This is a genomic window from Candidatus Izimaplasma bacterium HR1 (assembly GCA_000755705.1).
In the GTDB taxonomy this organism is placed as follows: Bacteria; Bacillota_I; Bacilli_A; order Izemoplasmatales; family Izemoplasmataceae; genus Xianfuyuplasma.
This window is the reverse complement of sequence record CP009415.1, coordinates 1-57671: the sequence shown is the minus strand read 5'-3', so window position 1 is coordinate 57671 and position 57671 is coordinate 1. Positions and strand designations below refer to the sequence as shown.

The 57671-nt window shown below is 33.8% G+C and carries 55 protein-coding genes, 2 tRNA genes, 3 rRNA genes, 1 pseudogene, 3 riboswitches and 1 other annotated feature (1 of these 65 running past the window's edge); of the genes and pseudogenes, 57 read left to right on the top strand and 4 right to left on the bottom strand.

Annotation, left to right across the window (positions count from 1 at the left end):
* The 4 genes in view from lepB to KQ51_RS00285 are tightly spaced (at most 12 nt apart) and all read left to right on the top strand, a layout consistent with a single transcriptional unit that may run on beyond the window.
* A protein-coding gene (gene lepB / locus KQ51_RS00300) for a signal peptidase I (RefSeq protein ID WP_038467524.1) crosses the window boundary here: on the top strand, nucleotides 1–811 show its 3' portion. 47 nt of this gene lie to the left of the window's left edge; the window shows 811 of its 858 coding nt (coding positions 48–858); its start codon lies off the left edge, out of view; its stop codon occupies nucleotides 809–811.
* A 12-nt stretch (nucleotides 812–823) separates the two neighbouring features.
* Nucleotides 824–1681, top strand: a complete 858-nt coding sequence (gene ylqF / locus KQ51_RS00295; protein WP_038467521.1) for a ribosome biogenesis GTPase YlqF — start codon at nucleotides 824–826, stop codon at nucleotides 1679–1681.
* Entirely contained in the window at nucleotides 1674–2294 is a 621-nt protein-coding gene (locus KQ51_RS00290; RefSeq protein ID WP_052608957.1) for a ribonuclease HII, read from the top strand. The genes ylqF and KQ51_RS00290 overlap by 8 nt, the downstream gene beginning before the upstream one ends.
* Nucleotides 2295–2303: 9 nt before the next feature.
* The gene (locus KQ51_RS00285) at nucleotides 2304–4907 is read left to right on the top strand and encodes an immunoglobulin-like domain-containing protein (RefSeq protein ID WP_038467518.1); all 2604 of its coding nucleotides are present in this window, start codon (nucleotides 2304–2306) and stop codon (nucleotides 4905–4907) included.
* Between the two features lie 35 nt (nucleotides 4908–4942).
* Here the strand turns inward: KQ51_RS00285 and KQ51_RS00280 are convergent, their stop codons facing one another.
* Nucleotides 4943–5839, bottom strand: a complete 897-nt coding sequence (locus KQ51_RS00280; protein WP_038467516.1) for a hypothetical protein — start codon at nucleotides 5837–5839, stop codon at nucleotides 4943–4945.
* 22 nt (nucleotides 5840–5861) lie between these two features.
* Nucleotides 5862–7580: an ABC transporter ATP-binding protein gene (locus tag KQ51_RS00275; protein WP_038467513.1), complete on the bottom strand. Its 1719-nt coding sequence runs from the start codon at nucleotides 7578–7580 to the stop codon at nucleotides 5862–5864.
* Nucleotides 7581–7681: 101 nt separating this feature from the next.
* Between KQ51_RS00275 and KQ51_RS00270 the strand changes: the two genes are divergently transcribed.
* The 13 genes from KQ51_RS00270 to atpC all read left to right on the top strand — a co-directional run bounded on the left by KQ51_RS00270 (nucleotide 7682) and on the right by atpC (nucleotide 16356).
* Nucleotides 7682–8236, top strand: a complete 555-nt coding sequence (locus KQ51_RS00270) for an L-threonylcarbamoyladenylate synthase (RefSeq protein ID WP_038467509.1) — start codon at nucleotides 7682–7684, stop codon at nucleotides 8234–8236.
* 148 nt (nucleotides 8237–8384) lie between these two features.
* Nucleotides 8385–8819 carry a ribose 5-phosphate isomerase B gene (gene rpiB, locus KQ51_RS00265; RefSeq protein WP_038467506.1) on the top strand — a complete coding sequence of 145 codons (435 nt, stop codon included), beginning with the start codon at nucleotides 8385–8387 and terminating at the stop codon, nucleotides 8817–8819.
* Between the two features lie 12 nt (nucleotides 8820–8831).
* Nucleotides 8832–9458, top strand: coding sequence for a uracil phosphoribosyltransferase (gene upp / locus KQ51_RS00260; RefSeq protein WP_038467503.1), 627 nt, complete (start codon nucleotides 8832–8834; stop codon nucleotides 9456–9458).
* On the top strand, nucleotides 9459–9668 hold the full coding sequence (locus KQ51_RS00255) for an AtpZ/AtpI family protein (protein ID WP_038467500.1): 210 nt from the start codon (nucleotides 9459–9461) through the stop codon (nucleotides 9666–9668).
* A 1-nt stretch (nucleotide 9669) separates the two neighbouring features.
* Nucleotides 9670–10056, top strand: coding sequence for an ATP synthase subunit I (locus KQ51_RS00250; protein ID WP_038467497.1), 387 nt, complete (start codon nucleotides 9670–9672; stop codon nucleotides 10054–10056).
* Nucleotides 10040–10699, top strand: coding sequence for a F0F1 ATP synthase subunit A (locus tag KQ51_RS00245; RefSeq protein ID WP_038467493.1), 660 nt, complete (start codon nucleotides 10040–10042; stop codon nucleotides 10697–10699). The genes KQ51_RS00250 and KQ51_RS00245 overlap by 17 nt, the downstream gene beginning before the upstream one ends.
* Before the next feature lie 56 nt (nucleotides 10700–10755).
* Entirely contained in the window at nucleotides 10756–11001 is a 246-nt protein-coding gene (gene atpE, locus KQ51_RS00240; RefSeq protein ID WP_038467490.1) for an ATP synthase F0 subunit C, read from the top strand.
* 35 nt (nucleotides 11002–11036) lie between these two features.
* The gene (gene atpF / locus KQ51_RS00235) at nucleotides 11037–11585 is read left to right on the top strand and encodes a F0F1 ATP synthase subunit B (protein WP_038467487.1); all 549 of its coding nucleotides are present in this window, start codon (nucleotides 11037–11039) and stop codon (nucleotides 11583–11585) included.
* The gene (gene atpH, locus KQ51_RS00230) at nucleotides 11585–12100 is read left to right on the top strand and encodes an ATP synthase F1 subunit delta (protein WP_038467484.1); all 516 of its coding nucleotides are present in this window, start codon (nucleotides 11585–11587) and stop codon (nucleotides 12098–12100) included. The genes atpF and atpH overlap by 1 nt, the downstream gene beginning before the upstream one ends.
* Nucleotides 12101–12112: 12 nt before the next feature.
* Nucleotides 12113–13621, top strand: coding sequence for a F0F1 ATP synthase subunit alpha (gene atpA / locus KQ51_RS00225; protein ID WP_038467481.1), 1509 nt, complete (start codon nucleotides 12113–12115; stop codon nucleotides 13619–13621).
* A gap of 12 nt (nucleotides 13622–13633) precedes the next feature.
* Entirely contained in the window at nucleotides 13634–14533 is a 900-nt protein-coding gene (atpG, locus tag KQ51_RS00220; RefSeq protein ID WP_038467478.1) for an ATP synthase F1 subunit gamma, read from the top strand.
* 11 nt (nucleotides 14534–14544) lie between these two features.
* Nucleotides 14545–15954, top strand: a complete 1410-nt coding sequence (gene atpD, locus KQ51_RS00215) for a F0F1 ATP synthase subunit beta (protein ID WP_038467475.1) — start codon at nucleotides 14545–14547, stop codon at nucleotides 15952–15954.
* A 9-nt stretch (nucleotides 15955–15963) separates the two neighbouring features.
* On the top strand, nucleotides 15964–16356 hold the full coding sequence (gene atpC, locus KQ51_RS00210; protein ID WP_038467472.1) for an ATP synthase F1 subunit epsilon: 393 nt from the start codon (nucleotides 15964–15966) through the stop codon (nucleotides 16354–16356).
* A 28-nt stretch (nucleotides 16357–16384) separates the two neighbouring features.
* Here atpC and KQ51_RS00205 read toward each other — a convergent pair whose 3' ends face one another.
* Nucleotides 16385–18517 (bottom strand): hypothetical protein, encoded by a 2133-nt coding sequence (locus KQ51_RS00205; protein ID WP_038467469.1) that lies wholly within the window; start codon nucleotides 18515–18517, stop codon nucleotides 16385–16387.
* Nucleotides 18518–18614: 97 nt separating this feature from the next.
* Nucleotides 18615–18698: riboswitch (cyclic di-GMP riboswitch) on the bottom strand.
* Nucleotides 18699–18893: 195 nt separating this feature from the next.
* Nucleotides 18894–18977, top strand: a riboswitch (cyclic di-GMP riboswitch).
* Nucleotides 18978–19052: 75 nt separating this feature from the next.
* On the opposite strand from KQ51_RS00205, the gene KQ51_RS00200 reads away from it, so the two are divergent.
* From KQ51_RS00200 to frr, 30 genes and pseudogenes are all read left to right on the top strand, one after another.
* Nucleotides 19053–20339, top strand: a complete 1287-nt coding sequence (locus tag KQ51_RS00200) for a sensor domain-containing diguanylate cyclase (RefSeq protein ID WP_038467466.1) — start codon at nucleotides 19053–19055, stop codon at nucleotides 20337–20339.
* A gap of 178 nt (nucleotides 20340–20517) precedes the next feature.
* Nucleotides 20518–21222, top strand: coding sequence for a biotin--[acetyl-CoA-carboxylase] ligase (locus KQ51_RS09240; RefSeq protein ID WP_052608956.1), 705 nt, complete (start codon nucleotides 20518–20520; stop codon nucleotides 21220–21222).
* On the top strand, nucleotides 21215–21754 hold the full coding sequence (locus tag KQ51_RS00190) for a biotin transporter BioY (RefSeq protein ID WP_038467463.1): 540 nt from the start codon (nucleotides 21215–21217) through the stop codon (nucleotides 21752–21754). The genes KQ51_RS09240 and KQ51_RS00190 overlap by 8 nt, the downstream gene beginning before the upstream one ends.
* Before the next feature lie 98 nt (nucleotides 21755–21852).
* Nucleotides 21853–22083, top strand: a complete 231-nt coding sequence (gene acpP, locus KQ51_RS00185) for an acyl carrier protein (RefSeq protein ID WP_198763746.1) — start codon at nucleotides 21853–21855, stop codon at nucleotides 22081–22083.
* Nucleotides 22084–22159: 76 nt separating this feature from the next.
* Nucleotides 22160–22609, top strand: a complete 450-nt coding sequence (gene accB / locus KQ51_RS00180; RefSeq protein WP_038467458.1) for an acetyl-CoA carboxylase biotin carboxyl carrier protein — start codon at nucleotides 22160–22162, stop codon at nucleotides 22607–22609.
* Nucleotides 22609–23967: an acetyl-CoA carboxylase biotin carboxylase subunit gene (locus KQ51_RS00175; protein ID WP_038467455.1), complete on the top strand. Its 1359-nt coding sequence runs from the start codon at nucleotides 22609–22611 to the stop codon at nucleotides 23965–23967. Before accB ends, KQ51_RS00175 begins: the two co-directional genes overlap by 1 nt.
* Nucleotides 23960–24838: an acetyl-CoA carboxylase, carboxyltransferase subunit beta gene (gene accD / locus KQ51_RS09855; RefSeq protein ID WP_081909855.1), complete on the top strand. Its 879-nt coding sequence runs from the start codon at nucleotides 23960–23962 to the stop codon at nucleotides 24836–24838. The genes KQ51_RS00175 and accD overlap by 8 nt, the downstream gene beginning before the upstream one ends.
* Nucleotides 24839–25795: an acetyl-CoA carboxylase carboxyltransferase subunit alpha gene (locus KQ51_RS09850; protein WP_038467452.1), complete on the top strand. Its 957-nt coding sequence runs from the start codon at nucleotides 24839–24841 to the stop codon at nucleotides 25793–25795.
* Complete coding sequence (locus KQ51_RS00160; RefSeq protein ID WP_038467449.1) at nucleotides 25792–26760, top strand: beta-ketoacyl-ACP synthase III; 969 nt, start codon at nucleotides 25792–25794, stop codon at nucleotides 26758–26760. Before KQ51_RS09850 ends, KQ51_RS00160 begins: the two co-directional genes overlap by 4 nt.
* Before the next feature lie 10 nt (nucleotides 26761–26770).
* Nucleotides 26771–27700, top strand: coding sequence for a DUF561 domain-containing protein (locus tag KQ51_RS00155; RefSeq protein ID WP_038467446.1), 930 nt, complete (start codon nucleotides 26771–26773; stop codon nucleotides 27698–27700).
* Nucleotides 27697–28614: an ACP S-malonyltransferase gene (locus KQ51_RS00150; RefSeq protein WP_038467443.1), complete on the top strand. Its 918-nt coding sequence runs from the start codon at nucleotides 27697–27699 to the stop codon at nucleotides 28612–28614. The genes KQ51_RS00155 and KQ51_RS00150 overlap by 4 nt, the downstream gene beginning before the upstream one ends.
* Before the next feature lie 3 nt (nucleotides 28615–28617).
* Nucleotides 28618–29358 (top strand): 3-oxoacyl-[acyl-carrier-protein] reductase, encoded by a 741-nt coding sequence (gene fabG / locus KQ51_RS00145; protein WP_038467440.1) that lies wholly within the window; start codon nucleotides 28618–28620, stop codon nucleotides 29356–29358.
* On the top strand, nucleotides 29358–30446 hold the full coding sequence (locus KQ51_RS00140; protein WP_038467437.1) for an NAD(P)H-dependent flavin oxidoreductase: 1089 nt from the start codon (nucleotides 29358–29360) through the stop codon (nucleotides 30444–30446). Before fabG ends, KQ51_RS00140 begins: the two co-directional genes overlap by 1 nt.
* Before the next feature lies 1 nt (nucleotide 30447).
* Entirely contained in the window at nucleotides 30448–31683 is a 1236-nt protein-coding gene (gene fabF / locus KQ51_RS00135) for a beta-ketoacyl-ACP synthase II (RefSeq protein WP_038467434.1), read from the top strand.
* 11 nt (nucleotides 31684–31694) lie between these two features.
* Nucleotides 31695–32123 (top strand): 3-hydroxyacyl-ACP dehydratase FabZ, encoded by a 429-nt coding sequence (fabZ, locus tag KQ51_RS00130; protein ID WP_038467430.1) that lies wholly within the window; start codon nucleotides 31695–31697, stop codon nucleotides 32121–32123.
* Between the two features lie 111 nt (nucleotides 32124–32234).
* Entirely contained in the window at nucleotides 32235–32951 is a 717-nt protein-coding gene (locus KQ51_RS00125) for a class I SAM-dependent methyltransferase (protein ID WP_038467427.1), read from the top strand.
* On the top strand, nucleotides 32948–33460 hold the full coding sequence (locus KQ51_RS00120) for an NUDIX domain-containing protein (protein ID WP_038467424.1): 513 nt from the start codon (nucleotides 32948–32950) through the stop codon (nucleotides 33458–33460). The genes KQ51_RS00125 and KQ51_RS00120 overlap by 4 nt, the downstream gene beginning before the upstream one ends.
* Nucleotides 33457–33900: a dCTP deaminase domain-containing protein gene (locus KQ51_RS00115; protein ID WP_038467421.1), complete on the top strand. Its 444-nt coding sequence runs from the start codon at nucleotides 33457–33459 to the stop codon at nucleotides 33898–33900. The genes KQ51_RS00120 and KQ51_RS00115 overlap by 4 nt, the downstream gene beginning before the upstream one ends.
* A 48-nt stretch (nucleotides 33901–33948) precedes the next feature.
* A riboswitch (cobalamin riboswitch) is annotated at nucleotides 33949–34125 on the top strand.
* Nucleotides 34126–34255: 130 nt separating this feature from the next.
* Nucleotides 34256–34768 (top strand): hypothetical protein, encoded by a 513-nt coding sequence (locus tag KQ51_RS00110; RefSeq protein WP_038467418.1) that lies wholly within the window; start codon nucleotides 34256–34258, stop codon nucleotides 34766–34768.
* 29 nt (nucleotides 34769–34797) lie between these two features.
* On the top strand, nucleotides 34798–35538 hold the full coding sequence (locus tag KQ51_RS00105; RefSeq protein WP_038467414.1) for a hypothetical protein: 741 nt from the start codon (nucleotides 34798–34800) through the stop codon (nucleotides 35536–35538).
* 17 nt (nucleotides 35539–35555) lie between these two features.
* A complete protein-coding gene (locus KQ51_RS00100; protein WP_038467411.1) occupies nucleotides 35556–36083 on the top strand; it encodes a hypothetical protein in 528 nt (175 codons plus the stop codon).
* Complete coding sequence (locus tag KQ51_RS00095; protein WP_038467408.1) at nucleotides 36080–36589, top strand: hypothetical protein; 510 nt, start codon at nucleotides 36080–36082, stop codon at nucleotides 36587–36589. Before KQ51_RS00100 ends, KQ51_RS00095 begins: the two co-directional genes overlap by 4 nt.
* A 71-nt stretch (nucleotides 36590–36660) precedes the next feature.
* Complete coding sequence (locus KQ51_RS00090; protein WP_038467405.1) at nucleotides 36661–37038, top strand: hypothetical protein; 378 nt, start codon at nucleotides 36661–36663, stop codon at nucleotides 37036–37038.
* A gap of 42 nt (nucleotides 37039–37080) precedes the next feature.
* On the top strand, nucleotides 37081–38925 hold the full coding sequence (locus KQ51_RS00085) for a hypothetical protein (RefSeq protein ID WP_038467402.1): 1845 nt from the start codon (nucleotides 37081–37083) through the stop codon (nucleotides 38923–38925).
* Nucleotides 38918–40525, top strand: a complete 1608-nt coding sequence (locus tag KQ51_RS00080) for a hypothetical protein (RefSeq protein WP_038467398.1) — start codon at nucleotides 38918–38920, stop codon at nucleotides 40523–40525. Before KQ51_RS00085 ends, KQ51_RS00080 begins: the two co-directional genes overlap by 8 nt.
* Before the next feature lie 230 nt (nucleotides 40526–40755).
* A pseudogene (rpsB, locus tag KQ51_RS09845) lies at nucleotides 40756–41584 on the top strand (30S ribosomal protein S2).
* Complete coding sequence (locus KQ51_RS09890; protein WP_052608952.1) at nucleotides 41581–41958, top strand: Rho termination factor N-terminal domain-containing protein; 378 nt, start codon at nucleotides 41581–41583, stop codon at nucleotides 41956–41958. Before rpsB ends, KQ51_RS09890 begins: the two are co-directional and overlap by 4 nt.
* A gap of 79 nt (nucleotides 41959–42037) precedes the next feature.
* On the top strand, nucleotides 42038–42913 hold the full coding sequence (gene tsf / locus KQ51_RS00070; protein WP_038467392.1) for a translation elongation factor Ts: 876 nt from the start codon (nucleotides 42038–42040) through the stop codon (nucleotides 42911–42913).
* A gap of 85 nt (nucleotides 42914–42998) precedes the next feature.
* Nucleotides 42999–43709, top strand: a complete 711-nt coding sequence (gene pyrH, locus KQ51_RS00065; protein ID WP_038467389.1) for a UMP kinase — start codon at nucleotides 42999–43001, stop codon at nucleotides 43707–43709.
* Nucleotides 43710–43721: 12 nt separating this feature from the next.
* Nucleotides 43722–44279 (top strand): ribosome recycling factor, encoded by a 558-nt coding sequence (frr, locus tag KQ51_RS00060; protein WP_038467386.1) that lies wholly within the window; start codon nucleotides 43722–43724, stop codon nucleotides 44277–44279.
* A 37-nt stretch (nucleotides 44280–44316) separates the two neighbouring features.
* Here frr and KQ51_RS09620 read toward each other — a convergent pair whose 3' ends face one another.
* Nucleotides 44317–45297 (bottom strand): GNAT family N-acetyltransferase, encoded by a 981-nt coding sequence (locus KQ51_RS09620; RefSeq protein WP_081909852.1) that lies wholly within the window; start codon nucleotides 45295–45297, stop codon nucleotides 44317–44319.
* A 270-nt stretch (nucleotides 45298–45567) separates the two neighbouring features.
* Between KQ51_RS09620 and KQ51_RS00050 the strand changes: the two genes are divergently transcribed.
* The 10 genes from KQ51_RS00050 to KQ51_RS00005 all read left to right on the top strand — a co-directional run bounded on the left by KQ51_RS00050 (nucleotide 45568) and on the right by KQ51_RS00005 (nucleotide 56545).
* Complete coding sequence (locus tag KQ51_RS00050; protein ID WP_038467383.1) at nucleotides 45568–46308, top strand: isoprenyl transferase; 741 nt, start codon at nucleotides 45568–45570, stop codon at nucleotides 46306–46308.
* Nucleotides 46305–47126, top strand: coding sequence for a phosphatidate cytidylyltransferase (locus KQ51_RS00045; RefSeq protein ID WP_038467380.1), 822 nt, complete (start codon nucleotides 46305–46307; stop codon nucleotides 47124–47126). The genes KQ51_RS00050 and KQ51_RS00045 overlap by 4 nt, the downstream gene beginning before the upstream one ends.
* On the top strand, nucleotides 47120–48268 hold the full coding sequence (locus tag KQ51_RS00040) for a 1-deoxy-D-xylulose-5-phosphate reductoisomerase (RefSeq protein WP_096334929.1): 1149 nt from the start codon (nucleotides 47120–47122) through the stop codon (nucleotides 48266–48268). The genes KQ51_RS00045 and KQ51_RS00040 overlap by 7 nt, the downstream gene beginning before the upstream one ends.
* 15 nt (nucleotides 48269–48283) lie before the next feature.
* Nucleotides 48284–49840, top strand: coding sequence for an RIP metalloprotease RseP (rseP, locus tag KQ51_RS09230; RefSeq protein ID WP_052608950.1), 1557 nt, complete (start codon nucleotides 48284–48286; stop codon nucleotides 49838–49840).
* A 13-nt stretch (nucleotides 49841–49853) separates the two neighbouring features.
* Nucleotides 49854–51149: a proline--tRNA ligase gene (gene proS / locus KQ51_RS00030; protein WP_232958009.1), complete on the top strand. Its 1296-nt coding sequence runs from the start codon at nucleotides 49854–49856 to the stop codon at nucleotides 51147–51149.
* 478 nt (nucleotides 51150–51627) lie between these two features.
* A 16S ribosomal RNA gene (locus tag KQ51_RS00025) occupies nucleotides 51628–53164 on the top strand.
* A gap of 154 nt (nucleotides 53165–53318) precedes the next feature.
* Nucleotides 53319–56167: ribosomal RNA gene (locus tag KQ51_RS00020) — 23S ribosomal RNA — on the top strand.
* A gap of 41 nt (nucleotides 56168–56208) precedes the next feature.
* A 5S ribosomal RNA gene (gene rrf, locus KQ51_RS00015) occupies nucleotides 56209–56316 on the top strand.
* Together the 16S, 23S and 5S rRNA genes with 2 tRNA genes alongside form the textbook arrangement of a ribosomal RNA operon.
* A gap of 67 nt (nucleotides 56317–56383) precedes the next feature.
* A tRNA-Asn gene (locus KQ51_RS00010) sits at nucleotides 56384–56460 on the top strand.
* A gap of 8 nt (nucleotides 56461–56468) precedes the next feature.
* A tRNA-Glu gene (locus tag KQ51_RS00005) sits at nucleotides 56469–56545 on the top strand.
* Nucleotides 56546–57290: 745 nt separating this feature from the next.
* Nucleotides 57291–57671 (top strand) — a sequence feature (16S ribosomal RNA rRNA prediction is too short).

The following is a 57671-nucleotide window of genomic DNA, read 5'->3' as shown; positions in this document are numbered from 1 at the left end:
AGAAGAAGACCATACGATTGAAACAATGAAGGTTCGAAAGACCCTTCGTTTTCATACGTTTATCGTGGTTATTGTTATTTCATTATTCTTTATCTTAAGAAATTTTGATGAGAATATCGACTTTAACAATGTCAATGCTCCTATCTTCTTAACAATAAATCTATTTATATTGTTTTTTGCAGCAATTATCTATTTCTATGATAACCGCATCAAACCAATTGAATACTCGAAGAAAGAAGTATATAAAGGATATAAAATGCTAAATGATATTCTTGATATAGTAAGTATCATTTCTTACTTATCATTAATAGTTACAGTTACTAATATGTTCTTTATTTCCTTATCGCCAATCACAGGGACCTCAATGATGCCGAATTTTAATGATAACGAAGCAGTAATTTTCTCTCATATGACAAAAGAATATGAGCGATTTGATGTGGTAATTGTTCATCAAGATTCAGAAACGACACCATATTTAATCAAACGTATTGTCGGTTTACCTGGCGAAACAATTGAAATAAACAACAACCAAATCTTTATCGATGGAACGCTTCTTGTAGAAGATTACATCGATACAGAACAAGTAAAAACATATTGTACCAATATCCATACAGGTACATACGTAGATAATTCACATTGTACATTTGTAGTCGAAGACGGAGAATACTTCGTTTTAGGTGATAACCGTGACGGTGGTGCAGTTAGTGGAAGTGGAACAAGTATTGATTCTAGATACTTTGGGCCAGTAATGGAAGATGCAATTTATGGAAAAGTAGTTTTCAAGTTTACTGATTACAATATTATAAAATAGCGAGTTGATAATATGAAACAGATTCATTGGTATCCTGGCCACATGGCCAAGACAAAAAGAGAAATAATTGAAAAAGTTAAATTAATTGATGTAGTATTAGAAATTCTTGACGCAAGAATTCCTTTTAGCTCTCAAAATCCGGTAATAAGAACGATGATTGGTAATACACCTAAAATCATTCTTTTTAACAAAGCAGATTTAACGGATCCTCAAGAACTAGAAAAATGGGTAGCTCACTTTAGGAAACAAGGAGTGCCTTCATTAAAGGTGAATGCCATTACAGGGCAAGGTTTAGATAAACTTTTACCGTTAATGAAAGAACTTTTAAAAGATAAAATTGCCAAAGAACTATCAAGAGGACGTACCGAAAGACCACTACGTGCAATGATCTTAGGAATACCTAATGTAGGGAAATCGACATTGATTAATAAATTAGCAAATAAACGAAAATTAGTAGTTGGAGATCGTCCTGGTGTTACAAAGCAAACCCAATACATTAGAGTTGGAAAAGACTTTGAATTATTAGATACTCCAGGAATCTTATGGCCTAAATTTGAAGATGAAGAAATTGCTAAGAAATTGGCTTTAACAGGAGCTATCAAAGACAATATACTACCTAAAGATGATGTGGTAATATTTGGTTTTAGATTCTTAGATAAATACTATAAAGGTAGATTAGAAGAAAGATACGATATCACTGTTGATATCGACAATGTTGCACAAATTTTTGACGATATTGGAATAAGAAGAGGTTGTTTACTTCCTGGAAAACAAATTGATTATGACAGAGTAATCGATTTATTCCTTCATGAGTTTAGACATCTTAAGTTTGGTAAAATGATTTTGGATAGGATTAAAGAACTTGTATAGCTACGAAAATGATCTTATAAAAAATGGACATATCTATATTGCTGGATGTGATGAAGTTGGGCGTGGACCGCTTGCTGGACCAGTCGTAGCTGCTGCAGTAATACTGGATAATGATAATAAAATAGAAGGTCTAAATGATTCAAAGAAACTTAGCGAAAAGAAAAGAGTTCTCTTAGATAAAGAAATAAGAGATAAAGCATTAGCTTTTCATATTATTTATATTTGGCCAAAAGAGATTGATAAAATTAATATCTATCAGGCAAGTAAGAAAGCGATGATAGAAGCTATCAAAGCTTTAAAACAACAACCAACATATATCTTAAGTGATGCGATGCCACTAGGAGATATTGGGATTCCCTTTGAAAGTATTATTAAAGGAGATCAAAAGAGCGCAACAATTGCTGCCGCTTCAATTATCGCTAAACAAGAACGTGATAGATATATGATCGATATTGCTAAAAAATATCCAGAATATGGATTTGAAAAACATAAAGGATATCCGACCAAACAACATCTCGAGGCTCTTAAGAAACATGGTGTTTTAGATATTCATAGAAAAACATATAAACCAGTTTACGATATACTTAATCCGAAAACTAGTTTAGGGGTTTAGGAGGGAACAATGAAAAAATTATTTATTATGTTATTAAGTGTTTTACTATTAGTAGGGTGTAATCCTGATAATGGGGGAGATGAACCAGTAAGACCAGGGGCAGTTAAGTTAAACGGTGAAGCTACTGTAACAATTACAGTAGGTGATACTTATTCAGAACTAGGTGCATATGTTGATGGTGATACTTCTATAGAAATCACAATCACAGGGACTGTTAACACCGCACTTGAAGGTAGTTATGAGATTACTTATTCTTATGACAGTAATGGAGTAAAGATAAGCACAATAAGAACAGTAATTGTTGAAGAAGAAACAATAAATCCAGTTATAGTCGTTACTTGTACTTTAAATGGTAATGGTACTATAAATATAGATGTTGAAGATTCTTTTCAAGATCCTGGTGTAACTTGTACTCCAGCAACTACTGAAGTTACTATAACTGATAATGTTGATATATATACACCTGGTAACTATCAGGTTGAATATGAGTATATGTCAGAAACAGGATTAAAAACTCTCACAAGAAATGTCGTAGTTAGTCCTTCAATGTCCAATATTTCATTTAGTCTAAACGATTCTAATGAAGTATATATTGATCAAGGAGATACTTGGGTAGATCCTGGTTATCAACTTGATGGCTCAAGTGCTTCTGTTACTGTAACAGGTACGGTGAATACTGATGTGCCAGGGTTTTATATATTGACGTACTCATTTACAGACGGAATGTATGTCGAACTAACTAGAAATGTAATAGTTGTTAGAACTGTATTCTACGCCTTTAATTCAAGTGAATTAGTAGAAGACGACCTAACAGTTACCATTACTGGTTATGATATCACTCTTAAATACGATTCGTTAGTTGTTGAGTTATATCAAGATGATATAATGTTAGATTTTAGAAATGTAATAGATGGCTTAAATACTCTCACTTTTACAGGGTTAACTGATGGCCATGATTACGTTGTAAAAATAAGAGGAGATTACTTTGATGATACTACGGCAATGTATGATGAAGAAACTGTCGATACATTTACAATTGAATCATTAATTATAGTTCCTACAATGACTGTGACTAATGAGATAATTGATGAATCATCATATAGTTTTGATTATGTAATAAATGATACAGAATCAAGATTCTTATGGTTTAACGTAAAAACTTATGATGGCGTAACAATAGTAGATACACAAGATTCTATTGTAGCTGACAATGGGACTATATCCATTACAGGGTTAGATGATTATAAAGATTATAAGGTTGTAGTAATTATTACTTATGATGAAGGTACAACCAATCTTGAAACAACGGGATTAGATAAGAATATTGAAACATTTCTTGAGTTTAGTTTAACTGCTGAAGTTGATAAACCTACAGTTTATCAAGACGAAGCTAATTTTGTAACAATCACAATAACAAATTCGAATGGACATACAGTCGAACATATTTATATTGATGGAGTTGATACGTTGTTTACTACGGTTAATTCTACAACTTATACAATTGATTTAGATACAAGTGTAATAGGTGTGTTTGATAAAACAATAGATGAACTAACCCTAAGTATAAGAACAGTAAGTGAAACCTTTATTTGGGACACAGAGTTCACTTATGAAGTCGTAGATCAGTTAGCTAGTGAAAACGTTCCATACGTTATAGCTTACTTCTCAAATGATGATGAGTATAGTACCTCAGGGTCTGGTTCTGGCCACACAATGGAACTGAGATTGTATAATCCATTACAATTACCCATTTCAGATATTTACTTAAATGATGTGTTATATAATTCAAACTTTTATTCAAATACCGGAGAAGTAATAACCTTTTATTCAAACTTCTCATATGAGCAACAAGTTACACAATTCTCTTATGAATTTGGTGGGGTAACATACCAAGTAGATGTTGATTCATTCAATGTTGAGAATATGCCGGTATGTGACGGCATAATTCACCAAATAACTACAGTTCAACATGTTAAAGATATGTTAGCTTCTCCTTATGGTTGTTGGGAATTAATGAATGATATTGATTTAACAGGAGAAGACTGGCTAGCAATAGTAAATGCAGCCCCAGATGGAAGTCTAACTTTGTTTGGAAATGGTTATACTATAAGTAATATAACTATGGTAAGTATAGATGTAACTCAAAGTAGTGAAACAAATTGGGGATTCTTTGGAGTTCTAAATGGTTCACATATCCAAGACTTGATACTTGATGTGAACATAAGCATTGGTAATAGTAACGTAAATAAGCCAAATATGTTTATTGGTGGGCTTGCTGGATATATTTCATCATCTCACATTGAAAATGTAACTGTGAATGGTAATGTCGATTCTAACTATTATTACAACGGAGCAATTGGAGCAATTGTTGGAATGACATCCGATAGTGTATTTGAAGATGTATCATCAAGTGTTACGATGGATATTACTCAATACACTCCAACATTGGAATCGAGACTAGGTAGTTTAATCGGTGAAATTGATGGTACTGATATCCATGGATATACTGAGAATTCTACTATAACAGTAACTGGAATCTCCTCTCATGTTGCATTATTTATTGGAGAACCTATCGGTAAAATTACTGATGGTGATGTTCTAGAAACGCCTTAATAAAGGTAAATAAAACACCTTCCATTTGGAAGGTGTTATTTTTTTAGCTTACTTTGAATCCAATCGATAACAGAATATAAAGGGTTCATTATGTTTGAGTAGGTCTCATTGTCAACTGGGGCCTCTAAAAAAGACTGTTCTTTTCCCATTCCGATAAAAATTGGGAAGGATAACATAAGATATAATATTTCTTCTTTATGAACTTCTTCATGCCATAATGAAATTATGTAATTAAAATCGATATGATCGTTGCCATCCAGTAATATCTTCGTTAACAGGAAGTATGCACTTATCAAAATTGCGAGTTGCATATTCTTCGGACCAAAAAATAATGGTTCGACATCGATGATAGAAATTGTGTCTTCATTGATCAAAATATTGGCAAACCATAAATCTCCATGAAATAAGTATTTTTCTTCTTTTGAGAGGTACATTACAAATTTCTCATCTTGAAGGATTTCTTTCAGCTTTTCTTTCATTAAAGAATCAGCAGAATTACTTAGAAAATACTCGAATATTTGCAAGGAATGGGGAATACCAAGATCGGTATATTCACCACTTGCTGCTTCTAATCGTTTAGTAAAGGCATAAACACCATCAACGATTTGTTTTGTCAACTCATCATTAGGATATTCACTGACCGGTGATCCTATTAAATATGACAATATTGAATATGTAAATGTAACATCTTTCATTTCAGTAAGTCCATACTTATAGATTAAACTTGTCAAATTATCCTCACGATATATGGAGTTAAAGAGGTTACTTCTGAACTCCTCTTTTTGGAGTTGATCACCAAGTAGTAGTTTAATGATCAATTTTGGTTCTTTATTATGTAAAAAAACCTTGGCGTGCATTGCATCGGTCAATTGAATAATATCATCTTTTAAGTCATTATTAACGATTCGGGAAATAATGTCCTGATATTTCATAGATACCTCCTTGATAATTTGATTAGATTTCTATACTTGCGTTATATAATTTTGCGTAATATCCATTGTTATTAATTAGTTCTTTGTGGGTCCCTCTTTCACTGATTCCATTCTCAGTTAAAACGAGAATTTCATCTGCATTTGAAATAGTACTTAAACGGTGGGCAATGACTAAGGTAGTACGTCCTACACTTAATTCGTCAAGTGCCTTTTGAATTAGTTTCTCAGTAACATTATCTAATGAACTTGTTGCTTCATCAAGGATTAAAACAGGGGGATTTTTAAGAAAAACTCGGGCAATACTTACTCGTTGTTTTTGTCCTCCAGAAAGTTTTACTCCTCTTTCACCAACTAAGGTATCATAACCGTGATCTAAACTCATTATGAAATCATGGATGTTTGCCTGTTTAGCAGCTTTAATTACATCTTCATCAGTTGCTTCAGGTCTTCCGTATAATATATTATTTTTTATAGTTCCATAGAATATATAAACATCTTGTTGAACATGTCCTATGTTTGAACGTAATGAGTAAATATCATATTCTTTAACATTGATTCCATCAACAAGAACTTCACCTTCATTAACATCATAAAATCTAGGAATCAATTTACTGATTGTGCTCTTACCTACACCGGTTTCTCCGACTAAGGCTATTTTTTTACCAGGACTTACTTTGACATCAAAATTCTTTAAGACATCACTCCTTGAAGATTCATATTGGAATGTAACATTTCTAAATTCAATTAAACCACGAGGGTTATCCATGAATATCGGATTGTCATTAGAAACGATTTTTGGCTCTATCATTTGGATAGCGTGGAATTTCTCATAACCACTCCATCCCTTTTGAACTTGCTCTATAGTTTGAATCAAGGTTCTAATTGGTTGGATTAAGATTGTGATGTAGAGGAAGAATACAGTGTAATCACCAATAGTGATTTCACCATTAATTGCTAAGACACCACCATATACTAATATTAACACAAATAGTAGATCTATTATTAGTCCTGTACCACTACTAAAGATACCCATTTGTTTGTAGAAATCTCTAAATGATGCTTGGTAAAGGTTTGTGACATTTTTAAATTTCCTTAATTCGAAGTCTTCATTGGTAAAAGCTTTAGTAAGTCTAATACCTCCGATTGAATTTTCTACTTCACTATTTATTTCTTCATGGGTTGCTCTCGTTTTACGAGATGCCGCCATCATTTTTCTTCTTCTTGAGTTAGAGTAGAAAATTAATATAACAATTAGTGCAAAAATGAAGATAGTAAATATAATGTGAATATTGAATAGAATTATAAAACTACCTATGATAGTAACGGTACTTACGATAATGTTTTCAGGTGTATGGTGAGCCATTTCACTAATATCTCTTAAGTGTCCCACAATGTGCGTCATGATTGTCCCTGTTTTATGATCATCAAAGTAATCACTATCTAGAGTTTGAATTTTCTTATATAAATCGACACGCATATCGCGTTCGATTCTAGTACCCATTACATGGCCCCAGTAATTAACAATAAAACTACAAAACATCCTAATTACGTAGAGAACAGCAAGAATTGCACCAAAGAAATAGATACTTTTATAATCACCAGCAGGTACGTAAATATTTATGATATTTCTAACGACACTTGGGAAGTATAGATTTATCCCTGCCATAGCCAATGCAGCTACTGTATCAATGTAGAATAATACCTGATGGTTTTTGTAATATTTAATAAATTTTCTTAACATATAATCACCCCAATAATTCATTAGTTATCTCAATTAATCATTATAGCACAGTTTGTTTTACTTGTTTATATAATTTTGGTATAATCATTGTGGTGATAAATATGGAAATTAGGGTAGAAGATTTATTAAAAAAGAATCTTAAAAAAGAAGTCATTATTTTTCAAACCGATACTGTTTACGGGATTGGTTGTAAAATAGATAATCTAGAAGGCGTAGAACGTATTTACGAAATAAAAAAACGTGATGGTAAGAAGCCTTTAGCTGTTTTGTGTGCTAATTTAGGGCAAGTGAAATCAATTGTTTCTGACTTTTCTTTGGGTCAAGAATTCACCAAATATTGGCCAGGAGCTTTAACTTTAATTATGCCCAAAAATAAACTCATTGGTGACTTTATTACTTCCGGATATAACACGGTAGGAGTCCGTATTCCTAATGACAAAATAGCATTAAGTATTTTAGAAAAATTTGGGCCAATGGCTGTGACAAGTTTGAACTTAAGTACAGAACCAGCTATATTAAAATATAATGATTGTCTAGAATACCTTGAACAAGTTGATTATTTAGTAAAAGGAATCGACTTAAATAGCATTAGCAGTACAGTCTATGATTGTATAAATAAAAGAACATTAAGAAATGGAGAAATTAAGATTAATTAATTTCTCCATTTGTTTGTCTATATAAAGTAGTTTAATTAATAAATTATATTATATATATTTCTTATTTATTATATATAAGTGTTGTTTTTAGAAAAAGTTTTGATATAATTGTATTTGATAATATTTGCTTACTTTAAGGAGGTAAATTATGAAAATAGCATTAGGTTCAGATCACGGTGGATTTGTCTTAAAAGAAGAGATTAAAGGACATTTACTAGCAAAAGGATATGAAGTTGAAGACTTTGGTTGTTATAGTTTAGATAGTGTTGATTACAATGAAGCAGCTATCAGTGTTAGTGAAGGTGTAGCTTCAGGACTGTTTAATCGTGGTATTTTAGTTTGTGGTACTGGTATTGGTATGAGTATCATGGCTAATAAAGTTAAAGGAATTAGAGCTGCTTTAGTTCATGATTTATTTACTGCTAAAGCAACTAGAGAACATAATGATACTAACGTTTTAACGATGGGTGGAAGAGTTATCGGTGGTGGTTTAGCACTAGATATCGTTGACACATGGTTAGAAACTGAGTTTAGTAATGCTGAAAGACATTTAAGAAGAATTACTAAAATAAATAATTATTAAGGAGTGAGTTTAATGGCAAAAGTAAAGGTTTTAAATCATCCATTAATTGATCATAAAATGTCAATTATTAGAAACAAAGAAACTGATACAAAGAAATTTAGAGAAAACGTGAATGAAATTGGTAGTTTGATTACTTATGAAATTACCCGAGACTTACCTTTAAAAGATGTTCAAGTTGAAACACCTATTTGTGTTACAACTTGTAAAGAATTAAGTAAAGACGTTGTTATTGTTCCAATCTTAAGAGCGGGACTAGGAATGGTTGAAGGGATTCAAACGATTATTCCTACTGCTAAAGTTGGACATGTTGGGATGTATCGTGATGAGAAAACATTAGAACCTCATGAGTACTATGCAAAATTCCCAGATGAAATCGTTACTGGTACTGTTTTGGTTGTTGATCCAATGCTGGCAACTGGTGGTAGTGCGAGTGCAGCGATTACTGCAGTTAAAAAAAGAGGAGCTACTGATATTAGATTTGTTGGATTAGTAGGTTGTCCTGAAGGTGTCGAAAGATTAAACCATGATCATCCCGAAGTTGATGTATATTTAGCAGCTCTTGATGAAAAACTTAATGAAGTGGGATATATTGTTCCTGGACTTGGAGATTGTGGAGATCGTTTATTCGGGACTAAATAAATGAAACAAAAAAAAGCAATAGAACAACTAGCAGTTGTTAGTGGGTTTGCTTTTACGATGATTGTGATAATCGGGGTTTGTGTATTTCTAGGAATCAAACTTGATGACCTAGCAAGTACTAGTCCTCTATTTACAATCATCTTTAGTGTCTTTGGTATATTTGCGGGTATCTTTAACTTAATCCGTAGTGTATCAAAAATGGAGGACTAAGATGGAAAAGAATGATGCATTTTATAAATCATTTCCCTTTACACTAATAACTGTAGCTTTAGTTTCAACTATTTTATGGTTAGTATTTGGGAAAATGTATGGAGTAGGCTTTGCACTTGGTGGAACAACTAGTATGTTTATGATGAGTATGTTACATCGCTCAAGTAAGAAAGTAGTTGAACAAGATGAATTTCAAGCAAAAAGATTAGCAACAAGAAATTACTTCTTTAGATATTTCTTTTATGCTTTGATATTACTAGCAGCAGGGTTACTTGATAATATTGATTTATTAACAACAGGTATTGGACTGTTTACATTTAAAATAGTATTCTATATCGTTATATTACTTGAAAAACGAAGAGGTGAAGATGATGACGTTTCTAACTGATTTTTGGGGAGGATTACCTAATGGGTTACAAGCATCGCTATTTATAACACTAGTTATGATGGTTGTTCTTGTTATTTACGGGGTTAAGGTTAAAAAACTACAAACAAGTGAGGTCCCTACAGGATTCACTTTTATCCTAGTTAAACTTGTCGAGATGGTAAATGATAACCAAAGAGATTTCTTTAAAAAACATTGGCGTACATTTACACCGTTATTATTTACATTACTTTTATACTTATCATTAGCAAATACTGCAAGTTTGTTCGGGCTTACTGCACCGCTATCAAACTTTGCTGTAGCAATAGGTTTTAGTGTTTTTGCATTCTTAGCAATTCAGGTGAGTGCATTAATTATTAAGAAACCAAAACAAAGAATGAAAGATTTAATGGACCCACATTGGGCCTTTACACCAATCAACTTGATTGGTGAATTCAGCACACCATTCGCAATGGGATTACGTTTATTTGGTAACCTAATTAGTGGTAGTGTTATCGCAGTATTTATTTACTACATATTACAATGGGGTGGATTATTAGTAGGTCCATTCTTACATGCAGTCTTCGATATCTTCTTCGGAGTTGTTCAAGCGTATGTTTATTACATGCTGATGTCAATCTTCTTAAGTGGCGCAGTAGAAGACTAAATTTATCAAGAAACAAAAAAATAAAAAAATAATTTAAATATAGGAGGATTTTTATAATGGCAGAATTTACAGAATTTTTTGCACAAGGTATGGCTTATATCGGTGCAGGTTTAGCAGTTTTAACAGGGATTGGTCCTGGTATTGGACAAGGTTACGCAGCTGGTAAAGCAGTAGAAGCAATTGGTAGACAACCTGAAGCAGTAGGTAGTATTCGTACTGTAATGATTACAGGGCAAGCATTAGCAGAAACAACAGGTCTTTACGGACTATTAGTAGCATTCTTATTAATCTTTGCTACATAGGATACAACAACTTGACTAAATAAGGAGTGATTTAGATGGGAGAATTTATCTCAGAATTTGTTAATGAATCACTAGGGTTTATTAATGATTTATTTGGAGGAAATGCTGACAGAGCAATGCAACAAGTAGGAATCCAAGTCATTTCAACTTTACTATTATTTTTAGTTGTTAGATTCTTCTTCTGGAACAAAGTAACAGATTACTTAGAAGGAAGAAAAGCAGCAATGAGACAAGAATACGATGATGCTAAACAAGCAAATGAAAACGCAGCTCTAAAAAGAGAAGAAGCGGTAAAAGAACTTCACGATTTACGTAAAAGTTCTAAAGGTATTCTTGATGAAGCAAGATTTCGTAGTTTAGAAGAGCGAAAAGATATTCTCGCAAAAGCTAAACTAGATGCTAATAAATTAGTCGATGATGCTCATAAAGAAATTGATAGTCAAATTGAAAAAGCCAAGAAAGATATTAACGATGAAATTGTTAGTGTAGCTACACTAATGGCTGAACAGATAATTAAGAAAGAAATCGATGAAACGAAACATAAAGAATTAATTAAAGAGATCTCAAAAGAGGTAGCTAATTAATGAGTTATGTTGCTTTTCAATATGCTGAAGCATTATATGCTTTAGCACTAGAAGAAAAACAAGTCGATGAAGTATTAACTAACTTTGAAGCATTTAATAATGCTCAAGATGAAGATATTTCTAAATTTCTTAATCATCCTAAAATAACTAAAAAGAATAAAAAAGAAGTTGTTGGTAAAGCAATTACTAACAGTTTATTTAAAAACTTTGTTTTTGTATTAATCGATAATTCACGTATTGAGTACTTAGATGATTGTTTAAGTGAGTTTAAAGTGATAAATGATAATCAAAATAAAGTAATGAATGTCGTCGTGTATTCAAAAGAAATCTTAGCGATTTCTGATTTAAACAAGCTTAAAAACAATTTAGGTATGAAACATAATCGTAAAGTTATGATTAAGAATATTGTTGAACCAAGTATTATTGGCGGACTTCGTATTGAATACGATGGACAAGTCTTAGATGAAACTATCAACAATCATTTACTAATTCTTAAGAATAAGTTAACGAAATAACGAGGTGGAATTATGAGTAAAATCAACCCGGTTGAGATTAGTTCTTTAATCAAAGAACAGATAAAAAAATACGAAAAAGAAATTAAGACAGATAACATTGGTACAGTAATTAACGTTGGTGATGGTATCGCACTTGTACATGGTTTAGATAATGCAATGAGTGGTGAGTTATTATTATTCCCTGGGGATATTTACGGGATGGTACTTAACTTAGAAACTGATCATGTTGGGGCTATCTTGTTAGATGAAGCTACTTCTGTAAAAGAAGGAGACGTTGTTAAAACAACGGGACGTATTTTAGAAGTTCCTGTTGGGGAAGCAATGATTGGTCGTGTTATTAATCCTTTAGGACAACCAATTGATGGTATGGGTAAAATTAATTCAACAAAAACTCGTCCTATTGAACAAAAAGCAACAGGTGTTATGAGTCGTAAAAGTGTAAACCAACCACTACAAACAGGAATTAAAGTATTAGATGCTTTAGTACCAGTAGGTAGAGGACAACGTGAACTTATTATCGGCGATAGACAAACTGGTAAAACAGCTATCACTATCGATACAATTATCAACCAAAAAGGTAAAGACGTTATTTGTATTTATGTTGCAATTGGACAAAAAGAAAGTACAGTTGCTAATGTATATGAACAATTAAAACAACATGGTGCAATGGATTATTCAATCATTGTAAGTGCATCAGCTTCACAACCTTCTCCATTGTTATATTTAGCACCTTATGCTGGTGTTACAATCGGTGAAGAATTTATGTTTGCTGGAAAAGACGTTCTTGTTGTTTATGATGATTTAAGTAAACATGCTATCGCTTACCGTGAACTTAGTTTACTACTTAGAAGACCACCAGGACGTGAAGCGTTCCCGGGAGATGTTTTCTATCTACATAGTAGATTATTAGAACGTGCTGCTAAGTTAAATGATGACTTAGGTGGAGGAAGTATTACTGCTTTACCAATCATTGAAACACAAGCAGGAGATATTAGTGCTTATATCCCAACAAACGTAATCAGTATTACTGATGGACAAATCTTCTTACAAAGTGATTTATTCCATAGTGGTGTACGTCCAGCTATTAACCCTGGATTATCGGTTTCTCGTGTTGGTGGTAGTGCACAAATTAAAGCAATTAAAAAAGTATCAGGGACTCTGCGTTTAGATTTAGCAGCTTACCGTGAATTAGAAGCATTTACACAATTTGGTTCTGATTTAGATGAAGCAACAAAAGCTCGTCTAGAACGTGGTAAACGTACTGTAGAAATCTTAAAACAAGGATTACATCAAACAATGGATGTTGAAAAACAAGTTGTTAGTATCTTTAGTTTAACTAATGGATTCTTAGATGATGTAAAACTTCAAGATATTTTACGATTTGAAAAAGAGCTACATGAATATTTCGTAAGAGATAAAGAAGGTAGCAAAGTACTTCAAGAAATAATTGATACTAATCAATTACCAGAAACAGATAAACTTAAGGATGTAATCGTAAGATTCAAAAAATCATTTGTATAAGGTGGTGTTAAAATGGCTTCAATGAGAGAAATAAGATCCCGTATTAACGCTACTAAAAAAACTTCACAGATTACAAAAGCTATGCACATGGTTTCAGCTTCTAAATTAAAAAGAGCTGAAAGAACCATTAGAGGTTTTCGACCTTTAATGTATCGTTTACGAGAAATGATTGAATATCTCTTAGAACAAGATGATGTTTCACATCCAATGCTCAGTGAACGAGAAACTGATAAAACATGTTATATAATTGTTTCATCAGACCGTGGACTAGCGGGACCTTATAATTCAAGTATCTTTAAGGCATTTCAAGCACATGTTAATGAAACCCATAAAAGTAAAGATGAATTCGTTGTAGCAGCAATTGGCCACAAAGCCATGAGCTTTGCGAAACGAAATAAATACAATATCCTTGTTAAGGATCCAATCAATGTACGTGATGACGTTCAATTTATTGATTTTAAACAAGTAACTGAAAGTTTTATAGACTCTTACTTAAAAGGTGACATTGATAAAATAATTGTTTTCCATAATCACTTCATTAATACAATGATTCAAGAAGTTGAAAGAACACAATTATTACCAGTTGCCAATGGTGCTCTAAAAGATTTAAAACAAAAACATGAAGAGGACAACGAAGATATAAGTACAGTAAGACGTATTTATAACTACGAACCAAGTCCAAAAGCAATCATAAATCATTTATTACCAATGTATGTCGAAAATACATTATATGGTTTTATTCTTGATGCAAAAGCAAGTGAACATGCTTCAAGAATGACAGCAATGAAGAGTGCTACTGATAATGCTGAAGAGCTTATCGGAACATTACAACTTCACTATAATCGTGCTCGACAAGCAGCAATTACAAACGAGTTAACAGATATCATTGGTGGAGCCAATGCAGTTAACTAGAGGAGGAAATTATGAATAAAGGTAGAATCGTTCAAGTAATGGGAGCGGTAATCGATGTTAAATTTGAAGATCAATTACCAGAGATTAATCATGCCCTTACAGTAGATGTAAAACCTGAAGATAATAATGGTGTTGGGGTTAAACTAACACTTGAAGTCTCTTTACACTTAGGAAACAATGTCGTACGCACAATCGCCATGGATTCAACAGATGGTGTTGTTAGAGGAATGCCAGTATCTGATACTGGAGCGCCAATTACTGTACCTGTTGGTAAAGTAACTTTGGGACGTATCTTTAACGTATTAGGAGAAGAAATAGATGGTAAAGAAGCTGTGGGTAAAGATGTACCACATAGTCCTATTCACCGTCCTGCTCCTAAACTAGATGAACTAAGTAGTGAAGTTGAAATCTTAGAAACAGGAATTAAAGTAGTTGATTTACTTGCACCTTATATTAAAGGTGGTAAAATCGGATTATTCGGTGGAGCCGGAGTAGGTAAAACAGTACTTATCCAAGAATTAATTAACAATATCGCCCAAGAACATGGTGGTATTTCTGTATTTGCTGGTGTAGGAGAAAGAACTCGTGAGGGTAATGATTTATACTGGGAAATGACAGAATCTGGAGTAATTAAAAAAACAGCTATGGTCTTCGGACAAATGAATGAACCACCAGGTGCACGTATGCGTGTTGGTTTAACAGGTTTAACAATGGCTGAATATTTCCGTGATGAAGAAAAACAAGATGTATTATTCTTTATCGATAATATCTTCCGTTTCACTCAAGCAGGTTCTGAAGTATCTGCGTTACTAGGGCGTATGCCTTCAGCCGTAGGTTACCAACCAACTTTAGCTACTGAAATGGGTAAACTACAAGAAAGAATTACCTCAACTAAAGAAGGTTCAATTACATCTATCCAAGCAGTATATGTTCCCGCTGATGATTATACAGATCCAGCACCAGCGACAACGTTTGCCCATTTAGATGCAACAACAAACCTTTCACGTAAAATCTCTGAAGAGGGAATTTACCCAGCAGTTGATCCGCTTGCTTCAACTTCAAGAGCTTTAGCACCGGAAATTGTTGGAGAAGAACATTACAATATTGCCCGTGAAGTTCAAAGAACTATCCAAAGATATAATGAATTATTAGATATCATAGCTATCTTAGGGATGGATGAATTAAGTGAAGATGACAAATTAGTAGTTCATAGAGCTCGTCGTGTTCGTTTATTCTTATCACAAAACTTCCATGTAGCAGAACAATTCACAGGACAAAAAGGGACATATGTTCCAGTAGAAGAAACAATCAGAGGATTTAAAGAAATACTAGAAGGTAAATATGATAGTTTACCTGAAGATGCTTTCCGTCTAGTCGGAAGCATTGAAGATGTTATCAAAAAAGCAGATTCAATGAAATAAGGTGATTTTATGAAAATAAGTGTCGTAACTCCTCATGGTGAGTTATATAACGAAGACATCGACTATGTCGTAGTATCTTCCAAAATGAACGGTGAATTTGCCATTCTAAAAGATCATATCCCAATTATCAGTAGTATTGATGTTGGATATGTAAAAATGGTTAGAGATGAAAAAGAGCTCTTTACAGTAGTTATTAATGGAGTGGTTGAACACTCTAATAATATCGTAAATGTAATTGCTCAAGAAGCACATGTTGGTTTAAGTAAAACCAGTGCTCTAGATCACTTAAACACTGTTCGTGAAGAACGACTAGCTGAGAATAAAAGACGTAATGTTGATTTCGCAAAAGCAGAACGTGAATTAAAGAAAAACATAAAAGATGCCAAAGCAGGTAAAATGTAAATAAAAAGTCCTCATTGAGGACTTTTTTTTATTCACATGTGTATATTTCGTAACTATCAGAATCAAGTTGATCAATAATGTTTCCTTCGCTATCAATTAGAACGATTGTGTAATAAGTGATTCCTGTATCTGTGATTGTATCTAGTAAAGTAGTTTTTAAAGGTCCATACTCACCGACTAGTACCGTACTATTAATTGTAGTATTAGTTCTATATACTTTAATCGTTGCAACGTCGTCTTTAATTATTTCCCAACTAATTTGCAGTTGATCATATGTACAGTCCCACCAGAAGTGGACTGCGCCGATTTGAGCATTCTCTCTTACTGAGATTGCATTTTCTATTGTAATTGAATCTACAACTATGTTATTCTCATCAACTGCACTTATTCTAAACATATATTCTCCATCTTCAACAGAGTCGATTGAAACAAATGTAACAACTCGTGGTACTCGTAGAACTTCTTCATAATTCACACCATCAACAGTAACTTCGATTACATGCTCGGTGTAGTTACCTTGAGAATTCCACCAAAGATTAACAGTTTGATCATAGATATTAAAATTACCTCCAAAGTGGAAAAATTCTGTTGGTTCATCAAAGTTTAGATTTGTGTAATCAACAATGACTTCACCGTAATTATACGCTTCTCCTAAGTTTTCGTTTTCATTGTTATAACCAGTAATTCTATAAGCATAAACACCTTCAGTTAATTCATAAGCAACAAAGTTATCTTTATACCAATCATCTTCATTTTGGACATCTTCGATAATAATAACTTCCCAAGACAATCCACCATCATCTGATTTTTCAATAGTATAATAACTCACTTGATGTTGATTTAAACCAAAGTTAAAGTGGACTTCACCTGTAGATTGATTAAACCATGCGTTTAAATGATAGACATGCTGAGGTTGCTCAACATTAATCTCACTCGTTTCCAATGAATCGAGTTCGTTCCCGTCCTTATCAAGTAAGACAACTTTGTATTGATAGTTCCCAGGAACTAAATCTTCATCAGTATGTGTTTTCTTTAAAGCTCCAAAAGAACCAAGTAATTCATATTCAGATTCTTGTGTTTTTCTTTTAATAACAACTTCAAATACATCTTCGCTTTGGAAATCCCAGTTTATTTGGATATTTTGTGTGTCCCAGTTTAACCAAGCATCTAGATATCCGATAAGTGCATTTTCATTTACTCTAAGTGTATTTTCACTTACATTTGATGATAATACAACATCGTCTTTTTCAGCACTAACTCGGTAATAATATTCTCCATCATTTACCTCTTGATAGTTATATGATTGAACAAATCTAGGTAAAGTGTCAACTAATTCCCAAACTGTATTGTCAGTCGATTTCTCGATTAAAACAGTATCAAAATCTCCAAAAGAGTTCCACCAAATATTTACATTAGATGAGTAAACATCATAATTACAAACAACATAATCAATTCTTGCTTCTCCATCATTATTTTTATTCTCATAATATACATTGATTTCTCCCCAAGAACTTTGTTCGTTAAGAACTGTAGAATCTTCATCCAATGCAACTAACTTGTAAACATAATTATCTTCTTCATACTCATAGTATTCAAAATTGCTTTTATAGAATTGTTCATCATCTATGACAATTTCAGATGATAAGACTTCTACCCAATTGTTTCCTCCATCAGTTGATTTATATATTATTATGTTCTTCACTAATTGAGCGTTTACCCCAAAGTTGAAGTTTACCACACCACTCCATGAATCAAACTGAACATCAAAGTGGTATATAAATTGTGGTTCATTAATATATAGGTTATATATGTCAGTAGTATGTGTAATAGAACCATCAGCGCTTTTCTTTACAATTTTCAGTTCTAAATCTCCGTAAACATCAGTTTCGTATGGTATTTCCTGTTCATTCTTAGTGAAACTTGTTAATTCGGTAATTTCGAACCATTCACTATCTTTTGTTTTTCCTAGTAAATGCAAGGATTCAAAAGGAGTTTCTCCAGTTTCTTCATCTTCTTTTTCCTCGACAATTCGATATGATATATGGATGGTAGAGGTTGTCTCATCATACCAAACGTTATTAATCCCTGTATCAAATACATCACACCCACTTAAAACCAGTGATCCTAACATTAAAACGACTATCATAATTAATTTTTTCATACATTTCATCCTTTCTTATTTCAAAGACATAGGATAGTTAGATTGTATTAAAAAAAGTACAATCTAACTAGATTGTACCCGAAACAACTTACGTTATTCGTGCAATCCAGCCAGCATAGGTTTACCCATTAGCTCTGAGACTTTGCGTCTACATGTTTCCATGTATTTGCCTTTGATGATTTAATTGTATATAGAGACACTTTGGTTTTCAAGGCTTTTTTGAAAGTTTCATTTCTTATTCAAACTAAATACACAAGAAATACATAAGTACTGACTTGTTGTCTTTAGTTAGTCATTTTTAACACTTTATTTGCAATCTTAATTGTAAACTGACTTGCATTACTATTTTTTATTTTGTATAATATCATTACATTAATAAAATCAAAGGCAAACCATTCCGAAAGGGTGGGACGCAAAGATATAGGGCTTACTTTTTTAGATGCTTGCTATATCTGCATAATTTATTATATCTCATTTAAGAGACAATAAACTGTGCCTTTGAAGCACAGTTTTTTTATTTGGGGGTGGAGTTATAATGAATCAATCTTTAAAGAAACCATTAGTATTTTTTCTAGTTTCGTTTATTATTCTTTTTGTTCTAGCAATATGGGATTACGGAATATTTCACTTTGCTATAGACTTCTTTACAATCTTTATTGGGTTGATGATGTTTGTTCTAGCAATCAATTCAAGAGTGTATACTGAAAAGTCTATTTATCTAGTTTTGGCTGTCTCATATTTGTATATATCATGTTTTGATGTGTTACACCTTATATCCATCTTTGATATTTCAGATATGGGACTTTCATATAATGAAAGCTATCAATACTTTGCAATTGCCAGAGTTTTTGAAGCATTCGTATTCGTAATAATATTTGGTTTTATTAAAGTTCCTTCAAAAGTTAATTACAAGTTATCTCATGTTATTGCAGCTATAGTATTAATTGTCGGGACACTACTTATTCATCAAGGTGTTGTAAGTGTTTATTACATTGAAGGTGTTGGCCAATCTGCAATCAAACTAATTGTTAGTTATATGACAGCAGCACTGTACTTAAGTAGTGCATATTTGGTACAAAGATCGAAGTTCAAATTAAATCAAAAGAACTTACTCGTAATTGTGTTATTACTAAAGGCATTCTCGCAAGTTATCCATGCTAGTTTTATTGATTTAGGTGATATATATCAAACAGTAGCTATGATACTGAGATTTGCGTCTTATGGAGGTTTATACTTGATTTTTATTAGAGAGATAATCTCAAGTCCATATCAAAAAGTATATGAGCTATTCGAATCAAAAGAACAAGAATTACTGTTACTCTCAGAACGAGATGGTTTGACTGGATTATTTAACCATTCATTAACTTTTAAAAATATTGAAAGAATGATTGGGGATATAGGAAGAAAAAAATATAAAGACTTATGTGTAATCTTGTTTGATATCGATAATTTTAAGCAAATTAATGATTCCTTTGGACATATAAAAGGAGATGAAATGCTTGTGTTATTCACTACAATCTTGCAGGGAATAGATTTTAAAGATAAGATGGTAGGAAGATACGGTGGAGATGAATTTGTTCTTGCTGTACCTGATTGTCATAAACCAGATATTGAAGGAATATTTGATGTTTTGAACGTAATCCTCAATGAAATAGCAGAAGAACAAGGTATCCTAATTACCTTTAGTGCCGGAGTTGTATTATGGCATATGGGTGATAATGCAACTGATCTAATTAGAAAAGCAGATATTAAAATGTATGAATCAAAATCAAAAGGGAAAAACCAATATACTGTTTGGCAACATGAATTGAAAAAAGAATAGCACATAATCAATGTGCTATTCTTTTTTTTTTATCAAAAGCCTCTGATATAAAAAATGTGAAAAAAATATTTATGCTAGTTAAATTGCTTATTTAAAGCATTCATCTAATATGTGAATTTGAATTCATTTGACATTCAAAATACTTTTATGTATCATATTTTAAAGAGGAGATGGTTTGATGATAGGAAATAAGGTTTGCTTTTTTCAAAGCTTAGAATCAACAAATAGTTATATGAAAAAGCATCTTCATGGTTTTAAAAATGGAGATATTATCTGTGCTAAAGTTCAAACAGCTGGAAAAGGTAGAAGATCAAATATTTGGATGAGTAATAGTGGTGATTTACATATTAGTGTTTACTTAGATAATACTACTAAAGAAGACTCTATTTTTGACGTGATATTGATGATAACCAACACTCTTGTAGATGTATTTAATAAATACAGTATCGATGCCAAAATTAAATATCCAAATGATATCGTTGTTGGAAATAGGAAAATAGCTGGTATATTGATTGAAAGAGTTATCGGGGAAAAAGACGAATTTGTAATTGGAATCGGCTTAAACGTAGTAACTAAAGATTTCTCAAGAATAGAAAAAAAAGGAACGAGTATATTGTTGGAGACTGATTTAAAAGTAGATTATAGAGATGTGCTACAAGACTTTATAATTGCATATAACAAATTAATAGCTTGTAAATCTTGTGACCTTTATAACGCATATCTAGATAATAGTGTAATTATCGGTAGAAGTGTTACTTATAAAGAAGAGGCATACAACGTGAAAACAATTAACTTGGAAGGAAAAGTAGTGCTTGAAAAGGATGATAAGGAGTATGCAATGCATATGAACGACATATCATTTAAGGAGTTTTACGATGAATAATAGAACTAGAGAATTAACAATGATAGCACTGTTCCCGGCTTTGATGGGAGCGACGGCGGGGATTAGTATCCCGCTTTTTAATTTGCCACCAATTACATTGCAAACATTCTTTGTATTTTTAGCAGGGTTAACATTAGGTCCTAAAAAAGGGGCATTAAGTATGATCATATATTTGATCATAGGAGCAATAGGTATTCCAGTTTTTAGTGGATTTCGTGGAGGATTGGAAATTCTGACAGGATTTAGCGGAGGATTTTTAGTGGGATTCGTTTTTGCAGCATTTTTTGTAGGATTTATGAAAACTGTAAAGATTCTAAATAATAATATTTTGTCAAATTTCACAATATTGTTAGGTGCGAACCTAATTATATACATGTTTGGAGCCGCATATATAGCGTTTTTGACAAGTACAAGTATTTGGCCTACTTTAAGTGGATTGTCTATATATCTTATTGGAGATTTACTGAAAATAACAACGACTTTATATGTGTATGTACGCATACGAAGTGCATTTACATATGAGTGGGCGTAAATATGAAAACACACACATTTGTTTGAACTTCAAAATAAATTGACAATTACCGTAAATTCTTATAAAATGTAAGTAAATTTTGATAACTTAGGAGGAACATTATGATTTTTGAAAAAGTACAAGGAATTATCGTAGAAGAATTAGGGTGCGAAAAAGCACAAATAACTTTAGAAGCACATTTAAATGATGATTTAGGTGCAGATAGCTTAGATGCAGTTGAATTAATTATGGCTATAGAAGATGCGTTTGAAATTAATGTAAGTGATGAAGCAGCTCAGAAATTAACTACTGTAGGTAAAATCGTTGAATTTATCGAAGGTGAGAAGTAAAGATTTTCTCATGAAAATCTTTACTTATTTTTTTTACTAGAGAATAATTTGAATATCAAAGTAATGGAGGATGGTTATGGACTTAAGACAAATTAAAAATCTTATGAAAGAATTTGAAGACTCAAAAATTCATAAGTTAGAAATAAATGATCATGAGTTTAGTATTAAACTAGAAAAAGAGACAATTACTTTTTCAGGAACCCCTTCTATTTCAGCTACTAGTGTAGCGGCTACAGGAGTAGCTGCTACTGAGGTAGTTGAGAAACAAGAAGAGGTAATAGAGAATTTAAATATATTGGTTAAAGCACCACTGGTGGGAACTTTCTATGAAAGTCCTTCACCTGATGCAAATGCTTTTGTTAGAGTTGGACAAAAGATAAATAAAGGAGACACTTTATTTATAGTAGAAGCAATGAAAGTATTGAATGAGATAACTGCCCCGGTTGATGGAGTAATAGCAAAAATTAATATCAGTGATGCAACGATGGTTGAGTATGGCCAAGTTGTTATGGAAATTAAAGAGTAATGTTTCAAAAGATATTAATCGCAAATCGCGGGGAAATTGCAGTTAGAATTATTCGTGCTTGTAAACAACTAGGAATTGAAACTGTTGCTATTTATAGCGAAGCAGATAAAAATAGTCTCCATACACAGATAGCTGATGAAGCTGTTTGTGTTGGAGGAAACAAAAGTAGCGAGTCTTACTTGAATATGGAGAACATCATCAGTGCTGCAATTAGTAAAGGAGCTGAAGCTGTGCATCCAGGTTTCGGCTTTTTAAGTGAAAATGCTCGATTCGCAGAATTATGCGAGAGTTGTGGGATTAGATTCATTGGTCCTAAGGGTGAAGTAATTGATAAAATGGGTAACAAGGCGAGAGCTAGAGAAATTATGATAGCTTCAGGCGTTCCTGTTGTACCAGGATCTGATGGTAAAGTTGATTCGTTACAACAAGCTAAATCATTAGCTGTCGGTATTGGTTATCCAGTATTGATCAAGGCAAGCGCTGGTGGTGGTGGCCGTGGAATGCGTGTTGCTTACACTGAAAGCGAATTTGATCAAGCCTATGAAACTGCCAGAAGTGAAGCTAAAAATGCTTTTGGAGATGACACGATGTATTTAGAGAAGTATGTACTTAATCCAAAACACATTGAGTTTCAGATTATCGCTGATAAATATGGTAATACCGTTCACTTGGGTGAACGTGATTGTTCAATCCAAAGAAGGAATCAAAAAGTGATTGAAGAAGCACCTAGTTTAATTAGTGATGATCTAAGAAAAAGAATGGGTGACGCTGCGATTAAAGCTAGTAAAACAGTTAACTATGAAAATGCAGGAACTATTGAATTCTTAGTAAATGGAAATGATTTCTACTTCATCGAAATGAATACGCGTATTCAAGTTGAACATCCAGTTACTGAAATGGTAACAGGAATTGATATCATAAAAGAGCAAATTAAAATAACTGGTGGAGAACCGCTAAGTTTTAGCCAAGAGGATATTAATCTGAACGGACATAGTATTGAAGTAAGAATCAATGCAGAAAATCCCAAAGAAAACTTCAGACCAGCTCCTGGTAAAATAGATTTACTACATGTACCTAGTGGACATGGAGTAAGATTTGATAGTTTTATCTACACAGGATACAGTATTAGCCCGTTTTATGATTCAATGATGGGTAAGGTTATTGTCCATGGTAAAACAAGATTAGAAGCAATAAATAAGATGAAAGCTACTTTAGATGAATTAGTCATAAGTGGTGTTAGTAATAACAGGGAATTTTGTTTAAAGATATTGGAAAATAATGATTATGTTAAAGGTAATTTTGATACAGGATTTATTCCAAAATACTTAGATAGTTTAATTGGGTATCCAAATGAATAATCTAATTAATGCGTTTAATAAACGAAAACAAGAAAAAGAAAAAAGTACCGTACATATCAAACGAAATTTTCCAAAAACAAACAAAATAGATGTTCCTAAAGGTTTATATGAAAAATGTCCTAAATGTGCTGAAACAGTTAATATGAAAGTTATGTATGACGACAAATTTATTTGTAAAAACTGTGGTGAACATTTCAAAATGAGAGCAATAGACCGCATCAGTATTACTGTTGACACCGGGTCTTTTATTGAAAAAGGACTAGGGTATATAACCTTAAATCCATTGTTCCAAGATGGATATGATGAAAAGATTAAGAACTATCAAAAGAAAACTAATTTAGATGAAGCTTACATCTATGGATATGCAAGAATCAATGGTAGTCCATGTGTTGTAGGAGTAATGGATAGCTATTTCTTAATGGGTAGTATGGGTAGCGTTGTTGGTGAAAAAGTTACAAGAAGTTTTGAATATGCAATCTATAAAAAACTACCAATGATAATCTTTACTGCATCAGGGGGAGCAAGAATGCAAGAAGGGATCTATAGTTTAATGCAAATGGCTAAAACATCAGCTGCTGTTTTAAAACATAGTGAACAAGGATTACTTTATATTAGTGTCTTAACTCATCCAACTACTGGAGGAGTTACAGCTAGTTTTGCTTCTTTAGGAGATATCACATTAGCAGAACCTGGAGCTCTAATTGGTTTTGCAGGACCACGTGTTATCGAACAAACAATCAATCAAAAGCTTCCTGAAGGATTCCAAAGAAGTGAATTCTTAAAAGAAAAAGGGTTTGTTGATAAGGTTGTAAGAAGAAGTGAACTAAAACATACGCTTAGTAAAATCCTCGAGTTACATAGGAGGTATTAGATGAACATATTAGAAAAAGAGAGAAAACTTAAAGAGTTAGAAAGTAAACTAACTGAATTAGATAATGAGAATTTAATTGAGAAGATAAAAGAAGAAATTGAAAAGTATAAACACGATATGATGACAAACCTAAGTGCGTGGGATAGAGTCTTACTTGCCCGTCATGTTGGTCGTCCTACAGCTAGTGATTATATTAACTATATTTTTGATGATTTTATTGAGTTACACGGTGATAGATTATACCGTGATGACTCAAGTATTGTTGCAGGAATTGCTAGTTTAAACGGCACTCCTTTAACAATTATTGCTCAACAAAAAGGAAAAAACTTAGAAGATAATTTAGAACGTAATTTCGCAATGCCTCATCCTGAGGGTTATCGAAAAGCATTACGTTTAATGAAACAAGCAGAAAAGTTTAATCGACCAATTATTACCTTTATAGATACACCTGGTGCTTATCCAGGGCTTGGCGCTGAAGAGCGTGGACAAGGTGAGGCAATTGCTCGAAACCTTATGGAAATGAGCGCACTTCATGTCCCTGTTATCGCTATTGTTATTGGTGAAGGGGGAAGTGGTGGAGCTTTAGCTCTTGGTGTAGCTAACAAAGTATTTATGTTAGAAAATGCTATTTATTCAATTCTTAGTCCTGAGGGTTATGCAACTATCCTGTGGAAGGATAGTACTTTAGCTGCAAAAGCAGCTGAAGTAATGAAATTAACTAGTTATGATTTAGAAGAAATAGGTGTTATTGACGGTATCATCAAGGAACCAATTGGTGGTGCACACTACAATAAAGAGAAAACTTATGAAAGTACTAAACAACTTATAATAGATGAATTAGGTAAATTTAAAGGGCTTACTCATCTAGAAGTGAGAGAATCACGTATTAAGAAATTTAGAGATATTGGATTCTTTCAGCGTTTCAACTATGAAAATTTAGGAGGTGTTAAACGTTGAACTATACAAAAATATTAGGTACAGGTAGTTACGTACCAAGAACAGTTCTAACAAACGACGATCTAAAACAATTTGTCGATACATCTGATGAATGGATTAGTTCAAGAACAGGAATTAAAAAAAGACATATCGTAACCGATGAATATACAATTGATTTAGCATATCATGCTTCATTAAAAGCTATTGAAGATTCGAAAATTGATAAAGCAGAAATTGATTTACTAATAGTAGCAACAGTAACACCTGATAATGCGTTCCCAGGTGTTAGTAACTTATTACAAGGTAGACTTGGGTTAGAAAAAATTATGACATTTGATATTAATGCTGCATGTAGTGGATTCTTGTATGCATTAAACATTGCTGATAAAATGATAAAAAGTGGTGCTTACAATAATGCTTTAATCGTTGGGGCAGAAACTTTAACAAGACTAACTGACTGGCGTGACCGTAATACTTGTGTGTTATTTGGTGATGCAGCAGGAGCAATGATTATATCTCGCAGTGAAGAAAATAATATTCAGGATGTTATTTGCGGTAGCATTAGTGATTCTGAAGGAAATTTAATTTGTCACAATGTTGACATTAAAGATCCATCAGTAAACGCTAAAAGTGTCCAAGATCACATCCATATGAATGGGCGTGAAGTATTTAAATTTGCAACTAGAATTATGCCGAAAACAATTAGAGATTTACTAGAAAGAAACAATTATCAATTAGATGATTTAGACTATATTGTAGCTCATCAAGCTAATGAGAGAATCATTGATAAAGCTGCAAGAGATCTTGGATTTCCTATGGATAAGATGTATCTTAATATTAGTGAATACGGGAATACATCAGCAGCTAGTGTTCCACTAGCAATCGATGAAGCAATCCGTACCAATAAATTAAGGAAAGGTGATTTATTCGCCACAGTAGCCTTCGGTGGAGGATTTACTTGGGGTGGAGCAATCATTAAATTATAGGAGGAAGTATATGAGTGAGTTACTGGAAATATTAGGGAGTAAGTATCCAATCTTACAAGGTGGAATGGCTAATATAGCTACACACCAATTAGTCGCAGCGGTTAGTAGTGCAGGAGGATTTGGTATCCTTGCATCTGGTGGTTGGGATGCCGAAAGAGTAAGAGATGAGATTAGAAAAACAAGAGAATTAACTGACAAGCCATTTGGGGTAAATGTAATGTTAATGAGCCCTCACGCTAAAGCTATTAGTGATATGGTTATCGAAGAGAATATTAAAGTAGTTACAACGGGTGCTGGTAACCCTGGTATCTATTTAGAGAAATGGCACAAAGCGGGTATCAAAGTAATCCCGGTTGTCCCGAGTGTAGCACTAGCTAAAAGACTTGAAAGAAACGGCGCAGACGCTTTAATAGTTGAAGGTACTGAAGCTGGAGGACATATCGGAGAATCAACTACATTCACACTTGTACCGCAAGTACGTGATGCTGTAAAAATTCCCGTTATTGCTGCTGGTGGTATCGCTGATTCTAGAGGGTTTGACGCAGCGCTTATGTTAGGTGCTAATGGTGTTCAAATCGGAACAGTGTTATTAGCTTCTCATGAATGCCCAGTTCATGAGAATTACAAGAAAAGAGTCGTAAAAGCAAAAGACACAGACACAGTTGTAACCGGTAGAGGTACTGGAGCTCCGGTCCGTGTTATTAAAAACAAGATGTCACGTAAGTATTTAGAACTAACTAAAGAAAAAGAAATTGATTTAGAAGAAATGGAAAAACTAACTCTCGGTTCACTAAGTAGAGCAGTCTATGATGGAGATATGGATGGCGGAAGCATTATGGCCGGACAAAGCGCTGGATTAGTTAAGGAAATCCGTACTTGTAAAGAGATATTAGATGACATTTATTTAAATTCAAAGCATTATAGAGGATTAGTTAAATGAAAAAAGCCTTTATGTTTTCTGGGCAAGGTTCACAATACTTAGGTATGTGTAAAGAACTATATGATGAATATCCAACTGTAAGAAGTATGTTTGAAAAAGCTACACTAGTTTTAGGTTATAACGTTAAAGACATTATGTTTAATGATGAAGCAAAGTTAAATAACACTCTATATACACAACCTTTAATGTTTGTAATGTATGCAAGTATATTACAAGTTTTAAAGGAAAAAGGAATTACTTCTGATTATACTTTAGGGCTATCTCTAGGTGAATATGGTGCTTACTATGATAGCGAATGTTTCACTTTTGAAGAAGGGTTAAAACTAGTTCAAAAGCGTGCGATTTATATGACAGAAGCATGTTTCAGAACTAAAGGTAAAATGAGTGCAATATTGGGAATGGAAGCTGAACTTTTACTAGAAATTATTGAAGCAACTGATGGATACGTAAAAATAGCTAACTATAACACATATGGTCAACTTGTAATTAGTGGAGTTGAAAAGGCAGTTTTAAGAGTTAATGAATTGGCTTTGGAAAATGGTGCTAAAAGGGCTATATTACTTAATACAAGTGGCCCTTTCCATACTGATCTAATGTTTTATGCAAAAGAGAAGTTTAATGTCTATTTAAAGGAAGTAAAATTAGCAGAACCAACGAAGCCACTTTTACTAAACACGACAGGAAACTTTTATGAAAATAGTCTGAAAGAAAATATGGTGAAGCAAATTACGAATTCGGTAATGTTTTATCAAGAAATTGAAAAGTTATTAAAAGATGATGTCACAACCTTTATAGAAATTGGACCAAAAAGGACTTTGTCTAGTTTTGTTAAGAAAATTAGTCGAAAAGTCACAATATTAAATGTTGAGGATATTTCATCATTAAATAAGACTATCCTAGCACTGGAGGAGTAAACTATGAATTTTAAAGATAAAACTGTGGTGATCACAGGCGGTAATACCGGGATAGGAAGAGAGCTAGCCATTGCGTTTGGGATGAGGAAAGCTAATGTAGTTGTTAACTTCATCGTGAATGAAGAGGCTGCTGTAGAAACAATATCACATATTGAAAATTTAGGTGGTAAAGCGATTAAAATTTTTGGTGATGTGACCAAACTAGATGATTGTAAGAATATTATTGATAAAAGTATTAAAGTTTTTGGTAAAGTTGATGTTCTTATAAATAATAGTGGAATCACTAGAGATAATCTAATTATGAGAATGAGTGAAGATGATTTTGATAAAGTCATCGACGTAAACTTAAAAGGGACATGGAACATGTGTAAAAGTGTAACTAGACACATGATGAAAAATAGAAGTGGTAAAATCATTAATATTAGTAGTGTTGTGGGGATTATGGGTAATGCAGGACAAAGTAACTATGTTGCTTCAAAAGCAGGTATCATTGGCCTAACTAAGTCTCTTGCTAAAGAATTTGGACCACGCGGAATTACAGTTAATGCTGTAGCTCCTGGTTTTATAGAAACAAAAATGACTGAAGCTTTACCAGTTGAAGTTCGAGAAAACTATATGAAGCAAATTCCTCTTGGGAAATTTGGTACACCAGAAGATATTGCCAATTCTTGTATCTTCTTAGCATCTAGTCGTGCAGACTATATTACTGGACAAGTTTTAAGTATAAACGGCGGAATGATTTAATGAAGTTAAAACCGCTAACTATCAATGGTAAAACTGTTGAATTCCCAATCATCCAAGGGGGAATGGGAATTAGAATTAGTTTAAGTAGATTAGCTAAAGCTTGTATGAATAGTGGTATTGTAGCTACAATAAGTGCTGCTCAAGTTGGTTTCTTAAAAAAAGGATTTAGAAATGATCCTCTAAAAGCAAATAAAGAAGCGATAATTGAAGAAGTAAACAAAATACGCGCAGAAAGTCCTAATGGTATTCTTGGTGTTAACTTAATGCATGCTATTAACGACTATGATAAATATGCAGAATTCTTAGCAACACAAGACATTGATTTCATTGTTAGTGGTGCAGGTCTTCCTGTTGATTTACCAGCTTACATAAAAGATTCAAAAGTAAAAGGAGCTTTTATTATATCTAGCGGTCGTGCTGCTAGATTACTCCTTAAAAGTTGGGACCGAAGATATAACTATATGCCAGCCTTTATCGTCTGTGAAGGACCTTTAGCTGGAGGACATCTTGGGTTTAGTAAAGAAGACTTTGAAAGTGGAAATGTTAAGCAATTAGATGAAATAGTTAAAGACACTAAAGAAGTTGTAAAAGTATATGAAGAGAAATATCAAATCAAAATTCCTATAATAGCCGCTGGTGGTGTTCATGATGGACATGATATGGCTAAAATGATTATAGCGGGTAGTGATGGTGTTCAAATCGCTACAAGATTTATCGCAACACCTGAATGTGATGCGAGCGACGAATATAAAGAAATGATAGTTAACGCTAAAGAAGAAGATATCGTTAGAGTTACAAGCCCTGCAGGATTACCTGGGAGAGCTGTTAAAAACTATTTAACTAAATTTCTAGAAACTGGAAATATGAAAGTAAACTACTGTGTAAATTGTCTAAAAACATGTAAGAAAGTAGGAATCCCCTACTGTATTACAGAACAATTAGGTAATAGCTCAAGTGGTGACAATAAAGGTTTAATCTTTACAGGTGCCAAAGCGCATCTGATTAAAAAGATTGAAACAGTTGAAACGATAGTAAAAAGAATCATTAATGAGTGTAAACTCGACTTGAATTTAGCTGGAGGGAATTAATATGAAGAGAAGAGTAGTAGTTACAGGTCTGGGAGCTATAAGCCCAATTGGTAATGATGTAAAAACAATGTGGAAAAACGCTAAAGATGGTGTTAATGGGATTGATTTTATCAAGAACTTTGATACTGAGAGTAACAATACCAAAATAGGTGGAGAAATCAAAGATTTTGATTTCGTCGAGTATTTTGGTAGGAAACAAATAAAAAGAATGGATCGTTTTGTTCAATTGGGAATGATTGCTACAAAAGAAGCAATGATTGACGCTGATTTTGATATGGAAAACGAAGATACAGATCGTTTCGGTGTTTTTTATGGTAGTGGTATTGGTGGTTTAGAAACAATTGCTAGAGAAGAAGATAAAGCTAAAGCTCGTGGTTATGACAGAGTAAGTCCTTACTTTATTCCTAGTGCAATTATTAATATAGCCGCAGGGCAAATTGCAATTAAATACGGGTTACACGGTATGGTGACAAGTGTTGTTACTGCTTGCGCAAGCGCAACAAACTCTATCGGTGATGCTTTTAGAAGTATCAGAGATGGTTATCATGATGTTATTATTACAGGTGGAGCTGAAGGTAGTTTAATACCTTTAGGACTAGGTGGATTCAATGTTATGCAAGCACTTAATAAGTCAAATGATCCAAGTTGTGCTTCAATACCTTTTGATAAAAACCGTAGTGGGTTTGTTATGGGCGAAGGTGCTGGAACATTAATCTTAGAAGAATATGAACATGCCTTAAAAAGAGGTGCGAAAATATACGGTGAGATAGCTGGGTATGGTGCTACTTGTGATGCATATCATATAACAGGTCCAGATCCAGAAGCACTTGGAGCTATGAAATGTATGCTTAACGCTGTTAAGGATGCTAATTTAGAACCAACAGATGTTGATTATATAAATGCTCATGGTACTAGTACTCCGTTAAATGATAAAACTGAAACTTTAGCTATCAAAAAAGCCTTTAAAGAACATGCTTATAAATTAAATGTGTCTTCTACCAAAAGTATGACAGGACATTTACTTGGAGCAAGCGGTGCAGTTGAAGCAATCTTTGCATTATTAGCAACAAAAGAAGACTTCATTCCACCAACGATTAACACAAAAGAATTAGATGAAGAAGAATGTGACTTAAATTACACACTAAGTAGTGGTGTAAATAAAAAAGTAGATGTTGCAATAAGTAATAGTCTAGGGTTTGGTGGACATAATGCAACTATCTTAATAAAAAAAGTATAGAGGGTGAAAACATGCAATTAAACAGTGATCAGATTCAAAAAATAATTCCCCATCGTTATCCATTTTTATTAGTGGATAGAGTATTAGAAATGGAACCGGGATTATCATGTAAGGCGATTAAAAATGTTAGTGCAAATGAAGGACAGTTCCAAGGACACTTTCCCGAAGAACATGTAATGCCAGGAGTGCTAATTATTGAAGCTTTAGCACAAGCTGGCGCTTTAATTATTCTTTCTTTAGAAGAAAACAGAGGTAAAATTGCTTATTTTGCAGGAATTGATAAATGTAAATTTAAGCAAAAAGTTGTTCCTGGTGATCAGTTATTACTAGAAGTAGAAATAACAAAAAGAAAAGGTCCGATTGGCATCGGAGTTGCTAAAGCTACCGTAGATGGTAAATTAGCATGTATAGCTGAATTAAAATTTGCAGTTGGAAAATAGAGCTAGAATTTCTAGCTCTTTTCTTTTACTCAAATTGAAAAAAAATTAAATTAATGAACTAAAAAAGGTAATTATGATATAATATTTATGTTAAAGAAAATAGGTGATTATATGGAGAAGTTAGCCAAATTACTACATCAAAAACAAGCGTCTAGAATCCTTGATGTTGGAACTGGAACAGGCAACTTTGTAAAACTTATTACTTCTTGTTATAACGACTATCAATCAATTATTGGAATTGATACGATTGATGGTGCTATAAAACTTGCAAAAGAAGCTTTTGATGATGAAAGAATAACTTTCAGAAATATTGATGGATATCATATGGATTACCCAGATAAATATTTTGATATTGTTTGCTTATCAAATAGCCTTCATCATCTAGATGCTATTTCACCTCTCTTTAAGGAGATGGAAAGAGTTTTAAAAGATGACGGGTTCATCATTGTCGCAGAAATGATAAATAACGATTTAACGAACAAACAGTTAAGTCATTTGAAAATTCATCATTTCGCTGCAAAAACGGATCGTCTAAAGGGCGATATTCACCACGAAACGTATTCAGAAAAAACGATACAAGAAATCTTGAAGAAAGAAACAACGTTAGCTAGTAATAAATCTTGGATATTAAAGATTTTAGCTAGTGCGGATGATGACTTACCAGATCGTTTTAAATGGCCTCAAGATACTGTTTCAAGATTGATTAAGCGTATTCCTCTAGAATTTCAAACAGAGGAACTTAAAAGAGAAGGACAAACAGTAGTTGAATACATAAACGAACATGGGTTTGATACATGTCCAACATTGATTGTGGTGATGAGGAAATGAAACTATTAAAAATATTTGATAACCGCCGAACTAAGATTGGTGCGCAACCAATCATTTATCGTAATGCCGTAAGAGCAATAATCATGAAACGCGATAAAATCTTAATGGTGTATTCTGAAACTTCTAAAGAGTTTAAATTCCCTGGTGGGGGAATTGAACATGATGAATCACGTGAAGTAGCTTTAAGACGTGAAGTAGTTGAAGAAGTTGGACACGTTATTAAGAGTGTTAATGAAAGTTTAGGTTACACCGATCAAATCTATAATGATATTTATGATGATACTAAATATTTCTATCAAAGAAGTTATTACTATTTTTGTGAAGTTGAAGAAGAGTATGTTGGTATGAAATTAAGTGAATCAGAAATAGCTCTACGATTTTTACCTAAGTGGGTAACACTAGATGAGGCAATTAGAATAAATCAATTAAAAGTAACAACAAATAATGAATTTCCATGGACTGAAAGGGAATTGCATGTACTTAGAATACTGAAGGAGATGACACCGTGAGGGGATTCGAAAAAGCAAAAGATTATGAAGAATTAAACATTGAATTACCAAAAAGAGGTACGAGAAGAAGTGCGGGATATGACTTCGCATTAATTGAAGAAACAATTATTCCAGCTGGCAAAATTGTTTGGGGTAAAACAGGGTTAAAAGCATATATGACTGATGATGAAGTTTTATTCATCTACCCTCGCAGTAGTTTAGCTAGAAAACGTGGTTTAATGCTTTCTAACAACGTTGGTGTTGTTGATAGTGATTACTATGGTAATCCTGATAATGACGGTCATATCATGATCTCGTTATATAATTTCACAGATAAAGAAGTAGTATTACCAAAAGGTGAAAGAGTTGCTCAAGGAATCTTTCAAAAATACTTAATAGTTACTGATGAAGAAGAAATTCTTAAGGAAAGACTAGGTGGGTTTGGTAGTACTGGTAATTAGTTTTTAAATCTATTGACAATGACCTTTATAAGGTTTAAAATTTAGTTGCAATTGAATATAATTGATGGTGTCTTTTTGAAGACGTAACAGGGAATTGAGTGTAAACCTCAAGCTGTCCCAGCAACCGTAATTCGGACGAAATGCAAAATACCACTGCTAATAAGCGGGAAGGTGCATAGTAGGATGAAAATAAGCCGGTAGACCTACCATTAATAATAGTTTTCTCCTGGGTAATGAGATAGATACTATATATAGTACAATTTTTGTTGTATTAGAATAGTATATTATGGACCTAGGACTAGGTCCTTTTTATTTTGCTTGAAAACTCAAATTCTTTGCAGAAAAGGTGATTTATATGCCCGGTAACAAACAGTATCTAAGCTATCCATTCCTCTATGAGGATAAGAAAATCGTTGATTTTGAATTATTAACTGATGAGATAGCATCATATCTAGCTTTAGCAGTAAGCTTTACAAAAGATAAGGAATTTAAAGAGGAATTAATTAAAATCACAGAACTTGTCTATCATTTAAATCCATGTGTTAGAAAAAACACAAAACTTGAAGGATTTGAATTAGCTTGGTTGTTTAATAAGTATGAGAAATACACATACTTAACCAAAGACAGAGAATCATTATTTGTGCTACCGTATGGTACTAAACTTGCTAGTGTGTTACATATTTTACGAACTAAATCTAAAAACCTAGTGAGATTACTTCACCATATTAATGTAGAAGGAACTATAATAGATGATTCTTTATTTGATTTTTCTAACGTTCTAGCTAATTATTTCTTTGTTGCTGCAATGTATGCTAACAAATTAGATGGAGTAGAAGAGATACCATTTGCATCAAGAGTTTATAAATAACCTAAATAATGAGAAAAGGAAGAGAGAATATGAAAAAAGTATTATTAGTAGCATTACTTGCAATCACACTAACTTTAACAGGTTGTGATCAAGTGGAAGACACAGTAACAGATTTGCAAGACAAAATCACTACAGTAACAACAGATCTTCAAACAGCAGTAGATGCAATGGGTGAATTAGAAACTACTATCACTACATTACAAACTAACTTAACTACAGCTGGAGAAACAATTACTAACCTAGAATCAAATGTTGTAGGAGTAAATGCAAACTTGGAAGACGCTGAAGCTAGGATTGAAGAGTTAGAAGCTGAGTTAGCACAAACTAATAACAAAATTAAGAATGCTCTTAACAGAGAGAACTGGGACATCAGAAAAGAAAGATATGATGCTTCTTGGGCAGCATATGATGCAGAGTATTGTTTCGGAGTATTTGATGAAGATTGGTCTACAATCACAGCGAATGATTACACTCATAACACAGGTTTAAAATTCATTATAACTATTGAACAAGTTCAATGGGGAACAGAAATCTTTGTTAAAGACTCATGTGGAAACTATAGCGAATTTATTTATAGCGAATCTTCATATTCAATGTATTCAACACCTGCAAGTTTCTTTGAAGTTGGAGAAACATATGAAGTGGTATTATATAAAGAAATTTATTTTACAGAATATCAATTAGGATTATTACCATTAACTGATATGGGTGAAATGGGAGCATATCCTACAGACTTAAGTGGAATCGTAAGTACTAAAATAGAAGACTAATTATTGGGGGTATCACTATGAAAAATATGGTGATAAAAGGACTAGTTCTAGTCATGGCATTTTCAGCCTATTTTAATGTGTCACAAATCCTTAAAATAAAAACCTTAAATGAAAACAATCAGGTATTACAAGAAAATATCTCTGATCTTGAAGATCAATTAGAAATTCTAGAACAACAAATTATCGACTTAGAAGAAGATGAAGATGTTGTTATAGATACTTGTAATAAATTATATGAAATTGTTATCAAAATCAAATCACAAAGTGATGATTTAGATAACACATATACTCATTGTACAAATAAGGCTTATTTAGGTGATGCATTAGATGAAGTAGCTGATGAACTAGGGATTGTTCATGACCCAAGATATGATAAAGAATATATATATGGTAGAATGATTATTTCATTTTACTCAGTTCAAGTAACTTTTGAAGAGTATTATCAAATCACAATTAACGGTGAATATGCTCAATTTGGGATAGACCTAATTGAGTTAGAAGATGGAAATAATTATGAATTCACCTTGGTGAGGTGGGCTTCGTGAAAACTAAAGACTTAACATTAATAGCTATTTTAGTAGCTATCTTAGTTGTTTCTCAGTTCGCTTTTAGTATGGTAGTTGGAGTTAATTTAGTCTTTCCACTACTGATTATATATACATATAATTTAGGATACAAAAAGACGTTAATTATCCTATTATCATTCATTGGTTTAAGATTTTTAATGGGTTTACCCATTTTAACTGTAACTTTATGGCTTTGGACTTTTATAATCCTTATATCTTTAGCCCATATTGTAAATAAACTATCTAGAGGTAACGAGTATATCGCAGCTACTTACGCATTGTTTTACTTTATGTTGTTTGGATTCTTATGTGGAGTTCAAGAATATATTTTAACTGAAGTACCTGTCTATGCTTATTGGCTTAGAGGAGTACCAAGTGATATGTTAGGAGCTATTACAGGATTTATTACCACATTAGTTCTGTTAAAACCTCTTTCCACAGTAATAAAACAGTTTAGTTTATCAAATACAAGTAGTTTAAGTTAACTAAAAGAACTCTAAATTTTATGTTTAGAGTTCTTTTTTTATGATATAATTGTTCTAAAGGGGAGATTACTATGAGACTTATAAACTCACCAATTACTAAAAATGGCGAAGTTAAGTATTTTGAATTATTCAAAATATTCGTTTTAGTGATGGGAGTAGTTATGTCTTTTTCTTTTATCTCAAATCAAGTAGAGATTGAGAACTATACTCTTGTTAGAATCTCTTTAACAATTCTAATGATGGTTATTGTCGTTTTATTTGGAGCGGTATTAACTAATGAAACATTTGAATTAATAGAACTAATAAAAACATTCATTCTTCCATTATTGAACCTTCGATATAATGTAAAATTATCAATTAAATCAATATTTAGTAATCTTAATTACTTTATAAATAATTCATTAAAACCTAGAAGCCATTTTTCTAGATTATGTGTTATGCGTTGTTAAAAATTCTCTTTGTTTTTTAATTATAAAAAAAAGGAGAAGAAAATGAAAAAACGCATACTTATGTTTGTCGAAAAACGACAAGCCATTTTAGAGATAAAAAAGACACATAATAAGGAAATAAAAGTTGCTTCTTTTATTATGGAATCATTTCTAATATTTACGATACTATATGGTAGTATATTACTATTTGGTCTAATTGGAGACCTTAATAGTGAATTTAATTATTTATTTTATAGCGCCAATATAATTACTATTTTAGGGTATATCCTATTAAGATATTTGTATGAATTGAGATACCAAAGTATCAATGAAACGAGTTATAATCCACGATATATTATCTTGTTTGATGTGATCGATTTACTGTTTACATTAACGGTAATAAATGGAGTATTTTTGGGGGTATTAGTTTATCAACAGTTTACTGGATTTAACTTAATATTGATTAGCATATTCAGTATTCTAGTTATTTTATTTTGGGTGACATTCCAACTCTATCTATCACGAGTTATAGGAAAAGAGCAAAGAATAACTGCTAATCTTAAAACAGTTTGGATACTTGGATTGTTATACCTAAGTTTGTTGGAATTTACTTCATTCTTGAAAATTAATCTTCAATACTTAATCACGCTATATTTAGCTTTACTTGTATATATAATTATTGAATACTTTCAGAAGAATCATTTCATAAGTATCAATAAGTACTTTACAAGATTACTAATTCTAACCATTGCCTTGTTTGTGTTTGGATTAACGCTAGAATACAATCCATTCACGGATGTTAATTTAACTACTCCTGATTTCATCAGAGAAGAAGAAGTACATGAGTTTAGAGAAGGTAGAATCACAGGGATAGTTTCTACTGATGATTACCTATTTGTTAAGTATCTAGATGTTGATAGAAACACAATAGAAATATATGATCATGATTTTAATCTTTTAAATGACGATAATAATTTTGAAGGATTCATCTCAGTTTATGAAGAAGATAAGGAGATTTACGTCCTTCAAACAGAGAATCTATTAGAACTAGGTAATAGATTTAGTTTATACAAATTAACTGATGGTTTATCATTTGAAAATGAATTTTCAATTACTGGCAATTTTGGTTCAGAACCAAGTATCCCTGTTCTTATCGATGGTGAGTATCATATGATTTTCACTACGTGGGTTGCTGATTCAGAGATGAGTAGTGGGTATAGTAGTGTCATGAATTTTTATAGAATAATTAATAATGATTTTACAATTATTGATTATGAGAACGGAGTTTTATATCAAAGTGATGAGACTATTTATATTGGTGTTGATGACTTTTTGTATTCAGCAACAAGCCATAAATATAACAATAGTTTTACTAACAATAAACTCATCGGCTCATACGAAGATATCTCTCATTTTAGAAATGCAAAATCATTCTCTAATGGGTACTTCCTAAGAAATCAAGATCAATTGAATTTGGTAAGTGAATTTGATGAAGAAGAACTTGTTTTTAAAGATAGTTTTGTGTCTTTCCCAAGGTTAGAAGCAATCTATGATGGTTCTTATTTCGGGGAAATAACTGACTTTGAAATCGATGGAGATATTATAAAAGGATATGTAACCTCAGGTGCACCTTTAGAATATCAAAAGGTAATTCTATATGCCGAATACGACATATTAAAAGAAGAGTATAGGGTATATGAAACAAAGGGTGAACTTGTATTTTTTGATGAGAATATTTATGAATTAGATGGACAAATATTACATATGTTAAGTGATGAGTATTTGTTTGATTCTAGTCAAAATACTTTGATTGGTTTAAGCCTTTCAAGTTTAACAATTGGTGCATTATTATTTACAGCTTTAAGGACTAATAAATTAGTCTTCAAAGGTGGTGAAGAGAATGTATAATATAATCTATTTAAGTTTATTTATTGTTGTGTTTGTTATTCAATACGTTCTATTACCAAAAGATATGAGTAAACGATTTTTGATTGTGCTTACGGCTGTATCTTTTGCATTTCTATTCATAGATATCATTGTGTATTTTATGTTTTTGGATAGAATTATTACCATTATTTTCACTGTTATCTTTATTATATCGTTAACTGTTCTTACGTTGGTATCTAGTAAAATACCATTTGATGAAGTAGTAATTAATAAAAGATTATTTCATATTGTTTTTAATACAGTTTTAGGGTTCACTCTGATTGTGATTATTCCTAGTTTACTTATGTTACTAAATATTGTTTTATGGGGAAGACTATTGGTTATTTTTGGATATTTAATATTTGTATTACTATACAATATCTTTTTAGATGTAGAGTATAGAAATGATTCAGCTTATATAGTTTTATTGTTAGTAATCTCAGTGCCACTAGTGATTATAGGAAGACAATCATTTTATAAAATGAATGATGTGTTTGATTACTTTGAGATTGATTCAAGTATTGTAAGAGAAAAAATAGAATATGAGGTTATGTTAATAAATCCGAACATTTCTTTAGATGATTGGCAATATTTTCAGATCGAAATATATGATAGTATTCTATATGCATACGAGGTAAATGGAGTGGAAAGTGGGTCCTCAGGAGAAAGGGTATTTACAGTTATTGATTTAGAGACAGAAGAACTATTATATGGTAAGAGTTTAAATACTGTTACAGGTGATTATGTAAGAATTTCTGATGAAGATGGTCATGGAATTTATGAGATAAATGGGGAGGTATATATTGTAACTTCTGAGTATATTTTAAGCTATAAAGATGGAGAGGTTGATGTCTTTTATACAGGCGAAATCAGTACTGCATTTGAGAAGAATGGCAACTTATATTTCTTTAATAATAATTATACTGATGATAATTTCACAGCTATTTTTGATGGAACAAACATCGTGTTTACAGATGAATATTCTTACCATACAAGTAGTGATTATCGTTCGAACAAAAATGTCCTGTATAGTAAAATTGGCTATCAAGAATATGAAGGTTATTATGTTATTGAAGATGATGTATATTATGGAGATGAAGTTGGGTATATTAATGATGAATTGATCGTTGTTGGAAATTATAATGAGATGTATTTGAGTAGTGCTGGAGTATACAAAGAGATTAATAGATCACTAACAGAAAATCTTGTTTCATGTGGTGATATGTATTACACAACTTGGAGGAGCAGTTTCATTGTGAATGATTATCCAAGTCCAATGATGTTTGTCTTAGATAAGGAATTGAGTATTGAGTCTGCATATCTAAGTGACGGTATTTATGGCCTTGTATGTTATGATGGTGAACTATACGGAAAAACCGATGAGTATAAAGCGGATGCTACTTATGATCAAAGTGTATTTGTTAGGTTTGATACATCATCAACAGATTATATGGAAAGACCAATATTTACAGAATATAAATTAGTTTTTAGTAGTTTAGGAAGAAGTTTTCTCCTAGTTCTAGTTCCATTTATGAAGTTCAGTAGATATGTTATTAAAAAGAAAAAAATAACCACAACATAACAAGACAAAAAGACCATTATCTGCTATTATGGATTTGGTCTTTTTATTACGGCTTATATATATATACGAAAGTTAAATGTTTTGCTTGAATAAATAGTGTTTATTTGATAAAATATAAAAGCCGTAAAATACACACACACCGGAGTGAGTTGCTTAGAGTTACTAAGTATAGTAATAGCAACAAAAACGTAGATGGTAGTGGAGGCATAAATCTAAAGGAGGAATTACAAATGGGTGTAATCTCAATGAAGCAGCTTTTAGAAGCTGGAGTTCATTTCGGACATCAAACACGCCGTTGGAATCCTAAAATGTCAGAATATATATATACTGCACGTGGTGGGATTCACATCATCGACTTACAAAAAACAGTTGTACTTGTCGAAGAAGCTTATCAAAAGTTATTAGAAATTGGTAAAAATGGTGGAAAAATTTTATTCGTAGGAACAAAAAAACAAGCTCGTGACGTTGTCCGTGCTGAAGCAATCAGAACAGGGCAATACTATGTATCACAAAGATGGTTAGGTGGAACATTAACTAACTTCAAAACAATTAGAAAATCTATCAGAAAACTACATGACTTAACAAAACAAGAAGCTGATGGAACTTTTGAACGTTTAACTAAAAAAGAAGTTATCGCTAAACGTAAAGAAATGGATCGTTTAGAAAAATTCTTATCAGGTATTAAAGATATGAAAGCTTTACCTCAAGCAGTTTTTGTTGTTGATCCAATGCAAGAGAAAAATGCTGTATTAGAAGCTCGTAAATTAGGAATCCCAGTATTCGGTATCGTTGATACTAACTGTGACCCAGATTTAGTTGACGTAATCATTCCTGGTAATGATGACGCAATCAGAAGTGTAAAATTAATCGTTGGTAAATTAGCTGACGCATTCATTATCGCTGCTGGTGGAGTTGTAGTGCAAGAAGCACCTACTCCAAGACAAGATCGACCTGAAAGAAAACCTTACAATCGTGATAACAGAAACAGAGACAACAGAAGCTACGATAACAGAAATAAAAAACCATACCAAAAAAATCCTAATGCAAAACCTTATGTGAAAAGAGAAGATAGACCAGCTAGACCAGCTGCAAATACAACTCACACTAGACCAATTACTACAACAAAACCAGTTACTACAACAAAACCAGTTACTACAACAAAACCAGTTGCTGCTAAGCCAGTTGCTGCTAAACCAGTAGAAACTAAACCTGTAGCTACTAAACCAGTAGTTGCTAAACCTGTAGTAAAAGAAGAAGTTAAGGTACAAGCTCCTAAAAAAGTAGAATCAGTTAAAAAAGAAGTTACGGCACCTGCTAAAAAACAAGATTTAAGCGCTTTAAAAGTTGCTGAATTAAGAACATTAGCAAAACAAAAAGGACTAACTGGTTATTCAAAACTTAAAAAAGCTGAATTAATTGACGCTTTAAAATAGTACTTATAGAGAGCTTTCACGCAAAGCTCTCTTTTCTTAAAAAAATAAATGAAATATAAAATATAAAGGAGAACCTATAATGGCAATCAGTGCAAAATTAGTTAAAGAACTAAGAAATAAAACTGGTGCAGGTATGATGGATTGTAAAAAAGCATTAACTGCAACAGATGGTGACATTGAAAAAGCGGTAGATTGGCTACGTGAAAAAGGTATCGCTAAAGCAGCTAAAAAACAATCTCGTATTGCTGCAGAAGGATTAGTATCAGTAATGGTAAATGGAAATGAATCATTAGTTTTTGAATTAAACTGTGAAACAGATTTCGTTGCTAAAAATGATAACTTCAGAGCATTAACAGATAAAGTTGGAACTGCAATTTTAAATAGTAAAGCTACTAACTTAGAAGAAGCATTACAAGTTGAGTTAGATGGTAAAGCACTTGAAACTATATTAGTTGAAAGTACAATGACTATCGGAGAAAAAATTTCATTAAGAAGAGTAACAAGAATTGTTAAAGAAGATTCAGCATCATTTGGTGCTTACACTCATATGGGTGGAAAAATCGTTGCTTTAACAGTTGTTGAAGGTGTTGATCAAGAAGCAGCTAAAGATGTTGCTATGCACGTTGCGGCTATCAACCCTAAATATATGTCAAGTGCAGATATTTCAGAAGATGTAATCGAGCATGAAAGACAAGTATTAACTAACGAAGCTTTAAATGAAGGTAAACCAGCTAATATCGTAGAAAAAATGGTAGTAGGAAGATTAAACAAGTATCTAAAAGAAATTTGTTTAGTTAATCAACCATTCGTTAAAGATCCAGACTTAACAGTTGAAAAGTTTGTAAAAGCTAAAAACGGTAAAATCGTTTCATTCTTACGTTTAGAAGTAGGAGAAGGAATTGAAAAACGCGTTGAGGATTTTGCAAGCGAAGTAATGAGCCAAGTAAACGCATAATTAAAGAAATAGGACACAAAATTGTGTCCTATATTTTTATAATATATGCTATAATAATATAAAGTGAGTTTAAACGGAGGGTATTATGGAAAAGAAACGGATTATAATTAAATTAAGCGGTGAAGCCTTAAGTAATGGTAATAACAAAGCTATCGATCCTGAAAAAGTTAGAGTTATCGCAAAAGAAGTTGTTGATGCTTATAACTTAGGTGGTTTAGAAATTGGTATTATTGTTGGTGGTGGAAACATCTGGCGAGGTAAAATCGCTGCTGAAATGGGAATGGAAAGAAGTAGTGCAGATTACATGGGAATGATTGCAACAATCCTAAATGCTTTAGCTTTACAAAATGCTATTGAAGAACTAGGTGTTGAAACGAGAACCATGACAAGTCTTAATATTCCACAAGTTGCTGAACCATATATTAGAAGAAAAGCAATTAGTAACTTAGAAAAAGGACGTATCGTAATCTTTGGTGGAGGTACAGGTAACCCTTACTTCTCTACTGATACAACAAGTGCTTTAAGAGCTGCTGAAATTGGAGCAAATATTATCCTGATGGCTAAAAATGGTACTGATGGAGTTTACAACAAAGACCCTCGTAAACATAAAGATGCAGTTAAATATGATGAATTAACTCATCATGAAGTGTTAGATCAAGGCTTACAAGTAATGGATTCAACAGCCTCTGCACTTTGTAAAGACAATGGAATAAAAATAGTAGTATTCGATATGAACACTAAAGGTAATATCAAACGAGTTGCCTCAGGTGAAAAAATCGGAACACTAATATATTAAGGAGGATAAACAATGCCTGATATGATATTAATGGAAACAGAAGAAAAAATGGAAGAACGTGTAAGTAATTTAAGCCATGAATTAGCTAAAGTTCGTACCGGACAAGCAAATCCTAGAATGTTTGATGATGTAAAAGTAGACTATTATGGTGTACCAACACCTATCTCACAAGTTGGGAGCATTGCAATTCCTGAACCAACTCAAATTGTTATTAAACCTTACGATAAGAGTTTAGTAAAAGAAGTTGAAAAAGCAATCCTTGCTGCTAATTTAGGAGTTAATCCTAATAATGAAGGTGTACAATTACGTATTGTTTTCCCAGCACTTACAACTGAACGCCGTAAAGAATTAACTAAGAAAGTTAAGAAATACGGTGAGGAAGCAAAAATTTCAATTAGAAGTATTCGTCGTGAAGGAAATGATGCTATTAAAAAACTAGAAAAAGCTTCAGATATTTCTGAAGATGATTCTAAAGGTTATCAAGAAGATATCCAAGAGTTAACTAATACATACATTGAAAACGTAGAAGCAGTTATGGCTTCAAAAGAAAACGACATAATGAGTTTATAAAAATAAAATGCAGAAATTTAATTTCTGCATTTTTTATTTACCAATCTTCCTTTGTAATACCGTATATATATTCATCCCACCAAATAGGATTACCATCATTATCATCTTTGAAATGAACTCTTTTCTTTAAATGACCTTCTTTTTTTAACCCAACTTTCTCCATTACTCGCCATGAAGGAATATTATCAGGATTACACATCGCTTTTACTCGGTTAATATCTAAATGATTAAAGCCATAATCTATTAATGCTTTAGTACTTTCGGTGCAATATCCCTTGTTTTGGTATTTATTATTAAAGATATATCCAACAGCATACTCTTTAAAACGCTCGGGATTACTAAGCCCAAAGTATATATGCCCAATATGTTTATTACTTTCTTTTAGTTTTACACTATAATAACTGCCTAACGGAACTATATAAGTCATGACACGGTTCATCTGTTTAACATCATATGGTTCACTATCTTCAAAAGTATGAACACTTTCTTCACTCATATATTCAAACATAGCTTTTGTGTCATCGAAGTTTAATAGACTAATATATGTTCTATCAGTCTCTATTCTAAATGATAGATGATCTTCAACTATTTTCACTTTTTTGTCTCGTCCCATAGCCTTATATGCGTTTAACCACTCTTCTAGACTTGATAGATAGATAGTTTCATTATCTAATTCGAATGATTTACTGATATGGAATGGAAAACTGTATAACCCATTTTTAGTTTTTACTTTGAAACCTAACATAATATCTATAGCAACACCATCTAATTCAAGTGAAAAGAAATGGTCTGTTTGATATTTTGGATTAGACTCAATATAAGTATATGGATAAGGTTTAAGCAATTCTAATAGTTTCTCATAGTCGTTTTCGTCTACAAGTAAATCAATGTCATCTACTGTAGTCTTGATTCCTTCGAAATATAACATAAAAGAAGCACCGAGTGCCCAGTTTATATTACAGTTATTTAGTTCTTTAGCTAGATATGTTAATACTTTTCGATGTTTTGTTGTCTTCATAGTATCACCTATATATATTATACATTCAAAGAATTGAATTGTATATAGAGATATTAAGGGTTTCTATATGGAAATCCTAAGTATTGATAGTGATTGTTTTACTTATAATTAGGTTATGTTTTAGTGTTTATTGATTAGTTTTCTAAGGACAGATATTACTATATTTGATTGTGGCTGCTTTTTTCTGTGAAAGTGTTGTGAGGATATAGTTTTTTTGTAGAAATATCTACTTAGTTATAGTATAATAAAATATTGTAATGAGGTGATTTTATGAGTCTAGAGAATAGAGTCTTAAGTAAATATATTCCAGAGCACATAGCGATCATAATGGATGGTAATGGTCGTTGGGCAAAAAGAATAGGTATGCCAAGAACGTTTGGTCATAAAAAAGGTAGCGAGAACTTAAAAGATATTGCTTTAGTTTGTAACGAAATAGGGATCAAAGCTTTAAGTGTTTACGCTTTTAGTACTGAGAACTGGAGTAGACCTAAAGCGGAAATAGATTATTTGATGGCTTTACCTGCTGAATTTAAAGAAGTATTTAAAGGTAAGTTCAAAGATAATGATATTAGAGTAATCTTTTCGGGTAGAAAAGATCGTTTTCCTAAAAAAGTTCAGGAGCTAATTATTGATGTTGAAGAGAAAACGAAAGAAAGAAAAGGGTTAATCTTAAACATTTGCTTTGATTATGGTAGCTATACTGAAATCTTAGATGGTGTTAAGGAAATAAGTAAAAAGTTTAAAAAAGGTGACATTAAGTTAGATGACATTACGGAAGACTTAATGCATGACCATTTATATACAAGAGAATTACCCAGATTAGATCTGCTTATTAGAACTAGTGGTGAAGAAAGAATTAGTAATTTCTTATTATGGCAATTAGCTTATAGTGAATTAATATTTGTTAAAAAGCATTGGCCGGCGTTTAATAGAAAGGAATTATTTAAAGCATTAGATAATTTCCAAAAACGTAATAGGAGATTTGGAGGGCTAAAGGAGGATAAGTCATGAAAAAACGTGTAATTACTGGGGTTGTATTAGCTCTTATTTTAATTCCTGTGTTTGTTATTGGTGGAGTAGCACTGAATATCACATTATTATTATTAACAATGGGTGCAAGTTATGAGTTGTTTAAGATGTACAATGTACAAGCAAAATTACCTAATTACCTAATGGTGACAGAGATTTTATTAGGTGGTTTAACTTATTTTACGATTCAGTCTTATTATGAAGGTCGAGCAACATTAGAATGGACTTTCTTACTTGTTATTGGGTTGTTAGTTGTTGGAGCTTTATTATTAGTATTTATTGAGAATTTTACTGCAAATAACTTTAGTGAACTATTAGTTAGCGTTTTATATCCAGCATTTGGATTTGGGGCATTGTTCGCATTAAGAAATATTGATTTATATAACTTAGGATTCTTATTTGTTATTACTATAATGACAGATATCTTCGCATACTTTGTTGGAGTTAACTTTGGTAAACACCGTTTAGCGGTAAAGATTAGTCCTAAGAAAAGTATTGAAGGTAGTATAGGTGGTACTGTAATAGCTACGATTATTACTTTAGTTTACCTAAGAGTATTCAATGTTACTCATATTGGGGCAATTGAAATGACTTTCTTTGTTAGTGTATTACTGATTATTTTTATAAGTATTATGGGACAAATCGGCGATTTAGTAGCTAGTAAATTGAAAAGACATTTTGGAATAAAAGATTATTCTAATATTTTCCCAGGGCATGGCGGGGTAATGGACCGTTTTGATAGTACAATATTTGCCGCTATGGTGTTAATGTTGGTTAGTAAGGTCGTTGGATTATTATGAAATTGTATTTATTAGGAGCAACTGGTTCAATTGGAGAACAAACATTAGATATCGTTAGAACATCTAACGGTAAATTTAGTGTGGAGACAATCGCTGCTAATAAAAGTATTGATAAAGTTAAGAGAATTATTGAAGAATTTAATCCTAAATTTGTTAGTGTTGGATTGGAAGAAGCAATGAAAGATTTAATGAAAGTGTATCCGAACATTGAATTTGGATATGGAGTTGAAGGATTAATCAAAGCTGCAACATATGGTGAGACTGGTGAAGACTTAGTTGTAAATGCTGTTGTTGGTAGTGCCGGACTTGCTCCTACTTATTATGCTATTAAAAAAGGTCGTAATATAGCGCTTGCCAATAAAGAGACATTAGTTATTGGTGGCGACTTAATTAGACCGATGTTAAAAGAATATAATGTTACTTTAATTCCAATTGATTCAGAACATAGCGCAATTATGCAATGTATGAATGGTGAGGATAAGAAAACAGTAGAAAACATCATCATTACTGCTAGTGGTGGTAGTTTTAGAGATAAAACTAGAAGTGAACTAAAAGGTGTTACTGTTGAGTCTGCTCTATACCATCCCAACTGGACGATGGGTGCAAAAATCACTATTGATTCAGCGACAATGATGAATAAAGGGCTAGAAGTCATTGAAGCTCATCATTTATTTGATGTATCTTACGATAAAATCAAGACAGTATTACATAAAGAAAGTATAATACATTCATTAGTTGAATATAATGATACTTCAATGATTGCTCATTTAGGTAATCCTGATATGAGAGTACCAATTAGTTATGCAATCAATTATCCAAGTAGAGTACCATTTAAGGGGAAACCTTTAAACTTGATTGAAGTTGGTTCGTTACATTTTGAGGAATTAAGTTTTACTAGATTCCCGATGCTTGATTATGCTTATAGAGCTGGTAGAAAAGGGAATATCTTCCCTTGTGTATTGAATGCAGCTAACGAAGCTGCAGTTAGTTTATTCTTAAATGGGAAAATAACATTCCTCCAAATTGAAGAAATTGTGGTAGAATGTTTAAATAGATACAAAGATGAAGTTAAACTATCTTTAGATAGTATTTTAGATACAGACAACTTAGTAAAAGACTATGTGCTTAGTACATATAGTTAAAAGGATGATGAAATTATGGTTTTAGTTAATATTTTAGTATTTGTATTAAGTCTTAGTACAGTTATTATTCTTCATGAAGTAGGACATTTTGTAATGGCGAGACGTGCTGGTATTTTATGCCATGAGTTTAGTCTAGGAATGGGTCCAGTTATTTGGAAGAAAAAAATCGGTGAAACTCTCTACTCAGTTAAACTAATCCCAATAGGTGGATACGTTATGATGAGTGGCGAAGAAATTGAAGATGAGATCATCAAAGTTGGTGAGTCAGTACGACTTGATTTTGAAGGGGACATTGTTAGTAAAATAATCCTTGACCATGAAGATGAGAGATTTGAAAATTTATTGAAAGTAACTGTTGAGAAAATTGATCTAAAAGGCCAAAATAAAAAGCCTTTATATATTAATGAGTACGAAGTTAAACAAGATGCATTTTACGTAATGAAAAATCGTGAGTTGCAAATTGCACCTTATGATAGAGGATTTAACAGTAAAACATTATGGCAAAGATTTTTAGCTATATTTGCTGGACCTGGAATGAACTTTATCTTGGCACTTGTTGTATTCTTATTCGTTAATCTAATAGTAGGGTTTCCAAACATGGATGAAACTGCTATTGGTACTGTTGGAGCAACATACCCCGCAGGGGGTGTCATCGAAGTTGGCGACGTAATTACAGAGGTAGAAGGTGTAAGTGTTTCTACTTGGGATGAATTAAGTCGAGAACTTGACAAAAATGCTGCTAATAGAGATTTAGATATAGTTGTAATTAGAGATGGCGAGGAAATGGATTTAGAATTAACTCCTATCTTATATTTCTTTACACTGGGACTTCATAGTAATGAATCTGCAGTGGAAGATCTAACTATTGCGGAGGTGCCTGAAGGAACTAAAGCATATGAAGCTGGTTTCGTGGGTGGTGACCAATTAGTTTCCATAGATGGAGTCGACCTAACTGATTGGGCAAGTGTAATTGTCGCAATCGACACTTTAAGTGAAGAAGCGTATGTTGAAGGAAAATTAGTTGAAATTGAAGTGTTAAGAGAAGACGTAGTTCTAACTCTTGAAATCTCAGAACCATATTCAAAAATCTTCCTTGAAACACAAAATATTAGTGTTGTCGATGCTAGAATCGGCATTAGCCCAGAATATAACTTTAATTTTGGACAAGCGGTTCTAGGAAGTTTTTCAGATGTAGTAGATTCAAGTAAAATGATCTTTACTACTATCGGCTTATTAATTGATAATGATGATGCTGGAGCTGGTGTAGGTGTTGAAAATCTAGCTGGACCACTTGGTATCTATCAAATTACTTCTGCAGCGTTAAGTAATGGATTTATTTCACTACTAAGTTGGATAGGACTCTTGAGTGTTAACTTAGGAATCATTAACTTATTACCTATACCTGCTTTAGATGGAGGAAGAATTGTCTTTTTAGGATATGAAGCAATAACGAGAAGAAAACCAAATCGTAAATTTGAAAATACCCTAAATTACATCGTATTTGTATTATTGATGGGATTCTTTATCTTTATCACATATAATGATATTTTAAGATTGTTTAATATAAACTAAGAGGTGAAAGAATATGAAACACATGGGGAGTATAACTGAGCAAAAGTATTTATTTGTTCCAACATTGAAAGAAGCTCCAAAATCAGCTGAAGCTAAAAGTCATAAACTAATGAGTCGAGCTGGACTCATTAAACAAGTTGCAGCAGGGATTTACAGCTACTTACCACTAGGATACAAAGTAATAAAGAAAATAGAAAACATAGTAAGAGAAGAACTAGATAAAATCGGTTGTAGTGAGTTATTGCTACCTGCTTTACAACCAAGAGACTTGTGGGAAGAAAGCGGTAGATGGGACAAATATGGCCCTGAATTAATGAGACTTAAAGATCGTAAGGACAGAGATTTCTGTTTAGGTCCAACTCATGAAGAAATAATTACCCAAGTAGTTAGAGATTACTTGAATTCATATAAAAAACTACCATTAGCTTTATACCAAATACAGACTAAATTTAGAGATGAAATGCGTCCTAGATTTGGCTTGATGCGTGGTCGTGAGTTTATTATGAAGGATGCTTACACGTTTACTGAAAATCAATTTGAATTAGATGAATGGTATCAAAAATTCACCAAAGCTTATAAACGTATTTTTGATAGATGTGGTTTAGAAACAAAAATCGTATCTAGTGATACTGGGCAAATTGGTGGAGATGAAGCTGATGAGTTTATGGTAATGAGTGAAGTGGGAGAAGACACGATAACTTATTGTGATTCTTGCGACTTTGGGGCTAATCAAGAGTTTAGTGAACTACATGAAGGTGATGATTGTCCGAAGTGTAACGGCGGAGTAATTAGAATCGCGAAAGGTATTGAAGTTGGAAATATCTTCAAACTTGGAACAAAGTACTCTGAAAGCATGAATGCCAAAATTATAAATAAACAAGGTAAGCAAGTTCCTATTATTATGGGTTGCTATGGTATAGGGATTAGTCGTACTCTGATGGCAAGTGTAGAACAACACGCTACAGAAAATGGATTGGTTTGGCCTAAGGATATAGCTCCATATGATATTCATGTTATACCGATGAATATAAAAGAGGACTCACCACAAATGGAAATCGCTGGTATTTTATCTAAGGCACTTAAAGGTAAAAGATATGATGTCTTACTTGATAATCGTAATGAAAGACCAGGACCTAAGCAATTTGATGCTGATCTTATTGGTATTCCATGGAGAATAATTGTAGGTAGAAGAGCTCCGGAAGGTATTGTGGAAATACGAAACATGCAAAAAGATATTGTCAAGGAAGTTCACTTTTCTAAGTTACTACTTAAGAAAGAAAACATTAGAGAAATCTTTGCTACAAAATAATAAGGATAGAAGAGGCTATTTTGGCCTCTTTTTATTATATATATATAAAGATAAATAAAAATGAAAAAAGTGAAACATATTCGTTGACAATTTAACGTTGATTTTATATACTAAGTAAGCAATGAAAAATAAGAGATAGTTTAGTGACTTATCGCTTTTTATTTTGCTCGAGATTGTAGCATTGAATTGTTTAAATGTAGAGTGAAAAAAAAGTTGAAAAAAGTCTTTGACAATTACTTAGTAAATATGTATAATCTTCATTGCGAGTCGCTGTTAAGGTGGCTTACTTGACACTTTGAAAATACTTGAAAAAGTTTAATAAAAGTGTTGACATAATATCTACTACATAGTAGAATATTAAAGCGCACTAAAGAAGAGCGCAACCGAATTTAGGTCTTTGAAAACTGAATAGAACAAGTCAATTTGAGTTAAGGTAATGTACTTTATAATTACAATTATAATTAAACAATTCATATAATTTATGGAGAGTTTGATCCTGGCTCAGGATAAACGCTGGCGGCATGCCTAATACATGCAAGTCGAACGCTCTCGATCTTCGGATCAATGAGAGAGTGGCGAACGGGTGAGTAACACGTAAGAAATCTGCCCTAAAGACGAGGATAACTATTGGAAACGATAGCTAATACTGGATAGTACATAAGACCGCATGGTCTAATGTTTAAAGGTGCGTTTGCACCACTTTAGGATGATCTTGCGCTGCATTAGCTAGTTGGTAGGGTAACGGCCTACCAAGGCGACGATGCATAGCTGGACTGAGAGGTTGAACAGCCACACTGGGACTGAGACACGGCCCAGACTCCTACGGGAGGCAGCAGTAGGGAATTTTCGGCAATGGGCGCAAGCCTGACCGAGCAATGCCGCGTGAACGATGAAGGTCTTCGGATCGTAAAGTTCTGTTATAGAGGAAGAACACTAAGTGTAGGAAATGACATTTAGCTGACGGTACTCTATCAGAAAGCTCCGGCTAACTACGTGCCAGCAGCCGCGGTAATACGTAGGGAGCGAGCGTTATCCGGAATTATTGGGCGTAAAGCGTGCGTAGGCGGTTTATTAAGTCAAATCTGAAAGCCCTCGGCTTAACCGAGGAGGGTGATTTGAAACTGGTAAACTTGAGTACGGCAGAGGTTAGTGGAATTCAATGTGTAGCGGTGGAATGCGTAGATATATTGAGGAACACCAGTGGCGAAGGCGGCTAACTGGACCGGAACTGACGCTGAGGCACGAAAGCGTGGGGAGCAAACAGGATTAGATACCCTGGTAGTCCACGCCGTAAACGATGAGAACTAAGTGTTGGGGTTACCCAGTGCTGAAGCTAACGCATTAAGTTCTCCGCCTGGGGAGTACGACCGCAAGGTTGAAACTCAAAGGAATTGACGGGTCTCCGCACAAGCGGTGGAGCATGTTGTTTAATTCGAAGATACGCGAAGAACCTTACCAGGTCTTGACATCTTCTTGATCGCACTAGAGATAGTGTTTCCCTTCGGGGCAAGAATGACAGGTGGTGCATGGTTGTCGTCAGCTCGTGTCGTGAGATGTTGGGTTAAGTCCCGCAACGAGCGCAACCCCTATTGATAGTTGCTAACATTAAGTTGAGGACTCTATCGAGACTGCCAGTGATAAACTGGAGGAAGGTGGGGATGACGTCAAATCATCATGCCCCTTATGACCTGGGCTACAAACGTGCTACAATGGATGGTACAAAGAGTTGCCAAAGCGTGAGCTGGAGCTAACCTTTTAAAACCATTCTCAGTTCGGATTGAAGTCTGCAACTCGACTTCATGAAGTTGGAATCGCTAGTAATCGTGGGTCAGCATACCACGGTGAATACGTTCTCGGAGATTGTACACACCGCCCGTCATACCACGAGAGTCTGCAACACCCGAAGTGTGTGGCCTAACCAGTAATGGAGGGAGCACCCTAAGGTGGGGCCGATGATTGGGGTAAAGTCGTAACAAGGTATCCCTACGGGAACGTGGGGATGGATCACCTCCTTTCTAGGGAGAAAGATTTTAACGAAAAAACAATTCTAAAAAGAAAATCCTATAACTAGGATTGACTACGTTCTATTCGGTTTTGAGAGACCTAAAACTCTCTCTAATTATCAAAGTTAATGAAGAAGGTCTTTGAAAAGTGAATAATACTGTAAAAAGTTAAGAAATTAAGAGCATAAGGTGAATGCCTTGGCAATTGGAGCCGATGAAGGACGCGACGAACAGCGATATGCTTTGGGTAGCCGTAAGTAGGCAGTGATCCAGAGATTTCCGAATGGGGAAACCCACTAGTTAGAAGAACTAGTACCTGATTTATCAGGAGGGATACGCAGGGAACTGAAACATCTTAGTACCTGTAGGAACAGAAAGTAAATAACGATTCTCTGAGTAGCGGCGAGCGAAAAGGGACCAGCCCAGTGTTAACATTGGAGTTACAAAATTTTATGATAGATGAATGGCGTGGGAAAGCCAACCATAGATGGTGAGAGTCCAGTAATCGAAATTGTAAGATCTCCGTTAACCGAAGAGTACGGCGAGGCACGTGAAACCTTGTCGGAATATGCGAGGACCATCTCGTAAGGCTAAATACTACCAATTGACCGATAGTGAACCAGTACCGTGAGGGAAAGGTGAAAAGAACCGTGGGAACGGAGTGAAAAGATCCTGAAACCTTATGCTTACAAAAAGTCAGAGCCCGTTAATGGGTGATGGCGTGCCTTTTGTAGAATGAACCGGCGAGTTAATATAACATGCGAGGTTAAGCTTTGAGGAGCGGAGCCGTAGCGAAAGCGAGTCTTAACCGGCGCTTAAGTATGTTGTATTAGACCCGAAACTGGGTGAGCTAGCCATGAGCAGGTTGAAGTTGGGGTAAGACTCAATGGAGGACCGAACCAGGGTACGTTGAAAAGTGCTTGGATGACTTGTGGCTAGAGGTGAAATTCCAATCGAACCCAGATATAGCTGGTTCTCACCGAAATAACTTTAGGGTTAGCGTCGTGGTTGAGTGGTATGCAGGTAGAGCACTGAATGGTTGATGGTCCCATCCCGGGATACTGATATCAATCAAACTCCGAATGGCATACTTATATACACGGCAGTTAGACTACGGGTGATAAGGTCCGTGGTCGAGAGGGAAACAGCCCAGACCGCCAATTAAGGTCCCTAAATCCATATTAAGTGGGAAAGGATGTGGAGTTGTTTAGACAACTAGGAGGTTGGCTTAGAAGCAGCCACCCTTTAAAGAGTGCGTAATAGCTCACTAGTCGAATGATTCTGCGCCGAAGATGTACCGGGGCTAAATATGGTACCGAAATTGCGGATAGATACTAGATATCTATGGTAGGTGAGCGTTCTAACAGCGGAGAAGCATGATCGTGAGGACATGTGGAGCGGTTAGAAGTGAGAATGCCGGTGTGAGTAATGAAAAGTAGGGTGAGAATCCCTACCGTCAAAAGTCTAAGGTTTCCAGAGGAAGGTTCGTCCGCTCTGGGTTAGTCTGGACCTAAGGTGAGGCTGAAAAGCGTAGCCGATGGATAATAGGTTGATATTCCTATACCACCATATGAACTGATGGAATGACGGAGAAAGATAACATGGGCCACTAAGTGGATTGTGGTTTAAGCGTTTAGGTTGAGATGTAGGCAAATCCGCATCTCGTGAAGACTGAGGCGTGATGACGTAAGTCGTGTGAATCTATGCTTCCAAGAAAAGTTTCTAGGGTTAATTTATATGGTGCCAGTACCGCAAACCGACACAGGTAGACGAGGAGAGAATCTAAAGACGCGCGAGATAACTCTTGTTAAGGAACTCGGCAAAATGACCCCGTAACTTCGGGATAAGGGGAGCTCTACTTATGTAGAGCCGCAGTGAATAGGCCCAAGCGACTGTTTATCAAAAACACAGCTCTCTGCTAAATCGTAAGATGATGTATAGGGGGTGACGCCTGCCCAGTGCTGGAAGGTTAAGAGGAGTACTTAGTTTCGACGAAGGTACGAATTGAAGCCCCAGTGAACGGCGGCCGTAACTATAACGGTCCTAAGGTAGCGAAATTCCTTGTCGGGTAAGTTCCGACCCGCACGAAAGGCGTAACGATTTGGGCACTGTCTCAACAAGAGACTCGATGAAATCTTAGTACCTGTGAAGATGCAGGTTACCCGCGACAGGACGGAAAGACCCCGTGGAGCTTTACTGTAGCTTGATATTGATTGCTGGTATGTGATGTACAGAATAGGTGGGAGACTTTGAACCCGGGACGCTAGTTTCGGGGGAGTCAACTTTGGGATACCACCCTTCGCATATTGGTTATCTAACCCGCTTGTGTGTAACAAGGGGGACAGTGTCTGGCAGACAGTTTGACTGGGGCGGTCGCCTCCTAAAGAGTAACGGAGGCGCACAAAGGTTCACTCAGAATGGTTGGAAATCATTCGTAGAGCGTAAAGGTATAAGTGAGCTTGACTGCAAGACGTACATGTCGAGCAGGTACGAAAGTAGGTCTTAGTGAACTGCCATTTCTGAATGGAAAGGATGGCAATCAACGGATAAAAGTTACCCCGGGGATAACAGGCTGATTCCTCCCAAGAGTCCACATCGACGGGGGAGTTTGGCACCTCGATGTCGGCTCATCACATCCTGGAGCAGGAGCATGTTCCAAGGGTTGGGCTGTTCGCCCATTAAAGTGGTACGCGAGCTGGGTTCAGAACGTCGTGAGACAGTTCGGTCCCTATCCGTCGTGGGCGTTGGGAATTTGAGAGGAGCTGACCTTAGTACGAGAGGACCGGGTTGGACGCACCTCTGGTGTACCAGTTAGGCTGCCAGGCCTACAGCTGGGTAGCTAAGTGCGGGCGGGATAAACGCTGAAAGCATCTAAGCGTGAAGCCCCCCTCAAGATGAGATTCCCCATTCAATTTGAAGTAAGATCCCTTGTAGACTACGAGGTTGATAGGACAGATGTGGAAGCACGGTGACGTGTGAAGCTGACTGTTACTAATAGATCGAGGACTTAACTTTATTAAATAAATTACAGTATTATTCAGTTTTGAGAGACCAAGTCTGGTGACGATGGCGAAGTGGACACACCTGTTCCCATCCCGAACACAGCAGTTAAGCACTTTAGCGCCGATGGTAGTACATTGTGCGAGAGTAGGACGTTGCCAGGCTAGTTTCTTTATTAATTTTTTTTTATTATTATAAAATACAACGCAGAAACTGCATAAACCTTTATAAGCCTAATTAGCTCAGTTGGTTAGAGCACATGACTGTTAATCATGGGGTCCTAGGTTCGAGTCCTAGATTGGGCGCCATTTTTTTTGGCCCGTTGGAGAAGCGGCTTAACTCACATGCCTTTCACGCATGCATTCACGGGTTCGAATCCCGTACGGGTCACCATCTTAATAATTTGTACTTACAATTAGTAAGTATTTTTTTTTGCATTTTTTTCATAAATGTACTTTGTGATAATGATCCTGATCTGATTGGTCGGTAGCAAATTGTGTTGAATCGTATTGATAAAAAAGGAGTTTTAATACATTTATATAGAAAAGAAAGCAGTGATAAAATGCGGATATCGAAGCAATAAAATGATATTGCGTTTTTTGTGGAAAATTTAGACATTATGGAGGGTGTTAGATTGATAGTTTATGGGGAAAATGTATACATAGTATTTTTGCACATTTCTTAAAAACGTGTAAGAAAATCACTTCAGATACATAAATAATCAGTAAAAAAGTGGCTAAGTAAGGACGTCCTCAAGAATGTGGATAAAATGTATGAAAAACATAAAAAAAAGGTTGACATTATACACTGTTTTATATATAATTTTCATTGCGAGTCGCCCTTGAAAAGGTGCGCAAATTGAGATAGAAAACATTTTGAATAAAAGTGTTGACAGTCGCTAAGATTGGTTGTATACTCTTAATTGCGTGTCTAAATAAAAGGCACTCCAACAACATTTAAAAACTATTAAAAAGTTTAATAAAAGTGTTGACATAATACCTACTACATAGTAGAATATTAAAGCGCACTAAAGAAGAGCGCAACCGAATTTAGGTCTTTGAAAACTGAATAGAACAAGTCAATTTGAGTTAAGGTAATGTACTTTATAATTACAATTATAATTAAACAATTCATATAATTTATGGAGAGTTTGATCCTGGCTCAGGATAAACGCTGGCGGCATGCCTAATACATGCAAGTCGAACGCTCTCGATCTTCGGATCAATGAGAGAGTGGCGAACGGGTGAGTAACACGTAAGAAATCTGCCCTAAAGACGAGGATAACTATTGGAAACGATAGCTAATACTGGATAGTACATAAGACCGCATGGTCTAATGTTTAAAGGTGCGTTTGCACCACTTTAGGATGATCTTGCGCTGCATTAGCTAGTTGGTAGGGTAACGGCCTACCAAGGCGACGATGCATAGCTGGACTGAGAGGTTGAACAGCCACACTGGGACTGAGACACGGCCCAGACTCCTACGGGAGGCAGCAGTAGGGAATTTTCGGCAATGGGCG

What these genes read in the sequence shown, in the direction of transcription:
- ylqF (WP_038467521.1), top strand. Translation starts at nt 824, where the DNA reads ATGAAACAGATTCATTGGTATCCTGGCCACATGGCCAAGACAAAAAGA.
- KQ51_RS00285 (WP_038467518.1), top strand. Translation starts at nt 2,304, where the DNA reads ATGAAAAAATTATTTATTATGTTATTAAGTGTTTTACTATTAGTAGGG.
- KQ51_RS00280 (WP_038467516.1), bottom strand. Translation starts at nt 5,839, where the DNA reads ATGAAATATCAGGACATTATTTCCCGAATCGTTAATAATGACTTAAAA.
- KQ51_RS00275 (WP_038467513.1), bottom strand. Translation starts at nt 7,580, where the DNA reads ATGTTAAGAAAATTTATTAAATATTACAAAAACCATCAGGTATTATTC.
- KQ51_RS00270 (WP_038467509.1), top strand. Translation starts at nt 7,682, where the DNA reads ATGGAAATTAGGGTAGAAGATTTATTAAAAAAGAATCTTAAAAAAGAA.
- rpiB (WP_038467506.1), top strand. Translation starts at nt 8,385, where the DNA reads ATGAAAATAGCATTAGGTTCAGATCACGGTGGATTTGTCTTAAAAGAA.
- upp (WP_038467503.1), top strand. Translation starts at nt 8,832, where the DNA reads ATGGCAAAAGTAAAGGTTTTAAATCATCCATTAATTGATCATAAAATG.
- KQ51_RS00255 (WP_038467500.1), top strand. Translation starts at nt 9,459, where the DNA reads ATGAAACAAAAAAAAGCAATAGAACAACTAGCAGTTGTTAGTGGGTTT.
- KQ51_RS00250 (WP_038467497.1), top strand. Translation starts at nt 9,670, where the DNA reads ATGGAAAAGAATGATGCATTTTATAAATCATTTCCCTTTACACTAATA.
- KQ51_RS00245 (WP_038467493.1), top strand. Translation starts at nt 10,040, where the DNA reads ATGACGTTTCTAACTGATTTTTGGGGAGGATTACCTAATGGGTTACAA.
- atpE (WP_038467490.1), top strand. Translation starts at nt 10,756, where the DNA reads ATGGCAGAATTTACAGAATTTTTTGCACAAGGTATGGCTTATATCGGT.
- atpF (WP_038467487.1), top strand. Translation starts at nt 11,037, where the DNA reads ATGGGAGAATTTATCTCAGAATTTGTTAATGAATCACTAGGGTTTATT.
- atpH (WP_038467484.1), top strand. Translation starts at nt 11,585, where the DNA reads ATGAGTTATGTTGCTTTTCAATATGCTGAAGCATTATATGCTTTAGCA.
- atpA (WP_038467481.1), top strand. Translation starts at nt 12,113, where the DNA reads ATGAGTAAAATCAACCCGGTTGAGATTAGTTCTTTAATCAAAGAACAG.
- atpG (WP_038467478.1), top strand. Translation starts at nt 13,634, where the DNA reads ATGGCTTCAATGAGAGAAATAAGATCCCGTATTAACGCTACTAAAAAA.
- atpD (WP_038467475.1), top strand. Translation starts at nt 14,545, where the DNA reads ATGAATAAAGGTAGAATCGTTCAAGTAATGGGAGCGGTAATCGATGTT.
- atpC (WP_038467472.1), top strand. Translation starts at nt 15,964, where the DNA reads ATGAAAATAAGTGTCGTAACTCCTCATGGTGAGTTATATAACGAAGAC.
- KQ51_RS00205 (WP_038467469.1), bottom strand. Translation starts at nt 18,517, where the DNA reads ATGAAAAAATTAATTATGATAGTCGTTTTAATGTTAGGATCACTGGTT.
- KQ51_RS00200 (WP_038467466.1), top strand. Translation starts at nt 19,053, where the DNA reads ATGAATCAATCTTTAAAGAAACCATTAGTATTTTTTCTAGTTTCGTTT.
- KQ51_RS09240 (WP_052608956.1), top strand. Translation starts at nt 20,518, where the DNA reads ATGATAGGAAATAAGGTTTGCTTTTTTCAAAGCTTAGAATCAACAAAT.
- KQ51_RS00190 (WP_038467463.1), top strand. Translation starts at nt 21,215, where the DNA reads ATGAATAATAGAACTAGAGAATTAACAATGATAGCACTGTTCCCGGCT.
- accB (WP_038467458.1), top strand. Translation starts at nt 22,160, where the DNA reads ATGGACTTAAGACAAATTAAAAATCTTATGAAAGAATTTGAAGACTCA.
- KQ51_RS00175 (WP_038467455.1), top strand. Translation starts at nt 22,609, where the DNA reads ATGTTTCAAAAGATATTAATCGCAAATCGCGGGGAAATTGCAGTTAGA.
- accD (WP_081909855.1), top strand. Translation starts at nt 23,960, where the DNA reads ATGAATAATCTAATTAATGCGTTTAATAAACGAAAACAAGAAAAAGAA.
- KQ51_RS09850 (WP_038467452.1), top strand. Translation starts at nt 24,839, where the DNA reads ATGAACATATTAGAAAAAGAGAGAAAACTTAAAGAGTTAGAAAGTAAA.
- KQ51_RS00155 (WP_038467446.1), top strand. Translation starts at nt 26,771, where the DNA reads ATGAGTGAGTTACTGGAAATATTAGGGAGTAAGTATCCAATCTTACAA.
- KQ51_RS00150 (WP_038467443.1), top strand. Translation starts at nt 27,697, where the DNA reads ATGAAAAAAGCCTTTATGTTTTCTGGGCAAGGTTCACAATACTTAGGT.
- fabG (WP_038467440.1), top strand. Translation starts at nt 28,618, where the DNA reads ATGAATTTTAAAGATAAAACTGTGGTGATCACAGGCGGTAATACCGGG.
- KQ51_RS00140 (WP_038467437.1), top strand. Translation starts at nt 29,358, where the DNA reads ATGAAGTTAAAACCGCTAACTATCAATGGTAAAACTGTTGAATTCCCA.
- fabF (WP_038467434.1), top strand. Translation starts at nt 30,448, where the DNA reads ATGAAGAGAAGAGTAGTAGTTACAGGTCTGGGAGCTATAAGCCCAATT.
- fabZ (WP_038467430.1), top strand. Translation starts at nt 31,695, where the DNA reads ATGCAATTAAACAGTGATCAGATTCAAAAAATAATTCCCCATCGTTAT.
- KQ51_RS00125 (WP_038467427.1), top strand. Translation starts at nt 32,235, where the DNA reads ATGGAGAAGTTAGCCAAATTACTACATCAAAAACAAGCGTCTAGAATC.
- KQ51_RS00120 (WP_038467424.1), top strand. Translation starts at nt 32,948, where the DNA reads ATGAAACTATTAAAAATATTTGATAACCGCCGAACTAAGATTGGTGCG.
- KQ51_RS00110 (WP_038467418.1), top strand. Translation starts at nt 34,256, where the DNA reads ATGCCCGGTAACAAACAGTATCTAAGCTATCCATTCCTCTATGAGGAT.
- KQ51_RS00105 (WP_038467414.1), top strand. Translation starts at nt 34,798, where the DNA reads ATGAAAAAAGTATTATTAGTAGCATTACTTGCAATCACACTAACTTTA.
- KQ51_RS00100 (WP_038467411.1), top strand. Translation starts at nt 35,556, where the DNA reads ATGAAAAATATGGTGATAAAAGGACTAGTTCTAGTCATGGCATTTTCA.
- KQ51_RS00090 (WP_038467405.1), top strand. Translation starts at nt 36,661, where the DNA reads ATGAGACTTATAAACTCACCAATTACTAAAAATGGCGAAGTTAAGTAT.
- KQ51_RS00085 (WP_038467402.1), top strand. Translation starts at nt 37,081, where the DNA reads ATGAAAAAACGCATACTTATGTTTGTCGAAAAACGACAAGCCATTTTA.
- KQ51_RS00080 (WP_038467398.1), top strand. Translation starts at nt 38,918, where the DNA reads ATGTATAATATAATCTATTTAAGTTTATTTATTGTTGTGTTTGTTATT.
- tsf (WP_038467392.1), top strand. Translation starts at nt 42,038, where the DNA reads ATGGCAATCAGTGCAAAATTAGTTAAAGAACTAAGAAATAAAACTGGT.
- pyrH (WP_038467389.1), top strand. Translation starts at nt 42,999, where the DNA reads ATGGAAAAGAAACGGATTATAATTAAATTAAGCGGTGAAGCCTTAAGT.
- frr (WP_038467386.1), top strand. Translation starts at nt 43,722, where the DNA reads ATGCCTGATATGATATTAATGGAAACAGAAGAAAAAATGGAAGAACGT.
- KQ51_RS09620 (WP_081909852.1), bottom strand. Translation starts at nt 45,297, where the DNA reads ATGAAGACAACAAAACATCGAAAAGTATTAACATATCTAGCTAAAGAA.
- KQ51_RS00050 (WP_038467383.1), top strand. Translation starts at nt 45,568, where the DNA reads ATGAGTCTAGAGAATAGAGTCTTAAGTAAATATATTCCAGAGCACATA.
- KQ51_RS00045 (WP_038467380.1), top strand. Translation starts at nt 46,305, where the DNA reads ATGAAAAAACGTGTAATTACTGGGGTTGTATTAGCTCTTATTTTAATT.
- rseP (WP_052608950.1), top strand. Translation starts at nt 48,284, where the DNA reads ATGGTTTTAGTTAATATTTTAGTATTTGTATTAAGTCTTAGTACAGTT.
- proS (WP_232958009.1), top strand. Translation starts at nt 49,854, where the DNA reads ATGAAACACATGGGGAGTATAACTGAGCAAAAGTATTTATTTGTTCCA.